Below are 57,671 nucleotides of genomic sequence, written 5' to 3'. Positions count from 1 at the left end.
CCAGTGCTGCTCGCTGCAGGATTAATTTGGATTCTGATTGGCTACACCTTTGCTCAACACAATCAGCCTGAAATCGCCAAATCCGCACTAGAACACAACTTGTTGGAATATGCCGAGTTGCTGCTGTTTTTGCTCGTGGCGATGACTTACATCAACGCAATGGAAGAACGCAAACTCTTCGATGCCTTACAGGCGTGGATGGTTGGTAAAGGTTTTGGATTCAAAAAGTTGTTCTGGCTGACGGGGTTTCTCGCTTTTGTCATTTCACCGATTGCCGATAACTTAACTACGGCCCTTTTGATGTGCGCTGTAGTGATGAAAGTCTCTGGTGATAATCCTAAGTTCGTCAATCTTGCTTGTATCAACATTGTTATCGCAGCCAACGCTGGCGGTGCATTCAGCCCATTTGGTGATATTACAACCCTGATGGTGTGGCAGGCCGGTCATGTCAGCTTTGCTGAGTTCATTCCGTTGTTTGTACCGTCATTGGTGAACTACTTGGTTCCCGCATTTTTGATGTCACTTTTTGTTCCAAACACAAAACCGAATACGATTCACCAACACGTTGAGCTAAAACGCGGGGCAAGGCGTATTGTCGCGTTGTTCATTTTGACGATTGCCACCGCAGTCTCTTTCCATGCTGTGCTGCACTTCCCACCCGTTATGGGCATGATGATGGGCTTGGCGTACTTACAGTTTTTCGGATATTTTTTGCGCCAAACTCTCAAACACTCACTCGCAAAAAAAGCAGCTATGGCAATTGCCAATGGCGATGATCAGGCATTGAAGCGCTTAGGCTCAGTGGTTCCGTTTGATGTGTTTCATCGTGTGTCTCGAGCCGAATGGGACACCTTGTTGTTCTTCTACGGTGTTGTAATGTGTGTTGGCGGTTTAAGTTTACTTGGCTACCTCGAACTGGTTTCAAACGTCATGTACACGCAATGGAACCCAGTCTGGGCAAACGTAATGGTTGGTGTCCTATCTGCAATCGTCGATAACATTCCGGTTATGTTTGCTGTACTGACCATGGAACCAAGCATGTCGATGGGCAACTGGCTACTGGTCACATTAACCGCAGGTGTCGGTGGCAGTTTGCTTTCCATTGGCTCCGCGGCAGGCGTCGCTTTAATGGGAGCCGCGCGTGGACAATACACCTTCTTTGGCCACCTAAAGTGGGCTCCCGTCATCGCCTTGGGTTATGCCGCCAGTATTGCGGTACACTTGTGGATGAATAGCGGTTTATTTACTTAAAAGCACCGACAATCAGGTGCTTAACTTGCAACACAACCTAGCGGTCGGATGGATGGTTAACGCCATCCATCACTTCAATCGCTCCCAACTCATATGGGTTGACGCCCTCTAAGCAGCCGACATTATAGCCATACTCACTCGGGTCAGAACGACGCTGATGGTGCGTATAAATACCGCACTCGCCACAGAAAAAGTGCTTCGCAGTGTGTGTATTAAATTGATACTGCTTCAAGACGTCTTCGCCTTGCATAATACGAATACCGTTCAAAGGTACAGATGCTACAATCGCGCCACGACGTCGACACATAGAACAGTCACACCGTCTCGGCTTCTCAATACCATTGGGTAACGCCAGTTCCAGCTCAACTTTTCCACAGTGACAACTCAGTCGATGTAATGTGCTGATTTGGGTGTTGCCAACTTTCTTAATCATAACTTTTCCTTGGTGTTTTTCTATCTGTGTACATTATGTTAAACAGGTTAATATCATCATAATCTCGTCCAAAAACTCGACATCCATCACTTTTCGCGACATTTTATTGGCCGATTTGTTAGTTGCTATTTTGGCGACTGTCTATCGCGTCCGTGAGACGTGTTATCTCCGGCGCGGTTTTTAAACCAAGGAAATTAATTTATGGACAAAGATCATAGCCTAAGAGAGAACCTCTTGGCTCTGACGCTCGGCAGTGCGTTGGTGTCACTTGGGGTGATATTTTTTAGCAAAGTAGGATTGCTCACTGGCGGTACGGCTGGTTTGGCGATCTTCCTAACCAAAGTGAGTGACTTCAGTTTTGGTCAGATATTTTTCGCTCTTAACCTCCCTTTTTATATTTTATCTGTGATGCGCATGGGTTGGCGCTTCACTATCAATACCTTTATTGCGGTTTCGATTGTCTCTTTTGCGGTCGATCATCTGCATCATGTGATTGAGATTTCACGAATCGAACCTTTCTATGCGGCACTTTTGGGTGGTGGGCTGATTGGAATCGGTATGTTGGTAATTTTCCGTCACAAAATGAGTTTGGGTGGCTTTAACATTCTAGCGTTGTACCTTCAGGAACGTTTTGGAGTTCGAGCGGGTAAAGTTCAAATGGCGTTAGATTGTGCCATCGTGGTGATGTCACTGTTCATTGTAGATGTGCACCTTATCGCTCTATCTGTTCTAGGTGCCATCGCAACGAACTTGATTTTGGCGATGAACCATAAACCAGGACGATACCAAGCAAAAGCGCAAGCAGCATAATCATCGCTGCATAGTCAACAACCCTAAAGCCCCCAACCAGTCGCTCGGGGCTTTTTTCATTCAACGCTAAGATCACGTCAACGAGCTCGTTTTGCAGTGCTGCTGCATCTCTTCATCCAATTTAGCTTTATATTTCTGGCTAAGATGGAAGTGTACTTGCATCAACAAGTCATGTGCGTGGAACAGCTCAAACGCGTCGCTACCATTTTGCTGACAAATAGCCTCACAGCGCTCAGCATGCACTTTGGCTTCTTGCGGTTTATCCGCTTTAAGCAAGCTCATCGCTAAGCGATACTCTGCGCGCTCTTCTTGCATCCCCCCCCCTGCCACTTTCCAATAGTCTAGCGCGAGTGTCGCTGCTTCTAACATCTTCGATTTTTCCATGCACGTGCGCTCAGCCAGCGCTTCGTACTGACATGCTAAGTTGTTCGCAGTGATCGCGATAGTGCGCGCTAATGGCCCTTCTGCATCGTTCGGCGTCATTCCTAACGCTGCCTTCACCAACCATTGACTCGCCAGTTCAAGCTGAACAAGTGCAGAAAGTTCATTCGAAATCAAAGCGTAAACTCGGCGTTGTTCTTGCTCTTCCAATAATTCCATATTGTCAGTGCCATCTACGAAATAGCGCACAACGGCAATACTGCGTTGAAATGCCAAACTCTCGGCAACCTTGCGTTCATCAAAGTGCTCTAAACAAGTAAGAAACTGTTCTGGGCACTGGAGATGCCCAATAGCGGTATGCAGCATCAATGCGAATATTCGCTCGATTTGGGTAACGTCTTCCACCTCGCTCAGAGCCGTTTCTAGCTTAGCATAAACTTGTTCGGGATTTTCCTCGTGATGCTGCCAACACTCACTCATGAAGGCATCAAAATCCGTTTTGAAAGGCATGTCCTTATTGTCCTTCTTCTATTCGTATAACGATTATGAAACTCTACACTATCGTTACCCCTGTGTAGCACGCTTAATCCCAATACGAGAATCGCCTCACTTAAAGCAGTGTACCTTGCTCCAACGCGAGCAAACGTTGCTTGCGCTCCACTCCACCTGCATACCCAGTCAGTTTTCCGCTTTTGCCAATAACGCGATGACAAGGCACCACGATAGAAATCGGATTCTTCCCGTTTGCTAACCCAACAGCACGCACAGCTTTAGGGTTACCTATCGCATTCGCGAGATCTTGATAGCTCCACGTTTCCCCATATGGAATGGTCGTTAGTGCCTGCCAAACTTGATTTTGAAAATCAGTGCCTGTCGCTGCAAGGGGCAAATCGAATTCGTTGCGCAGACCAGCAAAGTATTCATCCAGTTGGGTGACAGCTTGGCGCAAGACCGGATGCTGCTCGTCTCGCCCCCCCAGCTCACTCGGCTTAGTGGTGCATGTTTCAAACCAAATGCCAAGTAAGCCCTCAGCGTTCGATTGGATAGTCACCGTTCCTAGTGGACTCGGCATTTCGGTATAAAATGTTTTCATGATTGATTCCATAAGTGAAACGTCGCGTAGCTTCCCCAAGGGGCCGCAGTGTGCGTATTCAGTGATGGGTAACGCTGCATCGCCTTTTTCACCACTAAGTCTTTATCTAGAAAGCAATCGGGTTGAGATTGCCCTCGCAGTTGAGCATAACTGACGGTCCAAGGTCCAATGCCTTTCAAAGTTAGCCACTGCTGGGGGTCAGCTTCTGAGTTGTCCTGCATAAACTGGGCGAAGCGCACTAGCGTCTCTTTACGGCTTTGCGGCATGCGCAAAAAGCTCACGTCGGAGTTCGCAATATCACTGGGAGTCGGGAAAAAACGTTTTTCTGACTCTCCACTAAGTGTGGCCACCAATAAGTTAAGTTGACCAATCGCAGCTTTAACCGACACTTGCTGGCCTAAAATCGCTCTAACCCCTGCTTCCCATGCACTCCATACACCAGGAATACGAATACCTTTACTCGACACGAGCCCAGGCGCAACATACTCCAAATGCTGCTCAACAGTACAAATATCAGCGTCAAGATCGAACATACGACGAATGTCAGACACCAAGTTTTGCAGCTTCGTTACGTCTTCAATTTCAAACACCAGTTCTAAGTATCCTTCACCTTTTGTCGCTTTAAACCAGGCTTTGCTGTCATCCAAAAAAACGTTGCGCTGATAACTCTCATCACTCACCAGCTCAACTCCCTCAACCGCTCGCAAACGATAGAAGTCCAACATGTGCGACCAATTCAACTCACCTCGATAAGGTAAGGCAATTCGATTGCAACCCGCACCATCAAACTCTTTACGGCGTACTTGAGAAGGCGTTAGTTTGAGAAACTTTTGAAAAGCATCGTTAAAGCGGCGCGTACTGTTAAAACCTGACGCAAACCCCACGTCGGTGACCGACATAGAGCTGGAGTGAAGCAACTGTTTGGCGAACATTAATTGCTGATATTGCGCATACTGCTTGGGTGACATACCTAAATACTGCTCAAACAACATACGTAAGTAACGGTCAGAAATCCCAACACGCTCAGCCAACTCAGACACCGAATGGTGATGCAACTCCCCTCTATCAATTAACGAAATCGCTCGTTGAAAGGTCGTCTCGACACCTTTCCATGCCCAAGATCCAGGCGCGCTATCAGGTCGACAGCGTAAACACGGACGATACCCTGCTTGAAGGGCTTGCGTCTTATCAGCGAAATACTCAACATTTTCTTCTTTAGGCAAATTTGCCGGGCAAATCGGACGACAAAAGATTCCCGTTGTTTTTACCGCCACATAAAATCGCCCATCAAAACGACTGTCTCGCGCGACTCGCGCCTTGTGACACTGCTCGAAGGTCAGTGAGGTATGGGGGTGAATAAACATAGTGCTTTCCTTGCTCATGCCTTTTGTCATTTATTGTTCATAGGCATCGTTCAATATAGTGTTATTGTAGCTTGCTTAAGCGCCCACAATTAGCCATTTTCGGAACTCAATATTGAGATTTATTGGCATTAGCGCTTTTGTACACTAAAGTTAGATCCAGAACATCACAACAACGTCGGCTAAAGGGAATTGGCATGGACTTACATACTTGCGTAATTGTATTAAGAAACCAAAAGGTTATTACCAGTAAATCCGTAGATCATTCTATTGGAATTATCGAACGAGACTCAGATAACGAGATCTCAGAAATTCAGATTAATGCGACGGATGGACGTAATATTCGAACTTATCACTACAACAATGTAGAGGAGTCATTAGAGAGCTTAATGAACCTCTGACGGTTTTCTTTAACACACCTTTCTCCCTTGTTAAAAGCGAAAGCAATAGAGCACAGTACATGTGCTCTTTTTTTGTTTAACAGAAAAAATGTTTATCGAAAATAATAACAGACCTTGATTTAAAACAGACAATAATCTGCAAATAAACACTCGAATATAAAAATCAAGGCATTGATTTAAATAAATAAAAACCAACTATTCAATTTTTTAGAACGAGTTTATCAAAATCCTCCCGTTATTTTTATGTTCGCCTCTACCTAAACTGTTCTCAACAGCACGGGAGCACACGCTTCCCACTCATTGAAAAGAGTCAGAGGACAGAATCATGAAAGCACTATTACAGAAAATTACCACGTCAAACGCAGGTTACAGCGCACTATCACTTCGCGTTCCAATCGGCATTATCTTTATGGCGCACGGCGCACAAAAACTATTTGGCTGGTTTGGTGGCTACGGGCTAGAAGGCACAGGTCAGTGGATGGCATCTATCGGTTTAGGTCCTGGCGTGCTCATGGCGTTACTTGCGGGCAGCGCAGAGTTCTTTGGCGGCTTGTTCATTTTACTTGGTCTGCTAACTCGACCAGCAGCGGTTGCTTTGGCGTTCACGATGGTGGTAGCGATATTCTCTGTCCACTTTGAAAATGGCCTATTCATGGCAAACAACGGTTACGAGTTTGGCTTAGCATTACTGGCAGCAAGCGTTTCTCTGGCGTTCTCTGGCGCAGGTAAAGCAGCGTTAGATAACTTTTTAAACAAAAAGCTCTCTTAAGGAGGCCTTATGATTACGGTAAGACATGCAGCAGACCGAGGTCGAGCAAACTTTGGCTGGCTTGATAGCAAACATACGTTTTCTTTTGGTAGCTACTACGATCCTCAACATATGGGCTTTTCTGAGCTGAGAGTCATTAATGACGATGTAGTCAAGCCTGGCGCGGGTTTTGATACACATGGCCACCGTGATATGGAGATCATCAGCTATGTGTTGGAAGGTGTTATCGCACACAAAGACAGTGAAGGTAACGTCAAAACACTACCTGCAGGTGAATTCCAACTCATGTCGGCAGGGAAAGGGATTTACCACAGTGAGTACAATGCATCGAACCAAGATACGCTGCGGTTTCTACAGATTTGGATTCAACCGAACACATTTGGAACCAAACCAGGTTATCAGCAAAAAGATTTTGGTCGCAATCCTGGGTTAACGACTATCGCAACTCCAACTGGAGAAAACGGCACGCTACTTATTAAGCAAGATGCGACTTTGCATCAGTTAATTCTTGAGCCAAGTAGCGAACTAAACTTTGAGATTGAGTCGGGCCGAAATCTATTCATCCATCAAGTGACTGGGAGCCTTAGTGTCGACAATACCACTTTGACGGCTGGCGACGGCGCGAAGATTGAACACCAGAGTAAGGTTGTTTTGCGCAATACATCAAACGAAAGCACAACAGCCCTGTTGTTTGACTTACCATAACTATCGATTCATCGAGATAAAAACAAAGCCGCCTTGATTTCTCAAGGCGGCTTTTTCGTTTTTCTGACTTTTCATTCAACGCTATTCGTCGGAAGTGCCAGAACCAATTTGCTGAAAACTGTAAGCGGTCAGTGGATCGATCTCTTTGACAATTTCTTCCACTTGCTTAATTGCGTCTACAGACGAGCTAGCTTTACGATAGCTCAAATAGATAGGGCGACACCAATCTTCTACTCCAGACACCTTGTGAAGCTGCCCATTAGCGATAAATGGCTCCACGAGAGAGATTGGTAAGTACGCGGCTCCACCCTTCTCTAAAATAAAGTCCAATGCGATACGCGCTGTTGAAGTGCGTAAATATGGAGCCGGAATCTTAGGGTGACGTTCAGAATGCTCCGAGGAGAAACGCGTCCCCCAGTCAACGTACACATATTTGTTTTCGAAAACGGTATCTAAAGAATCTTTCTCAGTTGATACCAGAACGAGAACAACATCTGCCACTTTTTTACAGTTAAGCTCATCAGCTTTGATCTGATCGAACGCAAATGCCATATCTAACGTGCGCTCTAGCAAGCTACGACTGAGCATCTCACGTCCCATCACTTCTGCCATGAAGCCATAACCACCAAACGAATCTGTGACGACACTTAAACAATTCTGTAAATAAGCGTCCCAAATGTTTGGCGTGCCACCTAACGTTAGTTGCAGCGCTTTGCCATCTTCAAGCGATAATTCTAGCTTCGCTTGTTGCAATGTAGTGACCATTACCTCGGCATAGCTGATTAAGCGCTCACCTGCAGAGGTCAACTTTATGTTATTTCGATCACGAATAAACAATTGCGTATCGAAGTAACTTTCCAATTGTTTGATACGTGCGCTCACAGCGGCTTGGGTAATATAAAGGTTCTCAGCAGCACGTCCGAAGTGACGAACTCTTGCCAGCTCTAAAAATGTTCGAAAGACTTTTACATCCATAAACCATCTCCTGGTTAATATAAAACCAGATTAACAACTAATTAAAATCATGACGACAAAAAAGTTTTGTTTTTCTTTTGTTAGATTTAAGCCTAATTTTCGCCGTAAGTTCACTACATTCATCAATAACGGTTACAGAGGCTGTTGACATGTCTGACACTGAATTCCGTCATGGCAAAAAACGTTTTTACGATAACGTAAAATTCCCACGCGGCTTTGCAAAGTCTGGCGATTTTACTCTTTCAGAAGAGGAAATCCTAACAATTTATGGGGATACAATGCTTGGCTTAGAGTCAGGCGAATTAACACCTGAAAACAGCGAAGAGAAACACTTCATCAAGGTGTTAGAAAACCCGGGCAAAGCAAAAACAAAACTTGAGCGTACGTGGCTAAAGTACACCCAACTTGCTCGTGGTCGCAAGCGCTTCCATACGCTAAATGGTCGTAACAAGCCTGACGCCACAGAAGAATACATTGAAGAGAGTTTGGTTGAAGACGATTAATAACCAATAACCTAGTTCTCGCCTTTTTCTAGCAGTAGGCGAAAGCTCGTTTGACTTTACTGAGCGAGCAAGACAAGCTCATTTCTTCTCCTAAAGCCCAAGGGGGCATTCTCCCAAGGGCTTTTTTAATATTTGGGTGATGACCGTTTACTTGGCGAGCGTCGCAATCTTTTTCAGAAAGCTCTCTTTCAAATGCTCTTGGTCATATTCCAAGTGATAGGTGTTGTGGAAGCCAATTTTTAGCTCAACACCATTCCCTCTCAAGAAAACGTTGTACCCATCGTAGTCAGAAAACGCTTCTACACCTTCATACATTTTACCAAATTCGGTTGGCGTACCGTTGTTCATCACACATTCGTAAGCCTGTAGTACTTTGCTCGGATCTAACTCATTTTTCATACCGAATTCCTCACTGGTTTACACATTTCAATTATGGTTAAAGAATGAGCGCCATGCCATATCTAACCCATAATATTTGAAGTTCGTGTGCGATTTCGCACTCTGTAGGTTGTTAAAAAACAAGGTTAAGTGCGAAGGCAGAACTTAATTTAGATCATAAATTTTATCTATTGATTCGTCAGTTTCATAATGCAATTTCTTTGTAAAAAATCGTCTTATAAAAGCATTTAGATATAAAAATCGTCGACAAAACCAACATTGGTTAAAGAAAAAGCAAAATTTTGACCTAAAACAATAGCAGTTCGCTATTACTTATTTTATAATGCGAATTAATGTTTCAGTACATCGTTAATTCCAATAACTAGGGGCACAAAATGAGACTTATCCCGTTAACTCGAGCAGCACAAGTAGGTAAGTGGGCAGCTGCGCATATCGCTAAGCGTATCAACGACTTTAAACCTACTGCTGAGCGTCCATTCGTTCTGGGTCTACCAACTGGTGGCACTCCTCTAGCAACCTACAAAGCCCTAATCGAGCTTTACCAAGCCGGCGAAGTCAGCTTCAAAAACGTCGTGACTTTTAACATGGATGAGTACATTGGCATCCCTGCGGATCACCCAGAATCTTACCGCTCGTTCATGTACAACAACTTCTTTAATCACATTGATATTCAAGAAGAAAATATCAACCTACTGAACGGTAACACAGACGATCACGACGCAGAATGTAAGCGTTACGAAGACAAAATTAAGTCTTACGGCAAGATCAACCTGTTCATGGGCGGCGTGGGTAACGACGGTCACATCGCGTTCAACGAGCCAGCGTCATCTCTTTCTTCTCGTACTCGCATCAAGACCCTCACTGAAGACACTCGCATTGCGAACTCTCGCTTCTTTGACGGCGATATCAACCAAGTGCCTAAATACGCGCTGACTATCGGTGTTGGTACGCTTCTAGACTCAGAAGAAGTGATGATCTTGGTCACTGGTCATAACAAAGCTCAGGCACTTGAAGCAGCCGTGGAAGGTTGTGTAAACCACCTATGGACAGTTTCTGCTCTTCAACTTCACCCTAAAGCGGTGATCGTATGCGACGAACCAGCTCAACAAGAACTGAAAGTGAAGACAGTGAAGTACTTCTCTGAGCTAGAAGCAGAAAACATCAAAGGCTTTTAACCCATAGGATGGCAGCCTAGAAACACACTAAAAATACAAAACCCGTGTTGAACACGGGTTTTTTCTTATCTGAACAGCGGGCTTAAGTCGTCAATAAGCTTTAATACCAAACTGACGAAGACGCTTAGGAAGCACTTCATCCAACTTGTCTAGTTCACTCGGTTCGACTTCGATAAGATTGAAATGATGCTGCTCATAAACAGTACGAATGGTCTCACGGTCGGCCTGAGCCATCTCCCCATCGTCACTTCCCCAAAATTGCAAATAGACTTTACCGCCTGGTAAGTAAAAATCGCTAGTGACATCTTGGTCAATCGGCAGCTGACGCTCATAAGCGTGCACTACACCAGCCAAGTACAGCCAGTTGTCAATGAGCAACTCACCCTTAGAGCGTACGTAATGCCCATCTAATGTTCGGTGCTTGGCTTCAAATTTTTGGCGAAAGCTTGAGTACGATTTATCCGTAGAATGTGACTCCGCGTCTTGCCCTAAAAACTCAATGACAGACTGCTTAAGACGCTTGTTACGCAGCACCACATCGTGCCATACGACAAAGGTATTTTGTGTTTCTTTATCGGTTCTTTGCTGCCCACCAGCGCGCACACCAGCTTCTGTGACACTCCATCCCTCTTCGGATTTGGTCAACCAACCCAGTTCACTCAAAAGCTGGTTCATACGCTTCGCATTCAATTTCAGCTTTTCACCCAGTTGTGTAGCGCTCAATGTTTTCCCTGAGCTGGGAGTCAGCTCAATATGTAAGTTGGTCGGCCAGACGATGAACTGGCCAAATTTAGGGTGATCCACATACTCACCGCCAAACTTTGCCCCTTCTTCGGTCAAAATCCACTTTTCATCTTGGCGAACGATGTAGCCTGCACGTTTGAGATCGGCAAACAGCAGCTTAGCTTCTACCTTGCGCATTTTCGCTAATGCCGACGTCGATATTTTTTCAGACATGTGGGTACCTCATGCTGCTGCAAAATTGAACACTATGTCGTCATAGTAACGCATTGATTTCACGGCTTGAAGTCAGGCAAACAAGATTTCGTGTTACAAATAGCAAAGCCAGCGTATAGGTGCTGGCTTTGTTATTTCGGTAAAAAAGCGAATGTTATTTAATAAAAGCGATGCATCCTTGCAAAATCACTAAATTCACAATGTCGATGAAGAATGCACCGACAATTGGAACCACCATAAATGCTTGTGGTGATGGACCATATCGACTCACGATGGAACCCATATTCATGACCGCAGTCGGTGTAGCACCTAACCCAAAACCGCAGTGTCCGCTAGCGATCACCGCCGCATCGTAGTTGCCTCCCATCATGCGGAATGTTACGTAGTAAGTGAACATCGCCAACACTGCCGACTGAATAGCAAGAATAATAAGGAATGGGATCGCAAGATCGAAAATATTCCACAATTTCAAACTCATCAAGGCCATGGCAAGAAATAGAGATAGTGCAACCGTGCCAAGAATATCAACGGTTTCTAAATCAACCTTGCGCGCCTTCGTCACTTCCATGATGTTAGTGATAACAACACCAATAAACAGCGCATAAACAAAATCGGGAATCATTAACCACTTGATGTCAAAACTGCTTACCCAACTCTCGAGATACTTCGCGCCTGTCACGCAAAGTAGAATGATGGACAAGCTTTCAACGACTCTTTTCGCTGTGACACGATCTTCCTCATGTTCGTTGTACGTCACCAGTTCAGGGAAACTCTGATGACTTTGATTGGTGCGTCCGTATTCCGATTCCAAGTTGTGTTTGTTTAGTAGCTTTTGTGCAACAGGGCTGCCAATAATCCCGCCCATCACCAAGCCAAATGTAGCAGAAGCCATTGCCACCTCTAGAACATTATGCAAACCATACATTTCTTGAAAAGTTTGCGACCACGCAGCTCCCGTTCCATGTCCGCCAGAAAGCGTAATGGATCCGGCGATCAACCCCATGAGTGGATCTAACCCCAACGCTGTTGCTAAGGACACGCCGACCGCATTTTGGATAAGAATGTAGACCGATGCCACAACTAGGAAGATGAAAACCTTCGCACCGCCTTTAATCAGTTGGGTGTAATTTGCCGCTAAGCCAACGGTTGCAAAAAACATCAGCATAAAGACGTTTTGCAGTGGTAAATCAAAGGAAACATCCACACCATTTAAGTGCATCGTCGTGATGACGCAAGCGACCACTAGACCACCAACAATTGGCTCTGGAATATTAAATTTTTTTAAGGTTGGTAACTTGGTATTGATGAACTGCCCTAAAAACAACACGCAAATTGCGACGAGGAACGACTCCTGTGGGCCGATAGATATTACCTGATTCATGAGACCTCTTTACTCTACTCTTTCTCATTCATTGAGCACGCGCTCAACGTGAGATAGGTGCCTAAGCCAGTCAGATTGCCTCTCGAAACTTTTGTTTTCTAGGCCTCTTTGACCATTGATTCTCATCAAGTAAGAAATAGGCAGACCTAAAATTATGCTAATTATCATTCAGTGAGAATATTCATTTAGAACAGGCGATAAGTGTATTGATGGGAAGAGAAAAACAACACTTCTCAACTTATGAGAAGCAATTAATTTCCATATAAAACAAAACCTCAAAACAACGACCACATAGGTGGATATTTAGAGCGAATAAGACAGGCGGATACACTAGGTTTTAAATTATTACTTTCTCTCTAACGCACTAGGTGTTATACATATATATAACACCATCTCAACCAAGAGATTCACTCATGACTAATTGGCATGATCGCCAACCGATATTTCGACAGTTGGCAGACCAGATCACGCAGCAAATACTGCAAGGTGTCTGGCAAGAAGGCGATGCTCTGCCCTCCGTCCGTAGCATCTCTGCAGATATGAAAATTAACCACCTCACCGTTATGAAAGGCTATCAATTGCTTGTTGATGACGGGCTAGTGGAGAAAAAACGCGGTCAAGGTATGTTTGTCGCTTCAGGAGCAAAGCTCAAATTACTCGCAGACGAGAAGGCACGTTTTCTTCAGCAACAAATTCCGCAGATAGCCGACACAATACAGCGTCTGGATATGTCACTCGACGAATTCATTCAACAACTAAAACCACACTTGAAAGGTGACCAATGAGCGCATTAGTCAGTGTAAACAACGTCTCCAAGCAATATCAGCAACAAGGAGAAGCACTGCATGAAGTGAGTTTCGACCTACATGCAGGACAAGTACTTGGCTTACTCGGCCATAATGGCGCAGGTAAATCAACGCTTATTAATGCCCTACTCGGTGCACATGAATATCAGGGCACTATTCGTATCAACGGATTTGAACCTATTATGCAACGCGACAAGATAATGCAGAGCTTATCCTACATCTCGGATGTCAACGTTCTGCCAGATTGGATGACCGTTGCTCAACTGCTTAACTATACCGAGGGCGTGCATCCAGGGTTCAATCGCGCCCAAGCAGATACGCTACTTCGTCAAACGGACATCAAACCTCGTGCGCGCATCAAATCTTTATCCAAAGGGATGAAGGTGCAATTACACCTCGCGATTGTGATCGCGACCAACACCCAAATCCTCATATTGGATGAACCGACACTCGGGTTAGATCTCGTGTATCGCGAGACGTTTTATCGTCACTTATTGGAATGGTTTCACGACGGCGAGCGCGTGTTGATCATCGCCAGTCATGAAGTATCAGAGATTGAGCACTTGCTGACAGATGTTCTGATTCTTAAGCATGGTCGCCCCGTTCTGCAAACCTCGATGGACAGTATCAGTGAAGACTATTTCATTCTTGAAGCCAACGACGAGCACCGCACACAAATTGAAGCGATGAACCCACTCTCGTCACAAAAAGGCCTCGGTTCAACGAAATGGTTACTCAAAGCCCAGTATGCCCAACAAGCAGAAACAATGGGTTCCATCCATGGGGTGAAGTTAGCGGATCTATTTTTAGCATTGCAGAAGGAGGCAGCGTAATGCGTTCAGTTGTCGCGATGTTGCAAAAAGAGTGGTTAGAAAACCCTCTTGTTTTACGTATTCCACTGTTTGTGTTGGCGTGTGGAGTTATTCTCTTTGTGAGTTTAATGAGTAACGATACTCTACAACACAATATGTTTTTCCAAATGAGCTTTGGTGGCGATGTCAGTGACATTCACAGAGAGCTTGGTGATGACGTCAATATGTTGATTACCGGAGGAGCAGGGCTGCTGTCTATCTTGTTAGCCGTTCAGTACTTCCCAAGAACGCTACGCAAAGAACGGGCGGAAGGCAGCATTATGTTTTGGCGCAGTATGCCTGTCAGTGACATAAAAACCCATTTAGTGAAGCTAGGGTTTGGCTTATTGGTGATTCCGCTCGTCTGCTCGGTGCTCGTACTCGCTGCAAATTTAATGTTGTGGTTGCTGAACATCTCTACTGATCACCAATTGGCTTTATTGTACCGCCAAGCCTCGTTAGGTTACGTGCTGCTGCATTGGGGAGAGTTTTTAATCAGAATGTTGTTCGCCGGTATTCTGCTGTTACCGCTGGCATTAACTGCGATGGCTATTTCACAAAAAGTGAACTCACCACTAGTCATTTTGTTTATCGCCATTTATGCGCTACGTTGGATGCCTATCGCACTTTTTGGTTACTACGGGCTAGATCACTTTTTCTCCGAAGTGCTTTACCTTCCGCTGCACGCCATTATTACACCAAACCCATTCAATACCATTCCTCAAGCGGGTTGGTTAAACGTTGGCATTTACGCCTTCATTGGTATTCTTGGTTGGACAGCTAGCCTCAAGTTCAGCCGAACCATTCAATAATCCGTCGTCCGATAAACGGCCAAAATCGAGCCATAAAAAAACGGTCACAACCTGTGTTGTGACCGTTTTTATTTCGCCTCTAGGAGCTCATCCACTTAACTTTAACCAAGGAATGAAATGTAGCCTTGCAAGATAATTAAGTTGACGATGTCGATAAAGAAAGCGCCCACAATTGGCACCACCATAAATGCTTGTGGCGACGGGCCAAATCGGTTAACGATTGAACCCATGTTCATTACGGCTGTTGGGGTTGCACCCAAGCCAAAACCGCAGTGCCCCCCTGCAATAACCGCAGCATCGTAGTTGCTTCCCATCACTTTGAACGTAACATAGTACGTAAAGATAGCTAAGACGACAGACTGCACAGCTAAAATAACCAAGAATGGAATCGCTAGATCGAAGATATTCCATAACTTCAAGCTCATCAGAGCCATCGCTAAGAACAGAGATAGCGATACCGTACCTAACATATCGACCGTTTCGGCATCTAACTTACGAATCTTGGTCACTTCCAAGAAATTCGTAATGATCACACCAATGAATAGCGCATATACGAAGTCTGGAATCATCAGCCATGAGATTTCATACGTGCTTACCCATTGCTCGACATACTTGGCCCCAGTAACACAGATCAGTAGGAAGAAGAGTTTCTCCACCACTTTTTTCGCCGTTACTTTATCTTCTTCGTATTCATTGTAAGTCACCAACTCCGGGAATTTCTCGTGAGTTTTGGCATCTCGACCACCACGACCATACTCAGACTCTATGTTGTTCTTTTCCACCAGACGCTGCGCTACAGGGCTACCAATGATACCGCCGATGATCAAACCAAAAGTCGCTGATGCCATTGCAATTTCTAAGACGTTATCCAATCCATACACGTCTTGAAAGGTTTGTGACCACGCAGCACCTGTACCATGACCACCTGACAGAGTAATCGAGCCAGCAATTAACCCCATCAAAGGATCTAAACCGAGCGCCGCCGCAAGTGAAACGCCAACGCCGTTTTGTATGATGATGTAAAACGATGCGACAGCTAAGAAGATAAAAACCTGCGCACCTCCTTTCATCAACTGAGTGTAATTTGCGGCCAAACCAACTGTCGCAAAAAACATTAACATAAACGTATTTTGTAATGGCAAGTCGAATTCTAAGTCGATGCCGTTGAAATGAAGAGCAGTAATCATGCAGGCTACAATAAGACCACCTACAATCGGCTCAGGTATGTTGAATTTCTTTAAAATCGGTAGCTTAGCATTAATAAAATGCCCCAGGAAAAGCACACTGATTGCGACCAAGAAGGACTCCAGTGCACCTACAGATATTAAATGATTCATATCGCCTCTTATTATTGTTCTCTTCATTCTCCGTAATGAATGAGTGTTAGTTTAACCTTCGTTCAATAGCAAATTTTCTCGCTTTATTGTTTCGAAAATACTCAAAAAGTTGGTGTAGATGCGCCTTAGGCTAGTTTAAGGGGCGCTCCTTAAGCGATGTGTCAGTTTTTACGCTGTTAGCAAGCCCTTAAATGTGAAAGGAGCTGATACAGCTCCTTCAAATGGCCCCTCGCAATACCTGTGCGTTATCGCTTGGGGTGTTGTGTTGTGAGTAAATTCTGGGTGACACTTTCTGAACCACTTCGGGCTCCCTTACTTAAACAGAATGTGTCAATTACTATCAAACAAAGTTCCTTCCCGTTGTAACCGCTAAACGCCGAGAGCGCGTTCAAAACAATTGGGTTTGCCTGTTCCTGTCGTAGCTTTTCAACTCTGGCTCATGGTGTATAAACGAGCCGAATCCAAGGAAACTCTCAGGCTGCAACAAACGTTTTCGTCACAACGGAGCAGGATTATAACATATCGCTGATAATTTTCTTCAATTCAGTGACATTCACCAACCCCATGGTTAAACCTTGCAATGATTAACTGCCTATTATCATTTTCACAGATAAAGATCGAAGCACAGTTACTCAGTAAGCTTCTTAGAAAACGATGCATAGCCAATAACTTCACCGCCGTTCTTATCCAAGAGGTCTTGATAAACGCCCTAGAGAACCAAGCCGCCGAAATATGCGATGTTATCATGATTGCTTTTCGAGACCGATGCCCCGACTTTGGCTGATGAGTACAACCCCAACTATGCATCAGGCAAAAACATGTATAATTTTTTATACAAGTTATTCAATAACAAGAGTCCCACATGAACATTCATTCGCTTTGCCCTGCGCTATTACTCAGCGTCGTCTCATCAGCTACAGCAGCTGAAAGCATTCGTATTCAATATTCTCCCGTAGAGACAACTCATGAAAAAATCGCCCAACAATCGATTCAAAGCAGCGATGTAAACACCATCTTTGTTGAGCTATCTCAGGTCTACTTTCCATTTGATAAAGCTCTCACGCTGGTTTACGGCGGAGAAGATGGTCCAATGTATGATCCTGATACACACACAATATACGTTCCTTACACTTTTTATTTGGAGTCGCTCAATTACTTCTCCAATAATCAGTATGAAGAACGCTTCGGAAAATCCCCAAAAACAGGGGCGCTAGATACGTTATTGCACACTTTACTTCATGAAGCTGGGCATGCTTACATCGAAGATCAAAGCATCCCTGTTCTCGGAAAAGAAGAAGATGCGGTCGATAATTTTGCCACCATTTTAATGATTGACTTCCTAGAAGATGGCGCAGATATGGCCATTAGCGCCGCCGACATGTTCGCATTCGAATCCGACGACAGACCGGACTACTACGATTTTGGCGAGTACATTGACGAACACAGCTTTGATTTGCAGCGTTACTTTTCAACGTTATGTCTGGTGTACGGTAGTGATCCTGAGCAATACAAAGCCTTACTCGATGAAGTAGAAAAAGACTACCTGCGTGATCGCAAAGAGTTCTGCCAATTCAATTACGGCAACATTCGCGACAATTGGCTGCATTACTTGCAAAACAATGAACCAAAAGAAAATTCGCCACGTAAAAGCGATTAGAAAATCTCAAACAAGAAAACCGCAATGACAAAACTCACCATATTTTATGACGGAACCTGCCCGCTTTGTGCCAAAGAGATGAAGGCGCTAAAACAACGCGATGCCAAGCAGCAAATCAAAACCGTCGATATCTATAGTGATGCATTCGCAGATTATCCTCAGATCGATCCTGAACAAGCCAACACCATTTTGCACGCCCTCAACGAAAAGGGGGAGCTTCTGCTTGGGTTGGACGTGACTCATCGTGCGTGGCAATTAGTTGGTCGCGGTTGGCTCTACGCTCCACTGCGTTGGCGCCTCGTTAAACCTGTTGCTGACTGGCTTTACCTGAAATTCGCAAAGAATAGGTATCGCGTCTCATATTGGTTAACGGGGACTTCTCGTTGCAATAGTGGGTCGTGTTCACGTTAATTGTGATCCCGCTTAAAAATGCTACGACCTTCGTCTAGATTTACAAATTTCCAGTACTTCTGATTGAGTAACTCGGTTAATCTCTAAGCATTACAACAATAAGTATTAACACTTTTATCAGGCAAGCTTATTCAGCTTGTCACTTGTAACGCTGCGCCGAGAGAAGGACGTCTCTATGAATCTGACGATCAGAAAACGACTATATATCCTTTCAATAATTCCAATTCTAACTATGGCAATAGGCATGATGTGGTTCACCTACGTACAAACCACGGCCTACAACGAGCACGAGATTGAGCAAACTCGAAGTCGAATGATGGAGATGAAAAAAGCCGAACTCAAAAGTTACGTACAAATGGCGCGTTCCGCTGTCGAGCCGCTACTCGCACAAAATGCCCCACTGGAAGAGGCTCTGCCTATTTTGAAACAACTAGAGTTTGGTCAATCCGGCTACATCTTTGGTTATGATTCAAAAGGCGTTCGCGTCGTGGTGGGTAAAAACACCAAAGGCATCGGGGAAAACTTCTATAACTTGCAGGACAAGAAAGGCAATTACCTGATTCAGGATTTGCTAAAAAATGCCAAAACTGGTGAGTTCACGACTTATTACTTCCCGAAACTCGGTCAGAGTGAAGCACTACCGAAACTGAGCTACTCAGTCTTTATTCCTGAATGGGACTTGATGTTGGGAACGGGTTTCTACACGGACGATATCGACGCCATTGTGGCAGACATGGAAAAAGCCGCACACGAAGATCTCAACACCACACTAACTGCGATAGCCCTGTTTTGTGCCTCGATTACAGCGATAGTTGCAGTCTTTGCCGTGTTTGTTAACCGCAGCATCATGAAGCCTATTGAGCAGTTTGATGCTTCAATTCACTCTTTCGCGCAAGGCGATGCAGATTTAACCGCGCGCATGGAAGAATCGAGCGTGCCGGAGTTCACCCAACTTAGCCGTAACTTCAATATCTTCGTTGAAAGCCTGCAAGGCATCATTAAGAGCGTTAGCCACGTAGGACAAGAAGTGGTTTCAGAGACCAACGAGATGTCACAGCGTGCATCGCAAGTGGATGAATTAGCTTCTGGTCAACGTGAAGAGACCGAACAAGTCGCAGCGGCAATGACCGAGATGACAGCAACGGCGCACGAGATTTCAAACAACGCTAACCAAGCAGCGCAATCAGCCAGAGACGCCGATGAAAACTCACAACAAGCAAAACACATTGTTGATTCAGCAGCGAACTCTGTCGAAGCACTCGCGCTAGAGGTGTCGGAAGCCAGCACGGTGATTTCTCGTTTAGAGAGCGACGTAAAAAACATTTCTTCTTCTCTGGAAGTGATTCAGGATATAGCCGAGCAAACTAACCTATTGGCACTGAACGCAGCCATTGAAGCAGCCCGTGCAGGCGAACAAGGTCGCGGCTTCGCAGTCGTTGCCGATGAGGTTCGTAAACTGGCGAGTCGCACTCAAGACAGCACAGGCGAAATTCACCAAATGATTGAGCAATTGAAGTCTGGCTCGGATGCGGCAGTGAAAGCCATGGGCTCAAGCCAAGCGCGTGGTGAAGCAACGGTTGAGGAAGCACGAGCAGCCTCTGCCGCACTGCAAGAAATCCAAGCCGCAATTGCTAACATCATGGACATGAACACGCTTATCGCAACGGCAACTGAAGAGCAAAGCCAAGTTGGCCAAGAGATTTCACAACGTATCGAAGTCATCTCTCAACAAAGCAGCCAATCGGCACACCTTGCCAACCAAAACCGAGCAGGCAGTGGCAACCTTAACCACAAAGCCAACGAACTGTACGACTTGGTCGGTCGCTTTACGGTTTAACGCTTTCCTCCCCCTTACATCTTGCAAACAGCGACGCCAAAACGTCGCTGTTTTTATTTCTGCTATCCTCATACGACTTAGCTATAATGCCGCCAACTTAGCACCTACAAGGGCAAAACCAGATGATTATTATGACCACCAATTTCGGTGACATCGAGATTGAACTGAACCTAGAACGAGCACCAGTTAGCTCAAAGAACTTCAAAAAATACTGTGAAGATGGCTTCTACAACGGCACCATTTTCCACCGCGTTATCGACGGCTTTATGATCCAAGGTGGCGGTCACACCGAAGACATGGCAGAAAAGCCAACACGCGCCCCTATCGCGAACGAAGCAAACCGTGGTCTAAAGAACCTTGTTGGCACTATCGCAATGGCGCGTACCGATGCACCGCACTCTGCAACGGCACAGTTCTTCATTAACTTGGAAGACAATGATTTCCTAGACCACACCGCTACTACCAACCTAGGCTGGGGCTACGCCGTGTTTGGTAAAGTGACCGCGGGTATGGATGTCGTAAACCGCATCGCGAAAGTGAAAACGACCTCTAAACTTGGTCATGATGATGTTCCATGCGATCCAATCATTATCGAGAAAGTGACGGTCAGCGAATAAGCCCATTCATCTCTTCGGAGAAATCGTCGCTATAAAACAATAAAAGCGCCTAACGTTATATGACTTAGGCGCTTTTTGTTTTTGTTGCTGAAACAAATGAGCAGCGAGTTTACAGTGTAAAGAGTGAGCAGTTCTAGCGATTACATCCCTTTGAACAAACTTTGAGATGCACGGCTCACAGGGAGCTTACTTTCTCCAACATGCACAAACATTCTGCCAGCAAAGTCTTTGTTTACTTTGCTAATTTTGCACACTTGCACCACGCTTGAACGGTGCACTTGCCAGAACTGTTCTGGGTTAAGCTGCCCTATCAACTCTTTCAACGATGTACGAATCAAATACTCCTGCACTTTGCCTTGTCCTTGTTGGGCATATACAGAAACGTATTTTTCTTCCGCTTTGAAATACAGCACATCAGACGTGGCGATCAGATGAATATCTTCCCCTTGCGTCGCTTTGATCCACTGAAGATATTGCGGCGTTTGTGGAGCAGATAATTGCTGCAGTTGCTCTAACAGGCTGCTCATCTGCACATTACTGCTCTCTTGCTCTCGCTTAGCAAGGCGTGTTTTCACTCTTTCACACGTCGTCAGGAGACGCTCATCCGAGATAGGCTTGAGCAAATAATCGGCGGCATTTTGTTCAAAGGCTTTGATGGCGTAATCATCGTACGCAGTAACAAACACAATCAAAGGCGGGTTGGCGAGTTGATTGAGTTTTTGCGCTAATGTCATGCCATCCAAAACTGGCATACGAATATCAAGAAACGCAATGTCAGGTTGGCTTTGCTCAATGGCTTGAAACGCTTGTTCACCATCGGCGACTTTGGCTATCACCTCTAGCTCTGGCCACACTTCAGCTAGGCTTTTATCAAGATGACGCCTCAATAGCGGTTCATCATCAGCAATAATGGCAGTAAACCCTGTATTCATTCCTTTCTTCCTTGATTACGATTCCATTGGCCAACTCAGGCGAATACAAACGCCACCCTGAGCAGACTCACTGATAGAAACCTCTCCTTGCCCTGCGAACAAAGCTTCAACTCGCTGCTTGAGATTACTTAAACCGACGCCAGAGCCCATGTGCCCACTCACGTGATTCAAGCCAACACCTGTGTCTCTGACTTCAATCTTCAAGTTCTGTTGTTCGCGCTTAATGAGCAAGCTGACTTCGCCACCTTCTCGCTTCGGTTCAATACCATGGATGATGGCGTTTTCGATTAAGGGTTGAAGCATCATCGGCGGTAATTCGGTTCTGCCTAGCCCCTCTTCCACCTCAATCTTGTAACTGAGTCGATCACCCAAACGGGTTTGCTGGATGCCTAAGTAAGCCTCAATTAACGCCATTTCATTGTCTATGGTGGTGTGTTCTTCGCGTGAGCTTTTAAGCGTTGCACGCAGTAGCGCGGTTAACTGTTCTAGCATCAGCTTGGCTTTATCAACATCTTGCGACATGAGCGCACTGATATTTGCCAAAGTATTGAATAAGAAATGCGGTTCAATCTGGCTTTGCATCTGCTTAAGCTGACTCAGCAACAGCGCACGATCTTGCTCTGCTTTCTCGCGTTTGATGGCTTCCAACTCTCGCTGAGCGATCGCATGTTGCTCGCGTGAGTAGAAATAGAAAAAGCACATGGCACTGAATAACAATCCCATGAGACCAACCGACAGCATACTTGAGATACCGAAGTATTCCCCAAGCCAAAGCTGAGCGTTCACCACACCAAACAATAAGCATGCCGTCAGCGAGATAGCCACTTCCGCCAAACGAGGAATGGTAGGAAACAAGCGGTCGACAAGCCATGAGAAGAAGATAGCCGAATAGCCAAATCCAAAGCTAACCGCCACATGAATGTAAAATGGACCGCCCCAAACCGAGAGCGTCATTGCTGCGATAAAGAGACAAAATGCCGTGGTCACTAATAAGCTACGCGGCCATCCACTTTTCACCACTGATTTTGCTGAACACATTTAGAATTTCCCTTTGATGTTAAATACAATCATATGCTTATCATTGATTTGTGCGTAAGCAGATTGGTCGTCTCCGGTTAAAAAGCGTGCGGCAACTTCCACTTCTACACTTTGATCGCCGGTATCAATCCATTGGTAGTTAAGCCACTGCGTGACAATCACACCACCATCTTGTGGCGACAGCATCACATCCAACGTAGGGGTTACATCACTTAGCCAGCCCATATCCGCTTCGCCGTTCCATGCAGCCCATGCTTCTACATCCCAACTCCAGTGCAGCATTACGTTATGCTGAACGATATTGGCATGCTGAAACCCTTGGGCGTAGCTTGTCGCAAGTAGAGCGCTGCTAGCCAACAGAGAGTTGTTAGGTTCAGGGATCTGAGAGAGAAACTCTCCACGCTCTATTGCTTGTTGCCATTCGTTTTTCGACCATGCTCGGCTGTCGTACCAATATTCAGCAATCACGTTGTGTCCGGCTTGGTTTGCCCAGTTCAATCCAATTAAGGCTTGGAGTGCGCTGCCCTGCTTCTCAACCGAAACGGGTTGGTAAAGATCATCCTGCTGAAACTGATAGCCGACACTTTGCTTTTGCCACAGCATGGAACCGTGCATAGCGATGGATTCATCCCACACGGCAATGGCACTGGCTCCGAGTAAACCTCGGCGCACATCATCGTAATAACCAATAAGTTGATACTCGGTGTCACCCACCAGCGCATAACGACGAATACCAACACCTTGCTGCTCTGCGGCTTGATCAAGAGCACTCTGGTCTTGTTGCCCCCAGCTTGAATCCGTTGCAATCACCGTCCACTCGCCTGCCATATCATAGTGTGAAAGTGAAAACACACCCGCACCCTCTTCTGCGACTAAGCCAACAGGGTTTTGTCGATAAGGCTTAAACAGATCCAAAGGTCGGTAGCCATAACCTACGCCCCAATCCACGCGCAACTTACCCAAACTCACATCAAGAGTGGTGTCACCGACTTGCCACTCCCCTAGCCAAGCCAGCTCTCGAATCAGCAATTGGTTATCAGCTTCACTCCACCAATCACTCCTTCCTTGTTGATTGAGGTACAAACCTTGGCTGTACAGAGCAAACAAGCCACTGAAGTTGTGATAATTCACCTGTACATCCAACAGTGCATTAAGTGAATCACGAGAACTGCCCTGCGCCTGCATAAATGCGCTATCACGCTGCTTGGCAGTTTCGTAGCTGACAACCCAATCCCACTCAAAACTCAGCTCATCATTGGCAAAAACTGGGGCTGCTGCGCCCACACACAACGACGCAGCAATCAACAAACTGGTGCTTTTGTTAAGGTTAGGCTGGTACGGTTTCATTTGACTTCCTTGCTCGTTTTTATGGTTCTATTTAAGGAGTTCAGGCTAAAGCTGAGTCGTGTTGGCTTTCGGTAAATAGCTTGGGTTGTAGAACTTGTTATCCAGCTGCCAAGGCACGATTTCTTGGTACTCGATAACGGTCTTTTTGCTCGGCTGAATGCTATCAAGCAAAGTCATCTCACTGACGTAGTCTTCGCCGTTGTCAGTTGCACGCCCATATTGCGCTTGCTTGGCGAGTTTGCCAGAGCGCAAGTAGAGATCAGCTTTAATTGGAAACGCATCTTGCTCAGACAACCATAAGTCGATCTTCTGATAACTCGCCCCTTTGGTTTTCGCGGTTAAAGCAAGATGATAAGCCGCGACACTTTCCCCGCTCACCGAAACGGTTTCTGTCGCTTTCCATTCACCTTGATAATCTTGGCTCCACGTCAGGGTTGAGATGTCGCCGATAGACGCTTCACCAAGCAGCTTCTGCATTGGCGTAATGCGTATCGGACGGCGGCTCTTAGGCATTTGCAGCCAGTAGTTGTCGCCCATCATCAGCATCTTTTGCCCAGCTTCGACTGCTGATTTGAACACCACCAGCGATTCACGATTTGGACGCGTGTACACGTGGTAAAGGCGGGTTTTATCTAACTCTTGGTCTTGATATAAGCGCACCAGTGACACCACTTTGGAGGAATCATCTTGCAAGCGGTAGCTGTCCGCTTTTTCAATCAATTGCGCAACTTGCTGTGCATCTAGTACTGTTTCATTCGCACTGACATTCATGCTTGCAACGCCAGTTACCGTCAGCAATGCAATTGGTAATAGTGATTTGAAATTAAACATAAATCAGTGCCTCCGTAATTGGCTTGTTCACCCCTTTGCGTGCCGAGAAAAACGCCGCAACCAAACAAATCATCAATACCGCGAATCCTGCGACAGCCACCAGCTCCCAAGAGAAGTAAATCGTCAATGGGTAACCTTCTGTGCGTCCTGGCGGTGGCGGCATTTGCACATCCACGACCATCAGTAAGACGGTGACTAACGCAGTAAACAAAGCGCCGATTAAGCTGCCAATCACGGCAAGTAACCCTGCTTCGCGCAAGAACCCAGCAATGATTTCGCGAGGGTAGCTACCAAGCGCTGACAAGGTGCCAATTTCACGGGTACGCTCGGTGACCGACATGGTCATGGTGTTGAACAGGGCGACAAAGACTACCAACGCCATTACTGCGCCCATGATGCCGAAGATGCGGTCGTACAAATCTTTCACTTTGAGATAGAAGAACGCACGTTCTTGCCAAGGCGTAATCTCAATATCTTGATCACCAAAGTTCTGCTTTTGCTTACTCAGAACCGCAGCCACTTGTTGCTCGACTTGGCTCGTTAAACTGGTATCGAACAAGAAGACTGATAAGGCACTGACTTTGTCTGAGCCCAACAACGATTGCGCGCTGTTGATGTGCACGTACAACTGGCGTTTATCAAGCTCAGGTACGCCGGTTGAGTAGATGCCACGTACTTTGAAGTCATACGCATTCAATGCGCCATCGGTAGTGGTCGCCAGCAAGGTAATCCAATCGCCAACGTGCACGCTTAGGTTGTTCGCCAAATCAACGCCGAGCATCACTTCTGGCTCTGCTGGGTCATAACGCGATGCATGAATGTTCGAAAGTGTTTGCCCTTCACGCACGTCCAAAAACGGTCCTTTCATATCGAATTCGCGTTCGTTAACACCAATGCCGATAAAGATCGATGACTTGTTGCCGTTGGAAATCAAACCGCTGAATTCAACTCGTGGCTGCACACCTCGCACTTCATTCAACCCAATCAATTGCTTGGTGATGTCGTCGGCGTGAGTTAACCCGTTACTCAGCGGCATCTCTTCTTCTTTAGCGAAGTAACCTGGCGTGGTTAACGTCAGATGCCCCGTGTCACGCGCTGTCGATTCTTTCAAACTGTCATAGGTGTACAGACCAAAACCGCCCGCACTGGTTAACGCAAACACGGCAATAGCGATGATCAGCATCGACAACAAACTGCGACGGCGATTGCGTTGCAGGTTCAACCAAGCAAGACGAACCGAAACAGGAATTAGCTTGCCCATGAAACCTCCTCCACACTTGCGTGCGTTTGGGTAATTTTGCCATCCACCAATTCAATGGTGCGGTCACAACGGGATGCCATGCGAGGGTCGTGAGTGGCGACGATAAAAGTGGTGCCTAGCTCGTGTCCGAGCCCTTTCATAATGTCGATGACCTTGTTGGCAGTTTGGCTATCAAGACTTGCGGTTGGCTCATCAGCAATCACCAATGCTGGTTTGTGCACTAAGGCGCGCGCAATTGCCACGCGTTGTTGCTGACCGCCTGATAGGTTATCGGGCATGTGATGAATAAACTCGCCCAAGCCAACGTGTTCTAGCATTTGTGTGGCGAGCTCGGTTTGTTCAGCTTTTGAAAAGCCGTTGAGGTGTAACGGATACGCCACGTTCTCTAGCGCCGTCATCACGGGGACAAGGTTGAATTTTTGGAACACAAAGCCAAGCTTTTCGCGGCGCATTTTCGCCGCCTGCATTTGCCCGGTTGGGTATGGGCTACCGGCAAATGTCACCTGACCTTGGTATTGAGTATCCAGCATGCCAAGCACGTTAAGTAAGGTGCTTTTGCCTGAGCCAGACGGTCCGCATAATGCCACCATTTCGCCCGCAAATACTTCACCAGACACGTCTCGCAATGCATGCACGGTTTGGCTGCCAAGGGCGTAATCGCGACTAAGTTGATTAAAAACGATCATAACGCTCCCCCTAATACTTGGCTAGCAGCGCTTTCGCGGTTTGCGTTTCTAAATTGCTGTCACCCAACTGCTCCATTTGCACTAACCATGTTTTGGCTTGTTGAACATCTTCAGCTCGCAGTGCCGCTTCAATGGCATAACGGTAAATCCAAGATGTAGCGGCGAAAGGTTGTTGGCTAAAACTCGGTTCATCGAGCAGAGAAAGGTACAGCTCGTAGCCACGCTCAAAGTGATTGAACATGTCAGGCAGAGAGGTAAACGTAGTAGCTGCCATGGCGGTAGCTAGCTGGTATTCCGGCAAGCCTTGTAAGCGTTGTTGCTCTTGCAGTGGTACTGGCTGATTCGCCATTAAATCCAAGCCTTTTTGGATTGTGGCAAGACCGCGCTCGGTGAACTTCATCTTGTTCCAAGGCATAAACGCCTCACGACCTTGCAACGTCTCCGCACTGCCCAAGTAAACCAAGGTCACCGGCGTTACGCCCTGCTCTTCGAGTTGTTTGGATAGTTCGCCATAAACAGTATCAACTAAGCCAGAGTCACCCTGTGCTGCTTGGTTGAATTGACTGAGTGTGCGCTCGCTTGGGTTAGCCAGAGCCAGATTGCTGCTAAGTGCAAATGCGGCGATAAACGTACTTGCCAGTTTAAGAGCTTTGATTGAGCGAGATTGAGAAACCATCATGTACTGTCCTTAGTTGAACGTGATTTGATGGTTTCAGATTAAGGGAGAAGATCGCACGCTGCTTTTGCATGCGACCAATGGCAGTTATGCAGAGTGAATGGTATTGAGAGAGGATGAATGACATTCACTTAAACAGAAAATACAATTCCGCTCATTCGTAACTCTACATTTTTACGGCAGTCACAATAAAAACACTGGCTTAAAATCTGAGGCTAGTGTATTTATCCATCCCACAGCTACCCATAACAGACAGTGTCGCACTCTCCTTTCTTACACACCTTTGCATGGTGTCTGTTGTTTCGAAATCGAGATTCTTAGCATCGGAATAGTTTGAACTCTTCGAGTTTTAGTTGTTTTCGCACTCAAAATAGGTGCGTTATTAGGTCGTTGAAAATGAATAAGCGTTATTTCCCAAGAGTTGATTTGCCACTGCTAATGGCGATCATTCCGATCATGCTGTTAAGTTCGCTCACTCTCTGGAGTGCCAGTAGCTTTAATGAGGCGATGCTCTTCAAACATTTGGCGCGCTGCGGACTGACATTAGTTTGTATCTTGGTCATGTCCTCGATTCCAGCGTCCAGCTATCAGCGCTCAGCTCCATATCTCTACATTATTGCGGTTGCTCTGCTACTTGCTGTCGCTTTATTTGGTGATAGCACCAATGGCTCTCAACGTTGGCTCGATATCGGCTTCTTCCGCTTTCAACCGTCTGAGCTAATCAAACTTTCCATTCCAATCATGATCGCCTGGATGCTGCATATTGAAGGAGGTCGACCAGACAGTCGGAAAATTGCGTTTTGCTTACTTATTACAATGATTCCTGCCGGGTTAATCGCGCTACAACCGGATTTAGACGGTGCAGTTTTTACCGTCATTTATGCATTGTTCGTTTTGTTTTTGGCTGGCATGAGCTGGAAAATAATATGCGGGTTTATTGCGAGCATTTTAACGTTAGCACCTATTTTATGGTTCTTCGTTATGGAAACCTATCAAAAGAGCCGTGTAACACAGTTCTTGCACCCTGAGTCCGATCCACTGGGTTCGGGCTACCAAATCATCCAATCTTTGATTGCGATTGGCTCAGGCGGTATGAAAGGCAAAGGTTGGATGAATGCAACGCAGGGAACACTTGGCTTTATTCCAGAAAGTCATACGGACTTTATTTTTTCGACCTATGCGGAAGAATGGGGCTTTGTTGGCAGTTTAGTCTTACTCGCATTGTACTTGTTTATTACTGCACGCGTTATGTTGCTTGCATGTCAGTCTGACCACTTTTTTAGTCGGCTGGTAAGTGGCGCATTAGCGATGAGCTTTTTTCTGTATGCTTTTATCAATACGGGCATGGTGAGTGGCTTGTTGCCAGTAATGGGTAGCCCACTTCCCTTCTTTAGCTATGGCGGCACGGCGATGCTAACTCAAGGTATCTGTTTTGGTGTAATCATGTCGCTGTGTTATTCCAAATATCGTAACGCATAGCGTTGCTTGAGAAAAAGCGATCAAAAAAGGCTTCCCTAAGGAAGCCTTTTTACAACGATATGAGCGAATTAATTACAGCTCTGCGTTGTGGTAAACCTGCTGAACATCATCACAGTCATCTAGAAGATCTAGGAATTTCTGGAATTTCTCAGCATCTTCACCCGATACAGGCGTATGAGTTTGCGGAACGAATGTGATTTCTTCAACATCGATCGTTAGGTCTGGGAATGCACCGTTAAGCGCAGTTTTTGTTTTGAAGAATTCTGTGTGAGGTGCGAATACAGTGATAACACCGTCTTCTAGCTCAACGTCAGTAACGTCTACGTCTTCCATCATTAGCGTTTCTAGGATGATTTCATCATCGTCGCCTTTGAACTGGAATACCGCTTGGTGATCGAACATGTGAGAAACCGAGCCCTCAACACCAATTTTCGCACCGACTTTCACAAAGCATTGGCGTACATCTTGGAAAGTACGGTTGCCGTTGTCTGTTAGACAGTCAACGATAACGCTAATACCGCCAGGGCCGAAGCCTTCGTAACGTGCTGGAGTGTAGTCTTCACCACCGCCACCGTTCGCTTTGTCGATCGCTTTATCGATAACGTGCGCAGGAACTTGGTCTTTTTTCGCTTTTGCGATCAGGTGTTTCAAAGACAAGTTCATGTCTGGATCACCACCACCGTTTTTCGCGCACATGTAAATTTCTTTACCGTATTTGGAATAAACTTTAATTTTCGCGCCTGCAGTTTTCGCCATAGAGGCTTTGCGCACTTCAAAACTTCTTCCCATCGGGATGTCTCTCTAAATTCAAATTTAATGCGAAGGATTTTAGCAAAAAGCGAAACCTTTTCAATTTCGCTTAGCAAAGGAATAGGGAGGTTACCTCATTCGTCGCATTGGATTGAACCATTGCCACGGTTCGCGTTAAGCGACACCCATTACTCGTTTGTACTTTTCGACCGATTGCTGGAAAAACGCCTTTTCATCAGCATCGTTAATCTTGGACAACTGTTCTTCTATTGCTTCAGGACCAGATTTGGCCTCTCTGAGCTTCCAAACCAAAAACGACGCCTGCTTATCCAGTTCGATTTTGTTTTTTTCGTCAGGCGGCAATAGGGATAGATTAAACGACATTCACAGCCTCAAGGTACTTTAAATACTAGCCGGGCACTATATCACACAGAGTTACAATTACAGAATAGAAACGCACTTAACTTGATCGATTTCAAGTTAACTATTTAGGCACAGCGCTGATTTTCAGTGCTTTTGGTAAATGCTGTTCGAATATTTGTTGTAATCGAGTCTTGGTAACGGGTTTAGCCACGAACTCGTTCATCCCAACATCGAAGCAATGTTGCTGATCCTCTTTAATGACATTGGCACTTAGCGCAATAATTGGAACGTGTTTCCCCCACTCTCCCATTTTTCGAATTCGCTCCGTAGCAATAAACCCATCCATCACAGGCATTTGGCAGTCCATAAAAATCAAATCGAAAGGCTGCTGATCACACAGCTGCAATGCTTCTTCGCCATGGTTGGCGACACTCACTCGCACACCCAGTTTTTCTAACATGATGCGAACTACCTTCTGATTGACGATGGTATCTTCAACAACCAATACCCAAGGTTTATCGTTATCTTGAGGGCTGACTTCGTTGTCTTCCGCTTTCCGGAAATCTAATACATTAAGTTGGTCGGTATAGGTCGATTGCGCATTTATTACAGCAACAGGAATCGAAAATTCAAAACAGCTTCCCAGCCCAAGCTCACTTGTTAGTTGTATTTCCCCTCCCATCAAGTTAACCAACTGTGCAGCTATCGCCAAACCAAGCCCTGTCCCACCATACTTTCTGGTGGTACTACCATCAGCTTGTTGGAAGCGTTCGAAGATTGCTTGTTGGTGCTCTTTCGCAATACCAATACCAGAATCCACAACTCGAAACCGGATATGAGCGGTCTCTCCATCAAGTCGAGATAACGCTACAAGAAGCTTCACATGGCCGCGCTCGGTAAATTTAATCGCGTTGCTCAACAAATTGTTCAGAACTTGTTTCAATCGTGTGGCATCACCTTGCACTTCCATTGGCAAGTGGGGATCAATATCGCTGAGCAGCTGTAAGTTTTTCTGCTTGGCTTTGACACTATGTAAACTGATGACATCGTCAAGTAGCTCGCGAAGCTCATAGCTCGTGTATTCCAGCTCTACTTTGCCAGCTTCAACTTTAGAGAAGTCCAAAATGTCGTCGATGATCGTCATTAGTGAGTGAGAAGAACTGTCAATGATCTCTACAAACTCTTTTTGCTGGGGATCGAGGTCGGTGTCATTGAGCAACGACGACACACCAATAATGCCATTCATCGGTGTGCGGATCTCATGACTCATAGTGGCAAGAAACTCACTTTTCTTACGATTAGCGACTTCTGCCCTATCGCGTTCAGCCTCTAACTCAGTCTGGTGCTCTTTCACTTTCTCAACACTTCGGTTGTATTTCTCTGCCAAAACACTCACTTCATCAAAGCACCATCGTTTAGGGAGAGTCACTTTACTCGGCACTGTACCGCCACGAAAATCGCTCACCGCACCAGACAGCAATTGTAACGGATTGACCAACAAGCGAAACGCCACCCAAAGAACACCAATGATGAGGACAAGAATTTTGATCGCTTCTGTCGTAAGTAGAAAAAAGAACTGCTGCCAAAGATCTTCATATATCGCGCTAAGATCCGATTGAACCGTTAATATCGCGAGATCATACGTTTTATCGCCGACCCGATACTGCATCGGCCAGCTTCTCTCGACAACATCCTCAGAAAGCGCCGAACCTAATTCAATGATAACTTCGTCTTCACTAGCAATACGTAAGTAGTCCACCGAGGGCATACGCATTGCACCTTGAGCTTGTGTCAGCAACAGCTCCCTATCCTCTACCCACAAACTCGCAGAAAAACTCGATAAATAGCTAGACTCAACCTGCTTTAATTCAACATCTAAATGGGCTAAATCTTCGTGAAAAACTCGATATAAGCTCACTGTAGAAATGATGACCGTAAAGATTAAACTCAACGTTAATACCGCCAACATAAGTTGGTTGCCGATACTAAAACGACGTTGAGATCGCTCTTTTTCATCCATATGAAACCGCTCCGATAAACTTGCGCTACTCTAAATATAGCTACGCACAAATAATAATCGAGGATACGATGAAAAGACTTCTACTTAGATTGGCTGTTAGCTTAATTGTTGTAAGTTCTCATGTGACCGCAAATCAAGTGAACTATTACGTCATTGCTGAACAAGCTCGACCATTTCAAATTGAACAACAGGGACAAATGCACTCCGGAATTGTGACCGATATCGTCAGCGCTATCTTCGCGGAGTCGGATTACCAAGTGAATTATCATACTTATCCATTTAAACGTATGATTTCCATATTGGAAGAAGGCGCTGAGCCAAACTGGTTAACTTATGGCAGCCCGAACTGGGGCAAGGTGCAATCGGAAAATTTATCTGAGGAGCCCATTTACACTGTAAAACATGTACTGGTGTCGAGTAGCGAGAAGCCTTTAGAATTCAAAAATATGGATACGATGCATGGTCGTTCTATTGTATTACTGCTGGGGTTTGATTATCCAAATTTAACACCGTTCTTTGAAAATGGCAGTGTCAATGAAATGCGCGTGAAAGACTACAACGCCGCATACCGAGTGATAAGCCGAACCCCTGGAGATACAGCTTTTGTCGAGATGGAATCCCGAGTCCTTTACAACTTAAAGCGACTCAATTTGCCGTTAGAGAATTTTCAGATACAGCCTTTCAGCTCGGTTATTCCTGACTACTCAATCTACCTGGCTTTTTCACCTCAAATGCAACCAGAAACTCAAAATTACATCAATACACGACTCGTTGAATTAAAAGCCTCAGGGGAAATTGATGAAATCATTCAAAAGTATCAATGAATCAACTCATTAACAAAAACGCCAACGATGATACGTTGGCGTTTTTGTTTCTGTAAAATCTGTAGCACTTACTTAGTGTGGTTAACAAACTTAGGATCAAACATGTGCCCCAATTTACTCGCCTTGGTTTGCAGGTAATGTTGATTACTTGGGTTATTCCCTTCTTGTAATGGCACTCGTTCAATGACGTTAATATCAACCGCTTTTAAGGCGGCGAGCTTGCGTGGGTTATTCGTCATTAGACGCACAGCGTCAATCCCCAAATGCTCTAGCATTCCTTTACAGAACGCGTAATCACGCATATCAGCGGCAAAACCTAAACGTTCATTTGCTTCCACGGTATCTGCGCCATCATCTTGTAAGTGATAGGCACGAATTTTATTAATCAAGCCGATTCCACGTCCTTCTTGACGTAAATAAAGCAGCACGCCACATCCCTCTTTGACGATGTTTTGTAGCGCTCTATTAAGCTGAAAACCACAGTCACAACGCGTGCTAAATAGAGCATCTCCGGTAAGACACTCCGAATGCAACCGAATAAGTGGTGCTGCACTTTTTGTTGGCTCGCCATAGACCAGAGCAAGATGCTCTTTATTTGTCGCGGCTTCAATAAAGCCGTACATCATAAATGTGCCCCACTGGGTGGGCAATTTGGCTTTATCGATAAACTTCACGAGATTGTAAGGCTCAACATGTCTCAGCTCTGCCCGCACATTCATCAGAATCTCTCCTAGATGATTTTCTCCTTTACCATCTCCCCCGTCTCCCCAAAAGGCATCTTTATGAGAATGCTCTGTTAGGCAAGCGTTACCCGTTCTCATTAATTGCTGCGCTAATGGTGGATTTTGTAGAAACTTTTCCCTAACGATGAAAGCCATAACAGCCAACTTTATATCGTCCCAATCGCTTCTGACAAAGTGTTCGTATTTACGGCTTAAAGCAAACGCTTCATCAGGGGTGCTTGCGTGCTGAATTTTACTTTGCAACTGAGCATCGAGAAACTTTTGGGCTTGGTAATAATGTTCGCTGGTGGGCCAAGTTTGGGAGGAGATATTGACTGGGGCATGGCAAAAATTTGAGAGAAAACCGTGGGGCTCATCGGGCTCATAAAAAAGGATTTGATCAACCATACTTGCGCTCCTTGCTTTGTGGTTGCGATAATCAACAAAAAGCATATCGCTACTGATATATCTAGTAACACAAGGTCAGATTGTCAAACTTCTTCGGGACGGGACGTGAGTGTGAAACTCGTGCTTTTGAGGCGCAAGACAGATAAATGGAGGTTTTGAATAAGAGAGTAATAGAGTGAAAAAATAAAAAGGGCAGTCCGTCGACTACCCTATGGGTTGCTAAACCAACCTGAGGCGATCAGTGTATCAAGCCAAGCTCCCTTGCTTCTTCAATGGTCAACCCACTTTCACGGATCTCACGTAACGCTTCAATGCGTCTTCTGGCTTCTGCTGATTTCACTGTTTTCTCTGGCTTCACAACGGTTTCCTCATCAGGTAATTCCCATTTGTGAGCGATGTTGGTCATCTCGTCATGGTCGATAGAATTAATGGACATATTTCCTCCGAACACACCATGTTTTCGATGCGTAATCTATAGCAAAACCGGAACAAGGTGGTAAGAAAAACTGTAGGGAAATGTGACCCCTCCCGCCCTTTCGTTAACTCCTTAATAGATTCATCATTTAAGTTTTGCCAAGGGACAAATTTACGATTAAATTTGAGTAATTCCCCCTACGAAAAGTGTGCTGATCTAGCTCTCAATTCTGCTCTTCTTTAGTTTTATCAACGACGCATTACACCACTTCCTGTTTCACCTAACTTTCGAGTCACTTCACTGATTCATAGCTTGATACTTTCTAAAAACCGCCACACCTGATAATGATAATAATTATCTTTTAGATTGATAAGGTGTTTATATGGATGGTATTAACTTAAGTCATGCATACCACAATGACCCGGTCATCCAGATCCGAGATTTGTGCGTCGATTACATCACTGATAATGGTGATTTTAATGCGGTAAAGTCCGTCAGCTTTGATATCGGCAAAGGCGAAGTATTTGGTCTTGCCGGTGAATCTGGATGTGGTAAAAGCACAATCGCATTCTCAATAAATCGTCTTCATAAGCCGCCAGCGTTCATTTCTGGCGGTAAAATATGGTTTGATGGCAAAGATATCCTTAGTATCTCAGACTCTGAACTGACCGCTCTAAGGTGGAGTGAAATCGCCATGGTGTTCCAGAGCGCGATGAACTCACTCAACCCTGTCTTAACGATACAAGAGCAATTTGCAGATGTGTTACGACACCATCAAGGCCTCACTAACGCTCAAGCAAAAGATAGAGCAGAAAAGTTGTTGGACTTGGTCAATATTCCTCGAGAACGCTTAGCAGAATATCCTCATCAATTTTCAGGAGGAATGCGTCAGCGCTTGGTGATAGCCATTGCTTTGTCTCTAAATCCAAAACTGATCATTATGGATGAACCCACAACAGCATTAGATGTAGTGGTACAGAGAGAAATTTTACAGCAAATTTATCAGCTTAGAGATGAGTTCGGTTTTTCAGTCCTCTTTATCACTCATGACCTGGCACTCATGAGCCAACTATGTGATCGAATTGCAATCATGCGTCACGGAGAAATCGTCGAAGTCAATCGAGCATACGATATACGCAATCATCCTCAACACCCCTACACGCAAAAGCTATGGGCTTCTTTCCCAAACATCCATGACGTCCACAAACAACCAGAGTTACAAGGAGCGTAACCATGAGCCAGCCTATCATCCAAATGAAAAATGTGATTAAAGAATTCAAAGTGGGCGGTGGTTTAGCGAAAGAGGAAACCTTTCGTGCGCTTCAAGGAGTGACTTTTGATCTGTACGCAGGAAAAACCTTGGCTTTGGTTGGAGAGTCAGGCTGCGGTAAGAGTACTTGCGCTCGTTTAATAACCAAAGTCTATCCTGCAACGGAAGGCGAGATCCTTTTCAATGGCACTGACATAAATGAGATCACGTCACGATCGGCTCTACAAGAATATCGCAGTAAAGTACAAATGGTGTTTCAAGATCCGTTTGGCTCTCTCAATCCAACTCATACCATTCGCCATCACCTAACACGTCCTTTGAAAATTCATAAACAAGTCAAAAACGAGCGCGACATCCCAGCCCGCTTGGAAGAGCTTCTAAAGCTGGTGGAACTACCTGAAGAGACATTGAATAAGTTCCCTCACGAACTCAGTGGTGGGCAACGTCAGCGAGTAAACTTAGCAAGGGCTTTAGCGGTAGGTTCGCAAATCATTCTTGCGGATGAGCCTACGTCTATGCTGGATGTTTCTATTCGCTTGGGAGTGTTGAATTTAATGCAACGAATGAAGCAAGAACTGGGAATTGGTTTTTTATACATCACACATGATCTGGCGACTGCGCACTACATCGCGGAAGAAACCGCAGTAATGTACAAAGGGCAAATCGTTGAATGGGGCGACACTCATTCAATACTTAAGAATCCGCAGCATCCTTATACTAAGCTGTTGATTTCTGCCGTTCCTGATCCTGACTTACCTTTTGGTAACTTAGTGAAAAATGAGCCAAACTATTCGATAGATGCCGATGAAATTCGTCAACGTAGCAGCATAATTGTCGACGAATTTGATCAAATAGGGCCAAATCACTATGTAAAACAATGGACTGAGGCAGCGTAATGGATTTGAGTACTTGGCAAGATCAAATCGCCATGTGGTACGAACAGCGGAAACATGATCAAGTAGAAAAATTGGAAACGATCTTATATCAGGTGCCTGATGACGTGTTTGGACCCGAATTGAGTGATCTTCAAAGTAAAGCGATTGCTTGCTGGTTGGATGGATGTTTACGCGTGTTTCAACATGCAAGCTACCAAGACCCTCAGAAAGCATATCAAACCTTGCTTTATACGAGTGCAAAGCTTGAACAAGCAGCATGCCAAGTCTCGACTGATATTCTGATCAAAGATTGGTGTTTGAGACGACTTCAGCATCTCACCGTTGTGGCGTTAGAGTTTTGTAATCAGCAGTGTGATCAAAACAAGTGGCAGGAACAAGCCCATAGCTTAATCGAATCACATGTTGCGTTGATGCGTTCATTACATTGGAATGAACCCAAGAAGCATGATCAAGGTTTACCTCATTAGTCCGGAAAAATGATCAAGGCTTAATTAGCGGAATTTTAGGCAAAAAAAAGCGAGTTTCCTGAGGAGAAACTCGCGAAGTCTATTCAGAATGAATGTAACAATATGAGCCAATCTATTAATCATCAGAAAGGACAAAAGGTTGTCTATTCGGGATAAATAGTAGTATTAGGCTTGGCTTCTAATGTCAGTGGTTTGTAAGAGTTAAGTCTGTTTTTTATCATCGAAAGACATTGTTACATTTCAAACCGATACATCACACCTATAGCTTGATACACATCAAGCGACACTTTTAAATCGCCATTTCATCCAAGGCACGAAATACCATTTCATCCATGTGACCATCGAAGATTTGACGACAAACTTTCCGACGCACCGCTAACCCCGCAATCAAGCGCTCGATGGTAAGATGCTTAACATCGTTCTGGGTGTTAAACAGCTCGACGGTTTTACTTAATGTCTCATAAGGAATCGGCTCATCCCCTACCCTTAGCCAATCGAGCTTCTCTATGTAATCTGAGCACTCTTCTTTGATTGAGGCATACGAGTGCCCTGTCATCGCAGACAAAGCCGTTATACTGCGTTCTAGAGCCTCTGGTGAGGTATATTTAGATAGAGTAATGGTGATCTCATCAGCATTGATCTCTACCAAATGTTTTCTTTGCTTCACGCGTCGCCCTAAATTTCCTCTTGGAGACGGTGCTTTGCGTTGAATGGGCTCAAATTCGCCGTCTATGATGCCTGAGAGCTCCTCAAGCTGCTGTCGGGTTACCATCTCATTACGAAGCGGGTTTGGCAGCGTAGGCGCCATGTTGCGCTTACCTGCGTTGGTTGTACGCGCTCGCGAATAACGTAAGACCTCTTCGACATCACATTTGATATCGATCTGGTAGTCCATCACTTTGTCATTTTCGATCATGGTTTCGATCGTTAAGTGATAGCCCCATAAGTTCACCACAAAAAGATCGTCTGTCCCTTTGCCGTCTGACAAGCGTTTCAGCTCACGGATCAGATCCATTGAGAACCGACGCCATTCAATGTTACGTGCAAGCTTCTGATTTAACTCACTCAGTAGCATGCAATCCGTGTGACGACGAACCATGCGACTACGGAAGAAAGAGTACAGTTGAAACACCAACGTATGTTGTTTCAAGATCTCTGGCGGAAACAAGAAGAAATAATCGCGTGTTAACAGCTCTTCATAAAACGAAGGTTCCCAAACTAAAATATATAAGTTTGGCTTGATACGAATTTCACCATCGCTTCCCTCCACAGGTGCCTCTTCAGAGGCCGTGATGGTTCGAGCAAGAAAACGAAAACGATCACTTTTGAAGCCCTCTGGCATGTTTTCACTTAGCCAACGTCCAGTAAGTTCATGGAGCTGAAAATCAGTGAATTCAATGCGATCAATGCTATCGCGAATGGAATCACGAGCTGGGCCACTGTCTTTTTTGCCTCTGAGCGACAAAATATCAGTGATGTATAACGGCGTTTTGTTTGGTACGTGAGCCGCATCAAGCTGATACTGATCTTTGTGATGATCATGATACTGAACCGTTAACGTGAAGAGAGCGAACAGGGTCATGAGATCATCCACAGTCATGATATTTTTGGATGATCGCGTCTCGATAACGGCCTTTGTACCAGAGATCGACACCATGGATTTCTGATAACTTTTTCGAGTTCTTGGTGGCGCAAGTGCTTGGTCAATGATCCCAGCCCAATTTGTTGGAGATACAACAAATTGATCGGCTTCATCTTTCATCGTGGGAGGTGTGTTTAACCCGTGCTCATTCAACAAACGTTTGTTTACTTGAGTCTGAGCCAATGCTTTCGAACGTTTTTGTTTTTCGTTCTGGCGAACTTTGTCTGTAACAAGACTTGTTGCTCCCAACACAGATATAAGCTGATTGGGATTCACAAATTTATGTAGCATCGTTTTACCAGCAAGTCCCTCTTCAAAACGCACTGGTGTTTGAGTAAATAAACCAATATTTACTGCCGCGCGCAAACGTTGTTGCAGAGCTGCACGTGTGAGTTGCCCATCTGTTGCTTCCACAATCTCTGTGGTTGAAACCAAACCATCCTTGCTGCTGAAGCCTCGTAATGAGATCAGATTAAGCAACTCTAAGATGCTTTTGGTCACCCCTTTGAAATGTTGGTACTGCTCTACCCAATCCGCAGAGGATTCATGTACCTCAAAAAGATGGCCATCTTTGTGGCTTCTCGGTGCTTTAATCAGAATTTTTTCATCAGCCGTCATTTTAGATCCAGATCACACTAGCCGTAGTTGTGCTATGGTTCCGAAGAATAAAGAAAAACAGATCATAAATAAAGAAAAACAGATCATAAATAAAGAAAAAAGATTGTTTTTTAAATAACTGATCTTTTTGATTAATCTGATCTTAATTGATTATATGATCTAATGATCTGGCTTGAAATTTTTCGCTAAGCTTTTGTTCTATAAGACTATTATTTCCATGTATTTCGGAACTATGATCATAAGAAGTCTGAAAGTATGATCAACAATAACCTGAAAGCATGATCATATTTCTTCGTAAGCATGATCATTAAGGTTATGAAAAGATGATCAAAAGAGTCTTGAAACGATGATCATGATGTTTTTACAGGTTATCCACAGATGCAGTATTTAATAATGATCTTCACGATGATTATATTGTGCATTGGTGATGTTATTTATACTCGGATCGATGATCAAGAGCCAATATATCTATCGTTCTGGCGTCCATATTGATGAGATATCACTCATCTGATTAAAATACATTCAAGTCGCTCATATTTAGAAGTAAATCCTAGTCTCTGCTTATTTACAGGAAGCATGATCATGAGAGCGTGATTTATCATAGCAACTTGAGCAATTTCATTGTTCCGGCTTCTATACCGTCAATTTCTGCTCAATCCCCCATTCTGTCTGCACTCAACCGTAAATCAGAGAAGAAAACTCATGCTTCCGAGAGATTCTAAGGCTTGATCATATTTCCGATTAATGGATCTTATTTTATTTGCGTGTTTACACCGTACTCTGCTCAATTTTGCCATGATCATGCTTTCGGATTTGTTTATTAACACGGAAGCATGATCATATGTATACCTTGATCATACTTCCATAGATGTTTCGCTGGAACTGCCCTATTTTGTTCGGAGACATGATCAAGGTGTTCAGGTCTTTATTGTTCCGATATTACTTACTATTTTTCGTTTAAATTAGGTTGGTCTAACATAATCCGTAATTTAGCTTAAGATTATAATCGTTCCGGTAGAAAATTGATTTACATTGTAAATGAGTGACGCTGTAACACTTTTTATTTTTAAGTTTAGGTGTCCACTTATGAGAAGATTATTTGATTAAAAATAGTTATCTTTTTGACCATAAATCATAAAAGCGTCGATTTGGGTGTTTTTTTATGTGATGGTAATTCAAAATGTTCGTGCACCTTTTTGTTGTTTTTGGTCTTTACTGCTGTACAATTGCAGTTATAAATCCTTCCAACGGAATTTGGCATGAAAAGAGAAAAAACGATTGAAAACCTTCTTGAGTTAGCGGAGCTGACTCAGCAGGTTCAAGCTGACCGTATTGAAATTGTTTTAGAAGAGCGAAGCGATAACTACTTCCCACCAATGTCGAAAGCGATGATGGAAACCCGTTCTGGTCTAACTCGCCGTAAGCTCGACGACGCGATTGGTAAAATGGAAGCCGCTGGGCATCAATTTACTAAAAACAACGCGAATCATTATTCAATTACGTTAGAAGAAGCACACATGCTCATGGATGCGGCTGAAGTGCCTAAATTTCATGAGCGTAAAAAGAATTCAGGTAACAAACCTTGGATTATTAATGTGCAGAACCAAAAGGGCGGTACAGGTAAATCAATGACCGCGGTTCATTTAGCGGCATGTTTAGCGCTAAATTTGGATAAACGATACCGTATTTGTTTAATCGACTTAGACCCACAAGGCTCGCTACGTTTATTCCTCAACCCGCAAATCAGCATGGCAGAGCATGATAATATCTATTCTGCGGTAGACATTATGTTGGGTAACGTGCCTGATGGTGTGGAAATTGACAGTGAATTTTTACGTAAAAACGTATTGCTGCCAACGCAATATCCGAACTTAAAGTCGATTTCAGCGTTTCCAGAAGACGCGATGTTTAATGCGGAAGCATGGCAAACGCTATCTGAAGACCCATCACTCGATATCGTCCGTCTGCTGAAAGAGCAACTGATTGATAAAATTGCTGATGACTTCGATATCGTTATGATTGATACCGGTCCACACGTTGACCCATTAGTATGGAATGCGATGTATGCATCAAATGCCTTGCTAATTCCTTGTGCGGCTAAGCGTCTGGACTGGGCTTCAACAGTAAACTTCTTCCAGCATTTGCCTACGGTATATGAAATGTTCCCGGAGGACTGGAATGGTCTTGAGTTTGTTCGCTTAATGCCAACCATGTTTGAGGACGACAATAAGAAGCAAGTTTCTGTTTTAACTGAAATGAACTATCTTCTAGGTGACCAAGTTATGATGGCTACTATTCCTCGTAGCCGTGCGTTTGAAACCTGTGCCGATACCTACAGCACAGTATTTGATCTGACAGTAAGCGATTTTGAAGGCGGTAAGAAGACACTAGCTACCGCGCAAGACGCTGTTCATAAAAGCGCACTGGAATTAGAGCGTGTGCTGCACTCTAATTGGCCGTCATTGAATCAGGGGTAATAAGTAAATGGCTTTGAAAACGTCTGAATTAAACGCGAAATTATTTGGCAAAACGAATAAGCGTCGTGTTGTGACTCCGCAAGAGGCGCAAACAGCGGCAAAAGAGAAAGCTCAAACGATTGAACTAGCAGTTGCAGGTGAAAATATTGTTCAGTTTGAACTTGTGCGTATTCCTGCAAATAAAGTTGCGACAGAAACAACAGTATTTGTTGATAACGCTCGTGAGCAATCGTTCTTAAACGAACATGCTTTATCTGATGTTTTAGTCACACTCAAAGAGCGTGGCCAACAATATCCAGCTGTGGGTCGTAGAACTGAAGATGGCAAGATCGAAGTTTTAGATGGTAGCCGTCGTCGCATGTCTTGTATCCTCGCTGAACAAGATTTTTTGGTTTATGTTGCTGACAACATCAATACTGACCATGCTAAGTTTTTGTCTGATGTGGCAAATGCTCACAAACCGCTCTCTTTATACGAAAAAGGTAAAGAGATGCAGGCTAAGCTTGATAGTGGTGAAGCTGAGGATCAGAAAGCATTGGCAAAAATGTTCCAGTGCAGTGAAGCGTTGGTAAGCGGCGCTTTAAAAGCCGCAGCATTACCGTTAGAACTGCTTCAAGCGTATCCGAATGTTGGCGATCTCGGTCGTCCAACTATCGTGAAACTGCACAAACAGTTTTCAACGCTGACGCCAGAGCAGCAGCAAGAGCTGTTAGATAAATGCCGCTCTAGCGAAGGGTTTTTATGGCAGCGAAGCACAGCTCAAGGCGTTGCTCGTCTGACAAAAGAAGTCACGGAAAGCATCGAAAATTGGATTACTGAACTTGCACCAGCAAAACCTGGTAAGAAGACGGAAAAAGTCGACTTAGTTAAAGGTCGAGCAAGCTACAGCCGAAAAGGTAGCAGTCTGGCGTTGAACTTGAAGAAAGTTGACGACAGCTTGATGGAAGAGATTCTTGCCTTTGTGCAAAACAAGCTGCAATAACAAAAGATGATTGAATCAACCGCCTCCGGGCGGTTTTTTTATATCTGAGAAGCGTCAAATTAAAGATGTGATACCATTGTGTCAGTTCAACGTTGGATAGACAAAATGCAGACACAATCTGATTTCCTTTCATCACTTCAACATCAAGCTCACCAATCTTTCCAAAGGATTGGTGTAGTCATTCAAGGCGAGGCTTCTTGGCAAAATGCGTTGATGTCAGAGTTCCATAAAACGCAGCGCCATCAACGTTGGTTTTCTGTTGGTGATTTTGGTTTGAAAAACGTATCCAGTGTTTCGTCTAAACAAGGGCACATGTTGCTAGGCAGAGAGTGTGACGTTCTATTGTTTGATGCTCGAAATGGCTTTGACGCAAATAGTTTTACCGCCGCGCTTGGCTCATTGGTTGGCGGCGGTTTTCTTATTGTCATTACTGAGCCGCGACAACCAACGAATTTTGCTCAGCAATGGATGCACAAACAATGGGAGAAGCTCGTTGTTATTGAGCAAGACAAACCATTGCCAACGGCTCCAGACATCAAGCAAGCAGAAAAAGAAAGCCACTACACGGAACAAGAACATGCCATTTCTCTAATTGAAAAGGTGGTAACTGGACATCGAAAGCGACCGTTAGTTTTGACCGCTGATCGTGGGCGCGGAAAAACAAGTGCCCTCGGCATTGCGTGTGCGAACTTATTACAGCAGAAGCCGCTTAGAATCTTAATTACGGCACCATCTATAAAAGCCGTTGAGCCTGTTTACCAACATGCTTTACGTTTACTCCCTAGCGCACAGCGTATTAAGAAGGACAGATTAGAATCAGGCCAGGGAGCCATTCAATTCATTGCTCCTGACGAACTTCTATCGAGCAGACCTGAATGTGATTTGTTACTTGTCGATGAAGCGGCTGCAATTCCAGTTCCTATGCTCAAAAGCATTACCGAACATTATCATCGACTCGTTTTTTCTACGACTGTTCATGGTTATGAAGGTTGTGGCCGGGGCTTTACGATTAAATTTGTTGATTGGCTTCAGAAACAGCGTTCGGGAATGAAAACATGGCACATGACACAGCCCATCCGCTGGAGCATGAATGATGCGCTTGAATCATGGCTCTATGACGCGTTTTTGTTGGATGCGGAGTTAACGCACCATCAACTTAAACAGGTCGACTCAATTTCCCTTTCTAAAGCCGATAAGAACAATTTGATATCGCAGCCTAGTTTGCTGCGTGAGTGCTTCGCTCTTTTGGTGAATGCTCATTATCAGACCTCGCCGAATGATTTGATTCACCTATTGCAAGACGACAACAGTCAGCTCTATTTTGCTAAGCAAGATAATGCGGTTGTGGGGGTGATATTAGCGGTCGAAGAGGGGGGCCTTGACGATGAATTGATTGAAGAAATCCAGCTTGGTAAGCGTCGTCCTAAAGGACACTTAGCCCCAATTACGATTGCAAACCACCTAGGATTCCCGAATGTCGCGAATCTATCGACGCTGCGAGTCATGAGAATTGCGGTTCATCCAGCATTGCAAGGCAAAGGCATTGGTCAAAAAATTCTGCAGCAACTTGAGCAAATGGCTGCTAAACACATTGCCTACTTATCCACGAGTTTTGGTGCGACGGAAGAGTTGCTCTATTTCTGGCGACAATCGAACTTCCGTACAATTCGCTTAGGGTCAATGCGCGATGCTGCTAGCGGTTGTTATTCAGTCTTGATGGTCAAACCTTGTGATTCCCAACAGACGGCTTGGGTCGACCAATCTCAGGCGCTATTTGAAGAAATGTTGTCTAACAATGTGGCTGACGTCTATCCAAAATTAGAAGCCCCTATTTTTCGAGCTCTATTGCCGCAACCTTTGGGAATGAGTCCACTTCATCCCGCTAAGTTATTACTAATTGAATGTTATGCTGATGGTGGTAACAGTTATGAGTCTGTGTCTGTGTGGCTTCAACAGTGGTTACTTAATTTAGGTTTGAACTCCGCTTCCGACTTGATGATTAGTAAGCTTTTTCTTAACCGTAGTTGGACTGAATGTGCTCAGCAATTTGGTTTACCTGGAAGAAGGCAAGTTGAGCAGCAGTTAAGGGACGAAGTAAGACACATTTGGAGCGATTTACACTGTAAACAATAAAGGGAAATTTACACTGTAAATGAAATTATTGGGAGCTGATTTTACACTGTAAATCCAGCTCCTTTTTGTTTCAGCGTGTATTTTGATTGAGCCTTAGGCTAAATCGAGTTTTCTCTTAATATCCTGTTTAACCGTTATTGATGGATTACTTTCTTTAGTGACGTGAGCCCTATAATAAGAAATGCGAGGTTTGTTCAGAAAACGGATTTGGTTAGACTGAAAGTGTTGATGGGAAGCAAAGTGGTAAGGGTATGTGGAAGCTGTGTCTTGAGTTATCTGAAGATAAGATCAAGGTGATAGCCCGTCTTCCGGGTGAAGTGGATCTCGGTGGTGAGCTAAATCAAAATGAATTAAACGAGCAGCTCGTCGCAATGAACGCTGAAAAGATGTTTATTGTAGAGGGGGAAGTCGTTAGGTTCATTAACTGCGCCAAAGAACGTAAAGCTGAAGCTTACGAAGGCATCGTCATTGCAGAAAAACGCAACGCACAAGTTGAGGTCGAATTGTCGAATAATGACATGCTCGCCAGTATGAACGTTGTCGGCGCGTACGGAGGCCGAGGTTTACGTGGCCCCGAGATTGTTCAAGCTCTTGCTCAAGCGCGAGTTTCGAAAGGCATCAACAAACTGGCTTTGAAGAAAGTGTTGGTTGTCAGCACTCAGCTCAAACCTGGCGAAACTTTTTCTCAACCTGTAGCGGTTGGTAAGCAACCTATCAAAGGCAAAGACGCTCTTTTTACTCCTCTTGTTAAAGACATCACCAAACGCATCCTCAAACCCAAAGACGGCCAATCTGCTAGCGACAAAATTGATTTACGTAATCTCGGTGAAACTATCGCGGTTGGCGTAGGCGATGAGGTGATGCGCCGAACGCCTGCGACCAAAGGCACGCCTGGTTTTACTGTTCAAGGGCGAGTGATTCCTCCACAAGCCGGAAAAGACAGCCCAATGAAGCCAGGCAAGGGCACCGAGATAAGCAAGCAAGACCCAAACCTATTGATTGCATCGGTATCCGGTACGCCTCTGATTAAAGACAAAACCATTGAAGTTGATAACGCACTCTGTCTCAATAGCGTTGGCGTGAATACAGGTCACGTGAAATTCAAAGGGAATGTGATTATCGGTGGCAACATTGAATCTGGCATGATTGTTAAAGCGACGGGTTCTATTACTGTAGGCGGCTTCATTGAATCGGCTGACGTACAAGCGCAAGACGACATCCAAGTTGGTAAAGGGATCATTGGCCACACCGTGAGTGATGGCCAGCCAAAGAGTTGTCACGTCAAAGCCAAAGGTTCGATTCGTGCCAGCTACGCCCAATATTGTGATTTGCAAGCCGGCGAAGATATTGAGTTGGCGGTGCACAGCATGAATAACGATATTGTTTGTGGGCGCAATCTGACGGTGCTAGACGCGAACGGTAGGAACGGCACGCTCAGCGGCGGAGATGCAAAAGTCGGTGGCAAAGTGGTGTGCTTACAATTGGGCGTAGAAGGCGACACCGCCACTAAGGTAGAAGCGTTCGCACGCTATTCTGCATTTAAGGAGCGATTAGCTGAGCTTAAAGAACAATACAAACGCGCTCAAGAAGGCACGATGGATGTGATTCGTAAAGAGCTCGAATTTAAGAAACGTCCTAAAGCCGAACGTACCGACGAAGAACAAGCTCAGATTGACGTGATGAAAACACAAAACAACGAGCAGCTTGAAGCGATAAAGCAAAAGCTAGAACAAACGGAACATGACTTTGAAGTCGCGTTAGAAGAAAATATTGTCGAAGCCAAAGAGCGTGTATTCACTCGCGTGACGGTGCAGTTTGGCGACGAACAAGTAACGACAAAGCGCACTCATGGCGGTTGTTCGTTCCGTTTCAATCAATACGAAATTAAAGTCTCGGCGAACTTGGAAGAAGAGGACGTCGCTGCGGTTTAAGCTTTCTTACTCACTGAGCCCACACGTCGCAACAAGATGTGTGGGCTTTTTTATCTACAAATCGACAATGTGCTCTTGATAGTAGTCCGCAAGCGCACCCACTTGGCTGCTACACATTACTTTCATTGCTTGTTTAATGTGTTCTATTGGCCAGTTCCACCATTGGATATTGAGTAGAGTTTCAATCTCTTTATCGCTGAATCGTTGACGTACGACTTGGTTGTTTCCAACCACCACAGAATAAGGTTGCACGTCTTTCGTCACTACGGCGCGTGCTCCGACGACGGCTCCATCGCCGATGTTTACTCCGGGCATGATCATCGCCTCACTGCCAATCCAAACATCATTTCCCACCACTGTGTCTCCGGCACGCTCGAAACCGTCTTGTACGCCTTCTCCAAATTCTTCAGGAGAGAAGGGGAAGGTCGAAATCCAGTCAATGCGATGACCTTGGTTTCCTGCCATCATGAAGGTGGCTCCAGAAGCGATGGAACAAAACTTGCCAATGATTAATTTGTCGATGCTATCGGGTTCTCTACTTTGCCATTCTTGAAGTGTGACGGGGTCACCCAACAAGTAGCGTACCGCTTGCTCTTCGAAGCTTTTTTGATGATAGAAGCCCGAGTAATAGCTGTAATCGCCAACGATGATATTGGTATTAGTGATGTGATCTTTAATGACTTGACCTTTTAACCACGTGTCGAAAACACTCATAACTCATCCTTTCAAATTTAGGTTGTACAGAGTTTAGAGGCTTTCTATTATTTCCAGTAGTTTGATTTTAGAGATTCAGAATTACTGTATGGAAATAAAATGGCTCAGCTACGTACCACTTTACGTCGCTTTGTGCGAGGAGCGAAGTATTGCTGGCGCAGCAAAGCGCCTGAATTGTTCGAATGCGCATGTAAGTCGGCAACTTAAACAGCTTGAAGACATATTGTCGGTGCAGCTTATTCAGCGAACTACGCGCCAGTTTAATTTGACCTACGATGGTTTGCGGTTTTATCAGCAGGTAAAGCAACTGCTCGAAGGCGCTGAGCAGATCAATGAGCAAGTCATGGCAAACGAGATCGTATCGGGAAAATTGAGAATAGCGGCGTCTGCTTCTTTCGGAGCCGCGTTACTCAGCCAAACATTGATCGAGTTTCGATTGCAACATCCACAAGTGAGCGTCGAAGTGATCTTCACAGAGACACCTCTCGACTTGATTGAGGCTGGGTTTGATATCGCATTCTACTTTACCGATACTCCTCCAGAGGGATACGTCGGCCATCAGCTACGCACTTTACACTGTAAACCGATCGCTCATCGCTCGTATTTAGCTGATAAACCAAATGTAAGTACGCCAGAGGAGCTTGGTGACTTAGAGCACATCCTTTATAAAAGTCGCGACTTGGTGTTAGATAAGTGGACGTTTACGCATAAGCAAACTCAACAGCAGTGCAGCATTGAGTTAGAAAGTACGCTGAGTTTTAATCTTGTCCAGTCCATGTTGGATGCTACTTTGGCTGGCTGTGGTGTAGCCATGTTAGATGAATTTGCACTGGCTAAACTCGACCCTGCACAAAAAGAAAAACTCGTGAGTTTGCTGCCAGAATGGCAAACGGATGCGATTTTGCCGCTTTATCTGCTTTACCCAAAACGTGAGCACTTACCAAGAAGAACGCGAGCGTTCATTGATCACTTTAGGAACATATATTCTGTCGGCGAATAGCGACAACAAACTTAGCAACAATTGAGGAAGCAAAGGAATGCGAAAACACTGTATTGCGATTGGCGGTGGGGGCTGGATGATGGGAGAGAATCCGAGCCCACTCGATCAATACATTTTGTCTTTGTCTGGTAAGGAGAATCCAAACATTTGTTTTCTACCGACAGCCACGGGAGACGCCGATGAAGTGATTGAACGTTTTTACGATGCGAAGCTTAGTGAAAACGTGACCCATTTTCCGCTGTTTAAGTTTGAAGCTGGTTGGAAAGAAACGCTATTTGAACAAGACATCATTTACGTCGGTGGCGGTAATACGCGTTCGATGTTGGCCATTTGGCGCGAATGGGGTATCGATAGAATACTCAAGCAGTGTTATGAACAAGGCATCATCATTTGTGGCATGAGCGCAGGTGCAATTTGTTGGTTTGAGTTTGCGGTGACAGACAGTGATCCCGAAGCATACCAAGTTATGCGTTGTCTTGGATTTATTGACGGTTTGGCTGCGGCGCATTTTTCTCATGTAGGTGAGAAGTTCGAGGTTTTCCAAGCCTTTGCTCGTTCTCAACCGAGCATCACTTGTTATGGCATTCACGATTATGCGGCATTGCACTTTGTCGATGGAAAATTGTTAGCTACTGTCACCAGCTTTCCTGATGCCGGTGTGTTGGTTAAAACAGGTAACGAAGAAAACATATTGCGAGGATGAGCTTCTTCAAATCAGCATTAAAGGCAATAACTACTGACCGGACATAGAAGAAGCTCATGGATTCAGCTAACTTACATTAAGTATCGTGCTTACAGCTCGTAACGCAGACCTAAGTGGTAGTAGCTTTCGTCTGCGTGTGCACCGCCAAACGAGACTTCTTGTCCATTGCTGTAGCCACGCGAGCCGTTACGATCAACGTAGTTTGTGTAGATAGAAGAACGAGGCGTCAGTTTGTATTGCACTTCTAGCGTTGTATCTTTCAGCTCTAGCTCGTCACCATCACTGTTTTCTAAAGAACGATAACCAGCACGCAGTACCCATTTGTCATTTACACTGTAAACCGCCGTTAGTTCCATCACTTTGTCGGTACTGGTTTGTGAGTAATAGCCCTCTAGTTCATCTTCCGAGTACAACGCACCCAACATCAAATCACCTAGGTAGTAACGCGTACCTGCGCCCCAGAATGTGTAATCGGTGTCGTTGCTTTCACGTGCATCACCTTTATTCTTCTGCATCGCTATCACTGGTGCCAAGGTACCCAAATTCCCCATGTCTAGCGTATAACGCAGTGCAGCGTTGTAACCGTAGTCGAGCTCAGAAGTGTTGTTTCCTAAAATGTACGCGACAGAAAAATCGACATTACCTAGGCTGTTTTGGTATTGCAGCGTGCCATCTTGACGGAAAACTTGCGTTGCGGTTTTGTCGACTTTATTCGCTTGGCGCGCCATAGAAACATCGGAAGAGGCGAACACATCACCAATGTCGGTAAACATAATCAACCCAGATGCCACGCGACCACCAGTAATGCGACCATAATCTTTCGCATCAATACCCGCCCATACATAACGTGCGGTCAGAGACGGTTTGTCGTTTACTTGGTTTGCGTATTCAGCGGCACCCACTTGGTATTGCGCTTGGCCGATGATCGACGCGTACTCGTTGATGGTTTGTGAACCGTTTAAACCAATACGGCCATCAAACTCGCCATTTGCATCGCCGTGCTCGTCATTTTTACTGGTGACATTGAAACCAAGACGAGAGTATATATTTAAAACTGACCCATCTTCCGCTTGATACAGCTGCGCTGCCATTGTGTTTGATGCCATCAATGTTGGGAGAAGTAGAGTCAAAATGTGCTTTTTCATGATTAACGACCTTTCATTTCTATTGTTTTAGGTACGACAAAGCCTCTTCCGAGTAACGGAATAAGAAAAATTGTCGTGAAGTAGAGAGAGGGTACGCCCTTGTTTGCCAAGGGCGCGAGCTAGTCCATTCCTATAGGGGAAGAATGATTTAGCTTAAATCGACGTCTTTGCAGCCAAAGAAGTAAGTCGCGAGGAAGCCGACGATGTAAGAGATAAGCAGTCCGGCAACAAACACCATCATGCCCGGGAAGATGCCATTTTCAGATGTCATGAGAGGAATCGCCACGATACCGGACGGGCCAAACACCGTATTAAGACCAACTGGTAAGCCAAGGTAAGAAACTAAACCGATAAAGAAGCCGCCCGCAGCACCACCAATACAAGCGGTAACGAATGGTTTTACGCGTGGTAATGTCACGCCGTAAATCAATGGTTCGCCAATGCCTAGAAGACCCGGAATAATAGCGCCTTTAACTTGAGTGCGCAGTAGAGCGTCTTTTTTGGCTTTGAAATACAGCGCCATTGACGCGCCAACCTGACCGCCACCAGCCATTGCCAGGATAGGGAATAGCGAGTTAAAGCCCTGTGCTTCCATCAATGCGAAGTACACTGGAACAAAACCCTGGTGGATGCCAAATACCACAGAAATTAAGAACAAACCTGCCAAGATTGCAGCGCCTAATGGGTTATCGTTTAAGTTGAGGAACAACCAAGACATCCCTTTAAATAACTCGCCGCCGATCGGCATTATGATCAAGAAGGTTACCGCACCCATGATCAATAGAGTGATAACGGACGTTAAGATCATGTCCAGATCATCAGGCATGTATTGACGAACCTTACGCTCGACTTGTGCACCGATGATCGCTGCCAAAAGTACGCCGATAATGTTGCCGCGCGGATCAATCGCAAAGCCGAAAAACTCGTTCATGCCAGAGTAAATGCCGGATGTAGCCTCTGGGTTGTAACCCAGCACAAACAAAGAGGCGAGAATGGCACCATTAACACCAGAGCCGCCAAACGCTTGCTGCGCGTTGTAGCCAATCAGAATACTTAGGAAAGCAAACAGACCCTTACCAAAGACTTTCATGTAGGCGATCAAATCCAACATAAACTGGCTTGGTGTCTGGTCGAGAACAAACATTTGTTCCAATAACGTCGCAAAACCTAACAACAGACCAGCGGCAATAAAACCAGGGATCAACGGCGTAAAGATGGTGGCAAACTTGCTTAAAAAACGCTGAACCGCACTGGTTTGTTTGCTCTTCATCTGTTTTTTCTGCTCGGCCGCGACGGCAGAAAGATCTTGTTGCGGCATATCTGCTTCTTCACTGTCACCAGAGGTTAAGCTGTCGATCAATTGATTCATCATCTCAGCCGCTTGTTGAGCTTTTCCGGGACCGAGAATGATCTGAAACTGCTCATCGCTTTCCACCACACCCATTACGCCGGGAATTTGCTTGATAACTGATTGATCAGCCAAGCCATTGTTGGCGAGCGATAAACGCAAACGCGTCATACAGTTACCACATTTGCTTACGTTGTTACTGCCACCCACTGCGGACAGCAACTGCGATACTGTGTTTGAAGTTATTTTTGCCATAGGGTCTATCCTTCAGAACTCGGATTATTTAGTTATTATTTAGTGCTGCGCGAATAAAGCCGTTGTGCGCGGCGAGGCGTGATTTGGCTTGTTTGGCATCCAAATCGGCCAAAATCATTAAGATGGCGGTTTTGCAGTGGCGACCGCAGGCATTTAATGCTCGCTCTGCTTCTTCTTTTGATGCGTCGGTTGCTTCCACAACAATGTTGGTTTGGCGTTGGATGAGCTTGGCGTTAGTGGCTTCTACATCCACCATTAAGTTGCCAAATACCTTACCGCTACGAATCATTGCGCCTGTCGTGAGCATGTTTAGCACCAGTTTTTGTGCGGTGCCAGCTTTCATGCGAGAAGATCCAGTGACAACCTCTGCGCCAACTATCGGCAGAATCGCGATGTCGGCCGCTTCTGCCATGGCACATTCTGGATTACAGGCGATAGATGCGGTCGTGGCTCCGATGGATTTAGCGTAGTCCAAACCACCTAGTACATAAGGTGTACGGCCACTCGCTGCAATGCCTACAACCACGTCATGCTTGGTGAGGTGAAGTGCTTTTAAGTCGTCTTGACCCATTTTCGCGTTGTCTTCTGCGTTTTCTACCGCTTTTAAAATCGCTTGATGTCCACCAGCAATTAAGCCAATCACCATATCTGGATGCGTGCCGTAGGTAGGAGGACACTCGCTTGCATCAAGAATGCCTAAGCGACCTGACGTACCAGCTCCCATGTAAATTAAACGGCCACCATTTGCAAAAGCTTGGGTAATTGCGTCAACTGTCTCTGCAATTTGTGGTAGCACCGCTTTTACCGCGAGCGGGACTTTTTGATCCTCTTCATTAATGACTTGCAGCATCTCGATGGTCGAAAGCGTATCGATCTCGGCACTGGCTGGGTTACGGCTTTCTGTCACCAATCTGCTTAAATCAATTTTCATGTTTTGCACTCTTCGTAATGTTCAATCTGAGGGCGATTTTATGGAATAAAATATTCAGGTTTGGTGATAAAAATCACACTTGAGGTTATTCTTTATGCAGGAGAAATTTGGAATAATGAGAGAAAACATACGTCTATTACGTCCGGGATTAACTGTCTTGGTTAGAATAATCAGGGGGTTAAATCAAACGCCTATTATTTCTGATTTGGAATAATTTATTTAAAGTTTTTGAGGTTTTTGTTGTGTCAGTTATCAATAAGATAGTCGCGAGGCGTACTCAGCTTTCGCAAAGTGGTCGTTTGGTTGGCGATTGGATTGTTGAAAACGCAGAAAAGGCGGCGCTGCTCACCAGCCAAGAACTTGCGGCGCAAGTAAAAGTGAGTCAATCGAGCATTGTGAAATTTACTCAGCGTATCGGCTTTAAAGGTTACAGCGAGTTTAAGTTAGCTCTGAATGAAGAGATTGGCCGTAAGCATGCGATGCAGTCGACACCGCTGCACAGTGATATTTTGGCTGACGACCCCATTGCGGTAATTTCACAGAAACTGGTGAAAGCGAAAACCGACGCTATGTTTCAAACCACCAATACGCTGTCTTACGAAGCGTGTCACCAAGCGGTGAAATGGTTGAGTGAAGCGCGTCGAGTGCAAGTGGTCGGGATTGGGGGCTCTGCACTGACCGCCAAGGATTTAAGCTTTAAACTGCTTAAACTTGGTATTACGGCGCTTTCTGAACAAGACAGCCACGTGCAGATTGCTGTTGCCCGCACGCTCTCTCCAGAAGATGTTCAGATCGCAATCTCGTTTTCGGGTGAGCGCAAAGAAATTCTCGTCGCGGCAGAAGCGGCAAAAGAGCAGGGCGCGAAGGTGATTGCGTTATCTGCGCCTGGAAGAAGTCGCTTGCGCGGTATTGCCGATATTACGTTTGATACGATTGCCAATGAAACGGAACATCGCAGCTCATCCATTGCTTCGCGTACCGCGCAAAACGTGATCACCGATTTGCTGTTTATCATCTTGGTTCAGCAAAGAGACGACAGTGCCCGTCAGTTGATCAGCGATATTAGTACCGACATCAAACAGATCCTCACATGATCGCTTGTTTAACAGCGGACTAGAGATCCGGATCGTGCCTCAGCAAAGCAATAAAAGCGGAGAGATGTTTTTCAATGGTGAGATCGGCAGAAATCGCGGGTAATTCCAACGTGATGCAAGGTAAATCACGTTCACTACACCAAGTGCCGAATGAGCCGGGTGTTTCGTAGTCGACATCGTCTACAATTGGCAGTTGGAACTGCTCGCGGAGCCATTTGGCAAGGTCGGAATGTTTGGGATCATCCACAAACGCAAGCGGTTCATGAAACGACACCACAAACTTTGGCTTGCGCAGTTCAATCAAGTTAATTAAAGCGCTAACTTCAGGCTCTAGTTGATTTTTAGTGCCAGTTTTCACCTGTACGTCTCGAACGGGGGTGTGAGAACTCCATCGATACACTGTGCCATGCTCAGTCCAATTTTGGGTTGGAAACGCGCGATTGAGATCCACTTGGTTTGCATTTGCGCGTGTGCCTAGCTGGTTGCCGTCAGGATTCATTGACAGAATCACATCATGTCGTAAGTTTTCAGCAGGCAAGCTTCTTAGCGCGCAGGACAAACCTGCAATCGAGGCTGTCTCATCCCCGTGAGTGCCTGCCAAAATCAAACCTCGTGAAGCACTTTCGACTTGAGCCGGAAAATACAGTAATGGCGCACCAAGCACGGATTGACCGTATGATGTTGGCCGAATTAAAAATGCCGCTCTTTCCGTTCTTGGAATTAGACTCACCGTAATCTCCTGATTGATGAAGTAGTATCAATATCTAAGCTAATTACACCTAGCTAAACTGAACCGTTTAAACTCGTCAACGGTTGAAATGTTAATTGTGGCACTTGCTTCACAAGACGCGTTAGGAGAACGAAAAACGATATGGATTTTAAAAAACATTCAACGGCGTTGCTGATTTCCTCTTTATTCACCCCTTTTCTTGCTACATCAGTTGCTGCGGAGACCTTACCTAAAGGCATTCAACTTGCCGCAGAACAGCATTTAGTACGTGCGAATGACGCAGAGGCGGCGACGCTTGACCCAGCGAAAGCCGAAGGTCTGCCAGAAATGCATGTGATTCGTGACTTATTTGAAGGGCTTGTGATTCAAGATCGTGACGGAAACATTATTCCCGGTGTGGCAGAATCATGGGAAACCAAGGATAACCAAACCTTTACTTTTCACTTGCGCAAAGACGCGAAATGGTCGAATGGCGAGCCTGTGACAGCGGATGATTTTGTCTATTCACTGCGCCGAGCGGTGGACCCGAAGACCGCTTCTCCAAATGTTTGGTATCTCAAACTCACCAAGATCAAAAACATCGCCGATGTAGCAGAGGGCAAAAAGCCTTTGGACGATCTCGGTATCAAGGCAGTGGATAAATACACCCTACGTTTTGAGTTGGACAGTCAAGTGCCGTACTTTGTTGCTATGACTGGGCACACGTCCATGATGCCAGTGCATCAAGCGACAGTGGAAAACCGCGACAAGCCGTGGAGCGATCCAGACCAATTTGTTAGCAACGGTGCATTCACATTGGATAAGTGGGTCGTGAATGAACGCATTGAATTGGTTAAGAGTCCAAGTTACTGGGACAGCGCAGATACGCATCTAAACAGAGTGACTTACATTCCGTTTGAAAACCAAAACGCGTCGATCAATCGTTATGCGGCAGGAGTGCTGGATATCACGTCAGATGTGCCGACTCATATGGCGCAGAAGCTTAAACAAGATTACAAGCAGGCTTACACGGTGGTGCCATTGTTGTGCACGTATTACTACGCGTTCAATACCACTCGTCCGCCATTTGATGATGTGCGAGTGCGTCAAGCGGTGTCGTACTCCATCATGCGCGATGTGATTACGAATGGTGTCACGCAAGTGGGCAACCTTCCTGCTTATACTTTTGCGCATCAGTACACCGCAGGGTTTGATGCGACGCCGCCTGAATACAGTAAGTGGAGTCAGCAACAACGTGACGAGAAAGCGCGTCAGTTGTTAAAAGAAGCGGGTTACAGCCAAGACAAGCCGCTCGATTTTAAATTGCTGTACAACACCAGTGAGGCAAACAAATCGATCGCCGTTGCAATAGCCTCGATGCTACACAAGAATCTCGGTGCAAACGTGGAGTTAGAAAACCAAGAGTGGAAGTCGTACTTAGTGGCGCGTAAACAAGGCAATTTCGATGTGATGCGCGCGTCTTGGTGTGGTGATTACAATGAAGCGTCTACTTTCCTGAGTTTATTGCGTTCAGGTTCCTCGGGTAACTTTGCACGTTACAGCAGTGAAGCGTACGACAACGCGATGAACAGTGCATTGGCTGCAACCAATGAGAAAGCGCGCCAAGGTTTCTATGATCAAGCCGAGCAATTGTTGGCGGCGGATATGCCAATCGCACCGATTTACTACTACATGCAAGCGCGTTTGGTTCGTCCTACGGTTGGCGGTTTTGCCAAGAACAACGTAGAAGGTCGTATCTACTCGAAAGACCTCTACATCAAGAAGTAGCGCTCAAAACAATCGATAAATATGAAGCCCCGAAGATGTATCTTACGGGGCTTCTTTTTATTGTTAGCGAGTGGAGAGCTTATTCACGAGCATAGCGACTCGTTTGCCAAGATACTCCGCCGTTGCAACATCAGAAGCATGCAACTGACCACCTTCACCACCTTGTGCAACAATACCACCTTGTACACCATAACGATTCAGGTTTTGCTCCCCAGAATTGCTGATCTTATCCAACCCGACCCACATCATGCCGTGTTGGTTAGCGAGCGTTTGTAGATATTGTAATGTGCAAGATTGGTCGCCATTCATTGCCCCACCACTGGTAAAGCCAGCCGCGATTTTGCTCGCCCATTTTTGGTAATACCAAGATTCACTGCTTGCATCTGCAAATGCTTTAAACTGCGCTGCTACACCGCCCATATAGGTCGGTGAGCCAAAGATAATCGCATCACACTCAGCAAGTTCATCCATTAGTTTAGGGTTCACAAAACGTCCCTCAATAATCTCACTGCCTTCAATTCGGTGAGAGAGGATTTCACATTCATCTTGCTGCTTAATGCCTTGTTGTTCAACGCCTGCGGCAATCACGCGAGCAAGCTGACCAGTAATGTCGGTTTTAGAGAAATAAATAATCGCAATTTTGGACACAATGGTTCCTTTTTTCATTGTTGATTTTTAATCGTGCGACTAAGGCTAAAACCTCAAGCTAAGTTGAGGTCAACACTAAAACTTAAAAAGAAGTGCATTAAAAAGCCGATGTAGATACATCGGCTTTTTAGTGGGTTATGTGCCGTCCTAAATAAGGTTGACACTTTCTACCCCCAAAATTGGAGAGTGTTATGAAATCAACAACTAAAAGAACTCAGCGCGATTACTCCCTCGCTTTTAAACTCA

The 57,671-nt window shown here is 45.2% G+C and carries 55 protein-coding genes (1 of these 55 running past the window's edge); 27 read left to right on the top strand and 28 right to left on the bottom strand.

Features of this window, described 5'->3' with window-relative positions; translation table 11 throughout:
• Nucleotides 1–1,251, top strand: partial view of a sodium:proton antiporter NhaD gene (gene nhaD / locus R8N47_RS17130; protein ID WP_005374422.1) — the 3' portion only. 180 nt of this gene lie to the left of the window's left edge; the window shows 1,251 of its 1,431 coding nt (coding positions 181–1,431); its start codon lies beyond the left edge, outside the window; it ends in the stop codon at nt 1,249–1,251.
• A 37-nt stretch (nt 1,252–1,288) separates the two neighbouring features.
• Here nhaD and R8N47_RS17125 read toward each other — a convergent pair whose 3' ends face one another.
• On the bottom strand, nt 1,289–1,684 hold the full coding sequence (locus R8N47_RS17125; protein ID WP_005374424.1) for a GFA family protein: 396 nt from the start codon (nt 1,682–1,684) through the stop codon (nt 1,289–1,291).
• Nucleotides 1,685–1,885: 201 nt separating this feature from the next.
• Here R8N47_RS17125 and R8N47_RS17120 point away from each other — a divergent pair, with 201 nt between their 5' ends.
• A complete protein-coding gene (locus tag R8N47_RS17120; RefSeq protein ID WP_005374427.1) occupies nt 1,886–2,494 on the top strand; it encodes a YitT family protein in 609 nt (202 codons plus the stop codon).
• A 72-nt stretch (nt 2,495–2,566) separates the two neighbouring features.
• On the opposite strand, the gene R8N47_RS17115 is transcribed toward R8N47_RS17120, so the two are convergent.
• The 3 genes from R8N47_RS17115 to R8N47_RS17105 all read right to left on the bottom strand — a co-directional run bounded on the left by R8N47_RS17115 (nt 2,567) and on the right by R8N47_RS17105 (nt 5,332).
• Complete coding sequence (locus R8N47_RS17115) at nt 2,567–3,385, bottom strand: hypothetical protein (RefSeq protein WP_064354447.1); 819 nt, start codon at nt 3,383–3,385, stop codon at nt 2,567–2,569.
• A 100-nt stretch (nt 3,386–3,485) separates the two neighbouring features.
• Nucleotides 3,486–3,968 carry a methylated-DNA--[protein]-cysteine S-methyltransferase gene (locus R8N47_RS17110; RefSeq protein WP_064354446.1) on the bottom strand — a complete coding sequence of 161 codons (483 nt, stop codon included), beginning with the start codon at nt 3,966–3,968 and terminating at the stop codon, nt 3,486–3,488.
• Nucleotides 3,965–5,332 (bottom strand): AlkA N-terminal domain-containing protein, encoded by a 1,368-nt coding sequence (locus tag R8N47_RS17105; protein ID WP_064354445.1) that lies wholly within the window; start codon nt 5,330–5,332, stop codon nt 3,965–3,967. The genes R8N47_RS17110 and R8N47_RS17105 overlap by 4 nt, the downstream gene beginning before the upstream one ends.
• A gap of 194 nt (nt 5,333–5,526) precedes the next feature.
• On the opposite strand from R8N47_RS17105, the gene R8N47_RS17100 reads away from it, so the two are divergent.
• The 3 genes from R8N47_RS17100 to R8N47_RS17090 all read left to right on the top strand — a co-directional run bounded on the left by R8N47_RS17100 (nt 5,527) and on the right by R8N47_RS17090 (nt 7,204).
• Complete coding sequence (locus tag R8N47_RS17100; protein ID WP_017633816.1) at nt 5,527–5,730, top strand: hypothetical protein; 204 nt, start codon at nt 5,527–5,529, stop codon at nt 5,728–5,730.
• 325 nt (nt 5,731–6,055) lie between these two features.
• The gene (locus R8N47_RS17095) at nt 6,056–6,499 is read left to right on the top strand and encodes a DoxX family protein (protein ID WP_005374434.1); all 444 of its coding nucleotides are present in this window, start codon (nt 6,056–6,058) and stop codon (nt 6,497–6,499) included.
• Between the two features lie 9 nt (nt 6,500–6,508).
• Nucleotides 6,509–7,204 carry a pirin family protein gene (locus R8N47_RS17090; RefSeq protein ID WP_005383228.1) on the top strand — a complete coding sequence of 232 codons (696 nt, stop codon included), beginning with the start codon at nt 6,509–6,511 and terminating at the stop codon, nt 7,202–7,204.
• Nucleotides 7,205–7,285: 81 nt separating this feature from the next.
• Here R8N47_RS17090 and R8N47_RS17085 read toward each other — a convergent pair whose 3' ends face one another.
• Nucleotides 7,286–8,179: a LysR family transcriptional regulator gene (locus R8N47_RS17085; protein ID WP_005374436.1), complete on the bottom strand. Its 894-nt coding sequence runs from the start codon at nt 8,177–8,179 to the stop codon at nt 7,286–7,288.
• Between the two features lie 149 nt (nt 8,180–8,328).
• On the opposite strand from R8N47_RS17085, the gene R8N47_RS17080 reads away from it, so the two are divergent.
• Nucleotides 8,329–8,682, top strand: a complete 354-nt coding sequence (locus R8N47_RS17080; RefSeq protein WP_005374439.1) for a DUF413 domain-containing protein — start codon at nt 8,329–8,331, stop codon at nt 8,680–8,682.
• Nucleotides 8,683–8,829: 147 nt separating this feature from the next.
• Here R8N47_RS17080 and R8N47_RS17075 read toward each other — a convergent pair whose 3' ends face one another.
• Nucleotides 8,830–9,081: a DUF3081 domain-containing protein gene (locus R8N47_RS17075; protein WP_005374440.1), complete on the bottom strand. Its 252-nt coding sequence runs from the start codon at nt 9,079–9,081 to the stop codon at nt 8,830–8,832.
• A 374-nt stretch (nt 9,082–9,455) separates the two neighbouring features.
• Here R8N47_RS17075 and nagB point away from each other — a divergent pair, with 374 nt between their 5' ends.
• On the top strand, nt 9,456–10,256 hold the full coding sequence (gene nagB / locus R8N47_RS17070; RefSeq protein WP_005374441.1) for a glucosamine-6-phosphate deaminase: 801 nt from the start codon (nt 9,456–9,458) through the stop codon (nt 10,254–10,256).
• A 90-nt stretch (nt 10,257–10,346) separates the two neighbouring features.
• On the opposite strand, the gene R8N47_RS17065 is transcribed toward nagB, so the two are convergent.
• Both R8N47_RS17065 and gltS (R8N47_RS17060) read right to left on the bottom strand, forming a co-directional pair.
• On the bottom strand, nt 10,347–11,213 hold the full coding sequence (locus R8N47_RS17065) for a hypothetical protein (protein ID WP_005374442.1): 867 nt from the start codon (nt 11,211–11,213) through the stop codon (nt 10,347–10,349).
• Nucleotides 11,214–11,367: 154 nt separating this feature from the next.
• Nucleotides 11,368–12,594: a sodium/glutamate symporter gene (gene gltS / locus R8N47_RS17060; protein WP_025768732.1), complete on the bottom strand. Its 1,227-nt coding sequence runs from the start codon at nt 12,592–12,594 to the stop codon at nt 11,368–11,370.
• Between the two features lie 413 nt (nt 12,595–13,007).
• Here gltS (R8N47_RS17060) and R8N47_RS17055 point away from each other — a divergent pair, with 413 nt between their 5' ends.
• The 3 genes from R8N47_RS17055 to R8N47_RS17045 are packed head-to-tail and all read left to right on the top strand — an operon-like array spanning nt 13,008 to nt 15,063.
• Nucleotides 13,008–13,379, top strand: a complete 372-nt coding sequence (locus tag R8N47_RS17055; protein WP_005374444.1) for a GntR family transcriptional regulator — start codon at nt 13,008–13,010, stop codon at nt 13,377–13,379.
• Nucleotides 13,376–14,233 (top strand): ABC transporter ATP-binding protein, encoded by an 858-nt coding sequence (locus R8N47_RS17050; protein ID WP_005383221.1) that lies wholly within the window; start codon nt 13,376–13,378, stop codon nt 14,231–14,233. Before R8N47_RS17055 ends, R8N47_RS17050 begins: the two co-directional genes overlap by 4 nt.
• Complete coding sequence (locus R8N47_RS17045) at nt 14,233–15,063, top strand: membrane protein (protein ID WP_017633815.1); 831 nt, start codon at nt 14,233–14,235, stop codon at nt 15,061–15,063. The genes R8N47_RS17050 and R8N47_RS17045 overlap by 1 nt, the downstream gene beginning before the upstream one ends.
• Before the next feature lie 101 nt (nt 15,064–15,164).
• Here the strand turns inward: R8N47_RS17045 and gltS (R8N47_RS17040) are convergent, their stop codons facing one another.
• Nucleotides 15,165–16,400: a sodium/glutamate symporter gene (gltS, locus tag R8N47_RS17040; RefSeq protein WP_064354443.1), complete on the bottom strand. Its 1,236-nt coding sequence runs from the start codon at nt 16,398–16,400 to the stop codon at nt 15,165–15,167.
• Nucleotides 16,401–17,262: 862 nt separating this feature from the next.
• On the opposite strand from gltS (R8N47_RS17040), the gene R8N47_RS17035 reads away from it, so the two are divergent.
• From R8N47_RS17035 to R8N47_RS17020, 4 genes are all read left to right on the top strand, one after another.
• The gene (locus R8N47_RS17035) at nt 17,263–18,057 is read left to right on the top strand and encodes a DUF4344 domain-containing metallopeptidase (RefSeq protein ID WP_005374451.1); all 795 of its coding nucleotides are present in this window, start codon (nt 17,263–17,265) and stop codon (nt 18,055–18,057) included.
• Between the two features lie 24 nt (nt 18,058–18,081).
• On the top strand, nt 18,082–18,468 hold the full coding sequence (locus R8N47_RS17030; RefSeq protein WP_031780806.1) for a thiol-disulfide oxidoreductase DCC family protein: 387 nt from the start codon (nt 18,082–18,084) through the stop codon (nt 18,466–18,468).
• A gap of 175 nt (nt 18,469–18,643) precedes the next feature.
• A complete protein-coding gene (locus tag R8N47_RS17025; protein WP_025768726.1) occupies nt 18,644–20,305 on the top strand; it encodes a methyl-accepting chemotaxis protein in 1,662 nt (553 codons plus the stop codon).
• Between the two features lie 122 nt (nt 20,306–20,427).
• Nucleotides 20,428–20,922, top strand: a complete 495-nt coding sequence (locus R8N47_RS17020; protein WP_005448882.1) for a peptidylprolyl isomerase — start codon at nt 20,428–20,430, stop codon at nt 20,920–20,922.
• 140 nt (nt 20,923–21,062) lie between these two features.
• Here R8N47_RS17020 and R8N47_RS17015 read toward each other — a convergent pair whose 3' ends face one another.
• Genes R8N47_RS17015 through R8N47_RS16985 form a run of 7 tightly spaced genes read right to left on the bottom strand, consistent with a single transcriptional unit; the run spans nt 21,063 to nt 27,696 of the window.
• Nucleotides 21,063–21,854: a LytR/AlgR family response regulator transcription factor gene (locus R8N47_RS17015; protein WP_064354442.1), complete on the bottom strand. Its 792-nt coding sequence runs from the start codon at nt 21,852–21,854 to the stop codon at nt 21,063–21,065.
• 15 nt (nt 21,855–21,869) lie between these two features.
• Nucleotides 21,870–22,892, bottom strand: coding sequence for a sensor histidine kinase (locus R8N47_RS17010; protein WP_064354441.1), 1,023 nt, complete (start codon nt 22,890–22,892; stop codon nt 21,870–21,872).
• Entirely contained in the window at nt 22,893–24,239 is a 1,347-nt protein-coding gene (locus R8N47_RS17005; protein WP_064354440.1) for a hypothetical protein, read from the bottom strand.
• Between the two features lie 45 nt (nt 24,240–24,284).
• Nucleotides 24,285–25,070: an outer membrane lipoprotein-sorting protein gene (locus tag R8N47_RS17000; protein WP_064354439.1), complete on the bottom strand. Its 786-nt coding sequence runs from the start codon at nt 25,068–25,070 to the stop codon at nt 24,285–24,287.
• On the bottom strand, nt 25,063–26,331 hold the full coding sequence (locus R8N47_RS16995) for an ABC transporter permease (RefSeq protein WP_064354438.1): 1,269 nt from the start codon (nt 26,329–26,331) through the stop codon (nt 25,063–25,065). The genes R8N47_RS17000 and R8N47_RS16995 overlap by 8 nt, the downstream gene beginning before the upstream one ends.
• Nucleotides 26,319–27,017, bottom strand: a complete 699-nt coding sequence (locus R8N47_RS16990) for an ABC transporter ATP-binding protein (RefSeq protein WP_005428878.1) — start codon at nt 27,015–27,017, stop codon at nt 26,319–26,321. Before R8N47_RS16990 ends, R8N47_RS16995 begins: the two co-directional genes overlap by 13 nt.
• Before the next feature lie 10 nt (nt 27,018–27,027).
• Nucleotides 27,028–27,696, bottom strand: a complete 669-nt coding sequence (locus R8N47_RS16985; protein WP_213913908.1) for a hypothetical protein — start codon at nt 27,694–27,696, stop codon at nt 27,028–27,030.
• 393 nt (nt 27,697–28,089) lie between these two features.
• Between R8N47_RS16985 and rodA the strand changes: the two genes are divergently transcribed.
• Nucleotides 28,090–29,172, top strand: coding sequence for a rod shape-determining protein RodA (gene rodA, locus R8N47_RS16980; protein ID WP_017821057.1), 1,083 nt, complete (start codon nt 28,090–28,092; stop codon nt 29,170–29,172).
• Between the two features lie 72 nt (nt 29,173–29,244).
• Here rodA and R8N47_RS16975 read toward each other — a convergent pair whose 3' ends face one another.
• From R8N47_RS16975 to R8N47_RS16965, 3 genes are all read right to left on the bottom strand, one after another.
• Nucleotides 29,245–29,961: a YebC/PmpR family DNA-binding transcriptional regulator gene (locus R8N47_RS16975; protein WP_064354437.1), complete on the bottom strand. Its 717-nt coding sequence runs from the start codon at nt 29,959–29,961 to the stop codon at nt 29,245–29,247.
• Between the two features lie 135 nt (nt 29,962–30,096).
• Nucleotides 30,097–30,306 (bottom strand): DUF3283 family protein, encoded by a 210-nt coding sequence (locus tag R8N47_RS16970; RefSeq protein WP_005374484.1) that lies wholly within the window; start codon nt 30,304–30,306, stop codon nt 30,097–30,099.
• A gap of 100 nt (nt 30,307–30,406) precedes the next feature.
• Nucleotides 30,407–32,305 (bottom strand): hybrid sensor histidine kinase/response regulator, encoded by a 1,899-nt coding sequence (locus R8N47_RS16965; protein ID WP_064354436.1) that lies wholly within the window; start codon nt 32,303–32,305, stop codon nt 30,407–30,409.
• A 68-nt stretch (nt 32,306–32,373) separates the two neighbouring features.
• Here R8N47_RS16965 and R8N47_RS16960 point away from each other — a divergent pair, with 68 nt between their 5' ends.
• Complete coding sequence (locus R8N47_RS16960; protein ID WP_064354435.1) at nt 32,374–33,129, top strand: substrate-binding periplasmic protein; 756 nt, start codon at nt 32,374–32,376, stop codon at nt 33,127–33,129.
• Nucleotides 33,130–33,197: 68 nt separating this feature from the next.
• On the opposite strand, the gene ribA is transcribed toward R8N47_RS16960, so the two are convergent.
• Both ribA and R8N47_RS16950 read right to left on the bottom strand, forming a co-directional pair.
• On the bottom strand, nt 33,198–34,259 hold the full coding sequence (gene ribA, locus R8N47_RS16955) for a GTP cyclohydrolase II (RefSeq protein WP_017635221.1): 1,062 nt from the start codon (nt 34,257–34,259) through the stop codon (nt 33,198–33,200).
• Nucleotides 34,260–34,497: 238 nt separating this feature from the next.
• The gene (locus R8N47_RS16950) at nt 34,498–34,695 is read right to left on the bottom strand and encodes a PA3496 family putative envelope integrity protein (protein WP_005374493.1); all 198 of its coding nucleotides are present in this window, start codon (nt 34,693–34,695) and stop codon (nt 34,498–34,500) included.
• A gap of 361 nt (nt 34,696–35,056) precedes the next feature.
• On the opposite strand from R8N47_RS16950, the gene R8N47_RS16945 reads away from it, so the two are divergent.
• From R8N47_RS16945 to R8N47_RS16935, 3 genes are read left to right on the top strand one after another with little or no spacing between them, the layout of a single operon-like run.
• The gene (locus R8N47_RS16945) at nt 35,057–35,905 is read left to right on the top strand and encodes an ABC transporter ATP-binding protein (RefSeq protein WP_005374497.1); all 849 of its coding nucleotides are present in this window, start codon (nt 35,057–35,059) and stop codon (nt 35,903–35,905) included.
• Nucleotides 35,906–35,907: 2 nt separating this feature from the next.
• Nucleotides 35,908–36,840 (top strand): ATP-binding cassette domain-containing protein, encoded by a 933-nt coding sequence (locus R8N47_RS16940; protein ID WP_017821873.1) that lies wholly within the window; start codon nt 35,908–35,910, stop codon nt 36,838–36,840.
• Complete coding sequence (locus R8N47_RS16935; RefSeq protein WP_047102478.1) at nt 36,840–37,307, top strand: hypothetical protein; 468 nt, start codon at nt 36,840–36,842, stop codon at nt 37,305–37,307. The genes R8N47_RS16940 and R8N47_RS16935 overlap by 1 nt, the downstream gene beginning before the upstream one ends.
• A gap of 289 nt (nt 37,308–37,596) precedes the next feature.
• Here R8N47_RS16935 and R8N47_RS16930 read toward each other — a convergent pair whose 3' ends face one another.
• The gene (locus tag R8N47_RS16930; protein WP_005374502.1) at nt 37,597–39,567 is read right to left on the bottom strand and encodes a replication initiator protein RctB domain-containing protein; all 1,971 of its coding nucleotides are present in this window, start codon (nt 39,565–39,567) and stop codon (nt 37,597–37,599) included.
• Between the two features lie 1,259 nt (nt 39,568–40,826).
• Between R8N47_RS16930 and R8N47_RS16925 the strand changes: the two genes are divergently transcribed.
• The 4 genes from R8N47_RS16925 to R8N47_RS16910 all read left to right on the top strand — a co-directional run bounded on the left by R8N47_RS16925 (nt 40,827) and on the right by R8N47_RS16910 (nt 47,090).
• Nucleotides 40,827–42,044, top strand: coding sequence for an AAA family ATPase (locus tag R8N47_RS16925; protein ID WP_042522299.1), 1,218 nt, complete (start codon nt 40,827–40,829; stop codon nt 42,042–42,044).
• A gap of 7 nt (nt 42,045–42,051) precedes the next feature.
• Entirely contained in the window at nt 42,052–43,026 is a 975-nt protein-coding gene (locus R8N47_RS16920; RefSeq protein ID WP_042522297.1) for a ParB/RepB/Spo0J family partition protein, read from the top strand.
• 105 nt (nt 43,027–43,131) lie between these two features.
• The gene (locus R8N47_RS16915) at nt 43,132–45,159 is read left to right on the top strand and encodes a tRNA(Met) cytidine acetyltransferase TmcA (protein ID WP_042522295.1); all 2,028 of its coding nucleotides are present in this window, start codon (nt 43,132–43,134) and stop codon (nt 45,157–45,159) included.
• 251 nt (nt 45,160–45,410) lie between these two features.
• Nucleotides 45,411–47,090, top strand: coding sequence for a DUF342 domain-containing protein (locus tag R8N47_RS16910; RefSeq protein WP_064354434.1), 1,680 nt, complete (start codon nt 45,411–45,413; stop codon nt 47,088–47,090).
• A gap of 54 nt (nt 47,091–47,144) precedes the next feature.
• On the opposite strand, the gene catC is transcribed toward R8N47_RS16910, so the two are convergent.
• Complete coding sequence (gene catC / locus R8N47_RS16905) at nt 47,145–47,804, bottom strand: type C chloramphenicol O-acetyltransferase (protein WP_025768711.1); 660 nt, start codon at nt 47,802–47,804, stop codon at nt 47,145–47,147.
• A gap of 88 nt (nt 47,805–47,892) precedes the next feature.
• Here catC and R8N47_RS16900 point away from each other — a divergent pair, with 88 nt between their 5' ends.
• Nucleotides 47,893–48,804, top strand: a complete 912-nt coding sequence (locus R8N47_RS16900) for a LysR family transcriptional regulator (protein WP_017635661.1) — start codon at nt 47,893–47,895, stop codon at nt 48,802–48,804.
• Nucleotides 48,805–48,841: 37 nt separating this feature from the next.
• Nucleotides 48,842–49,507, top strand: a complete 666-nt coding sequence (locus R8N47_RS16895; protein ID WP_054575283.1) for a peptidase E — start codon at nt 48,842–48,844, stop codon at nt 49,505–49,507.
• Nucleotides 49,508–49,596: 89 nt separating this feature from the next.
• Here R8N47_RS16895 and R8N47_RS16890 read toward each other — a convergent pair whose 3' ends face one another.
• The 3 genes from R8N47_RS16890 to murQ all read right to left on the bottom strand — a co-directional run bounded on the left by R8N47_RS16890 (nt 49,597) and on the right by murQ (nt 53,186).
• A complete protein-coding gene (locus R8N47_RS16890; protein ID WP_064354433.1) occupies nt 49,597–50,652 on the bottom strand; it encodes a porin in 1,056 nt (351 codons plus the stop codon).
• Between the two features lie 148 nt (nt 50,653–50,800).
• A complete protein-coding gene (gene murP / locus R8N47_RS16885; protein WP_062730872.1) occupies nt 50,801–52,255 on the bottom strand; it encodes a PTS N-acetylmuramic acid transporter subunit IIBC in 1,455 nt (484 codons plus the stop codon).
• Nucleotides 52,256–52,283: 28 nt separating this feature from the next.
• Complete coding sequence (gene murQ / locus R8N47_RS16880; RefSeq protein ID WP_064354432.1) at nt 52,284–53,186, bottom strand: N-acetylmuramic acid 6-phosphate etherase; 903 nt, start codon at nt 53,184–53,186, stop codon at nt 52,284–52,286.
• 242 nt (nt 53,187–53,428) lie between these two features.
• Between murQ and R8N47_RS16875 the strand changes: the two genes are divergently transcribed.
• A complete protein-coding gene (locus R8N47_RS16875; RefSeq protein WP_033907250.1) occupies nt 53,429–54,280 on the top strand; it encodes a MurR/RpiR family transcriptional regulator in 852 nt (283 codons plus the stop codon).
• Between the two features lie 19 nt (nt 54,281–54,299).
• Here R8N47_RS16875 and mpaA read toward each other — a convergent pair whose 3' ends face one another.
• On the bottom strand, nt 54,300–55,010 hold the full coding sequence (mpaA, locus tag R8N47_RS16870) for a murein tripeptide amidase MpaA (protein WP_064354431.1): 711 nt from the start codon (nt 55,008–55,010) through the stop codon (nt 54,300–54,302).
• A gap of 141 nt (nt 55,011–55,151) precedes the next feature.
• Between mpaA and R8N47_RS16865 the strand changes: the two genes are divergently transcribed.
• Nucleotides 55,152–56,777 (top strand): ABC transporter substrate-binding protein, encoded by a 1,626-nt coding sequence (locus R8N47_RS16865; protein WP_064354430.1) that lies wholly within the window; start codon nt 55,152–55,154, stop codon nt 56,775–56,777.
• 63 nt (nt 56,778–56,840) lie between these two features.
• Here the strand turns inward: R8N47_RS16865 and R8N47_RS16860 are convergent, their stop codons facing one another.
• A complete protein-coding gene (locus R8N47_RS16860; RefSeq protein WP_064354429.1) occupies nt 56,841–57,425 on the bottom strand; it encodes a flavodoxin family protein in 585 nt (194 codons plus the stop codon).
• Between the last annotated feature and the right edge of the window lie 246 nt (nt 57,426–57,671).

Source organism: Vibrio sp. 2132-1 (assembly GCF_033344315.1).
The sequence above is the reverse complement of the archived record's forward strand: the minus strand, read 5'-3'. Positions and strand labels throughout refer to the sequence as shown.

Coding starts and splice junctions, on each gene's coding strand:
- R8N47_RS17125 (WP_005374424.1), bottom strand. CDS start 1,684: ATGATTAAGAAAGTTGGCAACACCCAAATCAGCACATTACATCGACTG.
- R8N47_RS17120 (WP_005374427.1), top strand. CDS start 1,886: ATGGACAAAGATCATAGCCTAAGAGAGAACCTCTTGGCTCTGACGCTC.
- R8N47_RS17115 (WP_064354447.1), bottom strand. CDS start 3,385: ATGCCTTTCAAAACGGATTTTGATGCCTTCATGAGTGAGTGTTGGCAG.
- R8N47_RS17110 (WP_064354446.1), bottom strand. CDS start 3,968: ATGAAAACATTTTATACCGAAATGCCGAGTCCACTAGGAACGGTGACT.
- R8N47_RS17105 (WP_064354445.1), bottom strand. CDS start 5,332: ATGTTTATTCACCCCCATACCTCACTGACCTTCGAGCAGTGTCACAAG.
- R8N47_RS17100 (WP_017633816.1), top strand. CDS start 5,527: ATGGACTTACATACTTGCGTAATTGTATTAAGAAACCAAAAGGTTATT.
- R8N47_RS17095 (WP_005374434.1), top strand. CDS start 6,056: ATGAAAGCACTATTACAGAAAATTACCACGTCAAACGCAGGTTACAGC.
- R8N47_RS17090 (WP_005383228.1), top strand. CDS start 6,509: ATGATTACGGTAAGACATGCAGCAGACCGAGGTCGAGCAAACTTTGGC.
- R8N47_RS17085 (WP_005374436.1), bottom strand. CDS start 8,179: ATGGATGTAAAAGTCTTTCGAACATTTTTAGAGCTGGCAAGAGTTCGT.
- R8N47_RS17080 (WP_005374439.1), top strand. CDS start 8,329: ATGTCTGACACTGAATTCCGTCATGGCAAAAAACGTTTTTACGATAAC.
- R8N47_RS17075 (WP_005374440.1), bottom strand. CDS start 9,081: ATGAAAAATGAGTTAGATCCGAGCAAAGTACTACAGGCTTACGAATGT.
- nagB (WP_005374441.1), top strand. CDS start 9,456: ATGAGACTTATCCCGTTAACTCGAGCAGCACAAGTAGGTAAGTGGGCA.
- R8N47_RS17065 (WP_005374442.1), bottom strand. CDS start 11,213: ATGTCTGAAAAAATATCGACGTCGGCATTAGCGAAAATGCGCAAGGTA.
- gltS (WP_025768732.1), bottom strand. CDS start 12,594: ATGAATCAGGTAATATCTATCGGCCCACAGGAGTCGTTCCTCGTCGCA.
- R8N47_RS17055 (WP_005374444.1), top strand. CDS start 13,008: ATGACTAATTGGCATGATCGCCAACCGATATTTCGACAGTTGGCAGAC.
- R8N47_RS17050 (WP_005383221.1), top strand. CDS start 13,376: ATGAGCGCATTAGTCAGTGTAAACAACGTCTCCAAGCAATATCAGCAA.
- R8N47_RS17045 (WP_017633815.1), top strand. CDS start 14,233: ATGCGTTCAGTTGTCGCGATGTTGCAAAAAGAGTGGTTAGAAAACCCT.
- gltS (WP_064354443.1), bottom strand. CDS start 16,400: ATGAATCATTTAATATCTGTAGGTGCACTGGAGTCCTTCTTGGTCGCA.
- R8N47_RS17035 (WP_005374451.1), top strand. CDS start 17,263: ATGAACATTCATTCGCTTTGCCCTGCGCTATTACTCAGCGTCGTCTCA.
- R8N47_RS17030 (WP_031780806.1), top strand. CDS start 18,082: ATGACAAAACTCACCATATTTTATGACGGAACCTGCCCGCTTTGTGCC.
- R8N47_RS17025 (WP_025768726.1), top strand. CDS start 18,644: ATGAATCTGACGATCAGAAAACGACTATATATCCTTTCAATAATTCCA.
- R8N47_RS17020 (WP_005448882.1), top strand. CDS start 20,428: ATGATTATTATGACCACCAATTTCGGTGACATCGAGATTGAACTGAAC.
- R8N47_RS17015 (WP_064354442.1), bottom strand. CDS start 21,854: ATGAATACAGGGTTTACTGCCATTATTGCTGATGATGAACCGCTATTG.
- R8N47_RS17010 (WP_064354441.1), bottom strand. CDS start 22,892: ATGTGTTCAGCAAAATCAGTGGTGAAAAGTGGATGGCCGCGTAGCTTA.
- R8N47_RS17005 (WP_064354440.1), bottom strand. CDS start 24,239: ATGAAACCGTACCAGCCTAACCTTAACAAAAGCACCAGTTTGTTGATT.
- R8N47_RS17000 (WP_064354439.1), bottom strand. CDS start 25,070: ATGTTTAATTTCAAATCACTATTACCAATTGCATTGCTGACGGTAACT.
- R8N47_RS16995 (WP_064354438.1), bottom strand. CDS start 26,331: ATGGGCAAGCTAATTCCTGTTTCGGTTCGTCTTGCTTGGTTGAACCTG.
- R8N47_RS16990 (WP_005428878.1), bottom strand. CDS start 27,017: ATGATCGTTTTTAATCAACTTAGTCGCGATTACGCCCTTGGCAGCCAA.
- R8N47_RS16985 (WP_213913908.1), bottom strand. CDS start 27,696: ATGATGGTTTCTCAATCTCGCTCAATCAAAGCTCTTAAACTGGCAAGT.
- rodA (WP_017821057.1), top strand. CDS start 28,090: ATGAATAAGCGTTATTTCCCAAGAGTTGATTTGCCACTGCTAATGGCG.
- R8N47_RS16975 (WP_064354437.1), bottom strand. CDS start 29,961: ATGGGAAGAAGTTTTGAAGTGCGCAAAGCCTCTATGGCGAAAACTGCA.
- R8N47_RS16970 (WP_005374484.1), bottom strand. CDS start 30,306: ATGTCGTTTAATCTATCCCTATTGCCGCCTGACGAAAAAAACAAAATC.
- R8N47_RS16965 (WP_064354436.1), bottom strand. CDS start 32,305: ATGGATGAAAAAGAGCGATCTCAACGTCGTTTTAGTATCGGCAACCAA.
- R8N47_RS16960 (WP_064354435.1), top strand. CDS start 32,374: ATGAAAAGACTTCTACTTAGATTGGCTGTTAGCTTAATTGTTGTAAGT.
- ribA (WP_017635221.1), bottom strand. CDS start 34,259: ATGGTTGATCAAATCCTTTTTTATGAGCCCGATGAGCCCCACGGTTTT.
- R8N47_RS16950 (WP_005374493.1), bottom strand. CDS start 34,695: ATGTCCATTAATTCTATCGACCATGACGAGATGACCAACATCGCTCAC.
- R8N47_RS16945 (WP_005374497.1), top strand. CDS start 35,057: ATGGATGGTATTAACTTAAGTCATGCATACCACAATGACCCGGTCATC.
- R8N47_RS16940 (WP_017821873.1), top strand. CDS start 35,908: ATGAGCCAGCCTATCATCCAAATGAAAAATGTGATTAAAGAATTCAAA.
- R8N47_RS16935 (WP_047102478.1), top strand. CDS start 36,840: ATGGATTTGAGTACTTGGCAAGATCAAATCGCCATGTGGTACGAACAG.
- R8N47_RS16930 (WP_005374502.1), bottom strand. CDS start 39,567: ATGACGGCTGATGAAAAAATTCTGATTAAAGCACCGAGAAGCCACAAA.
- R8N47_RS16925 (WP_042522299.1), top strand. CDS start 40,827: ATGAAAAGAGAAAAAACGATTGAAAACCTTCTTGAGTTAGCGGAGCTG.
- R8N47_RS16920 (WP_042522297.1), top strand. CDS start 42,052: ATGGCTTTGAAAACGTCTGAATTAAACGCGAAATTATTTGGCAAAACG.
- R8N47_RS16915 (WP_042522295.1), top strand. CDS start 43,132: ATGCAGACACAATCTGATTTCCTTTCATCACTTCAACATCAAGCTCAC.
- R8N47_RS16910 (WP_064354434.1), top strand. CDS start 45,411: ATGTGGAAGCTGTGTCTTGAGTTATCTGAAGATAAGATCAAGGTGATA.
- catC (WP_025768711.1), bottom strand. CDS start 47,804: ATGAGTGTTTTCGACACGTGGTTAAAAGGTCAAGTCATTAAAGATCAC.
- R8N47_RS16900 (WP_017635661.1), top strand. CDS start 47,893: ATGGAAATAAAATGGCTCAGCTACGTACCACTTTACGTCGCTTTGTGC.
- R8N47_RS16895 (WP_054575283.1), top strand. CDS start 48,842: ATGCGAAAACACTGTATTGCGATTGGCGGTGGGGGCTGGATGATGGGA.
- R8N47_RS16890 (WP_064354433.1), bottom strand. CDS start 50,652: ATGAAAAAGCACATTTTGACTCTACTTCTCCCAACATTGATGGCATCA.
- murP (WP_062730872.1), bottom strand. CDS start 52,255: ATGGCAAAAATAACTTCAAACACAGTATCGCAGTTGCTGTCCGCAGTG.
- murQ (WP_064354432.1), bottom strand. CDS start 53,186: ATGAAAATTGATTTAAGCAGATTGGTGACAGAAAGCCGTAACCCAGCC.
- R8N47_RS16865 (WP_064354430.1), top strand. CDS start 55,152: ATGGATTTTAAAAAACATTCAACGGCGTTGCTGATTTCCTCTTTATTC.